The 42,729-nt window shown below is 72.6% G+C and carries 44 protein-coding genes, 1 pseudogene and 1 riboswitch; of the genes and pseudogenes, 22 read left to right on the top strand and 23 right to left on the bottom strand.

Annotated features, from left to right (window positions below):
• Window positions 1-98 precede the first annotated feature (98 nt).
• Both AW270_RS41990 and AW270_RS36795 read left to right on the top strand, forming a co-directional pair.
• Entirely contained in the window at window positions 99-1,217 is a 1,119-nt protein-coding gene (locus tag AW270_RS41990) for a sensor histidine kinase (RefSeq protein WP_157523190.1), read from the top strand.
• Window positions 1,214-1,885: a response regulator gene (locus AW270_RS36795; protein WP_275477802.1), complete on the top strand. Its 672-nt coding sequence runs from the start codon at window positions 1,214-1,216 to the stop codon at window positions 1,883-1,885. Before AW270_RS41990 ends, AW270_RS36795 begins: the two co-directional genes overlap by 4 nt.
• A 109-nt stretch (window positions 1,886-1,994) precedes the next feature.
• Here the strand turns inward: AW270_RS36795 and AW270_RS36790 are convergent, their stop codons facing one another.
• Together AW270_RS36790 and AW270_RS36785 are read right to left on the bottom strand one after the other, a co-directional pair.
• Window positions 1,995-2,312: a DUF952 domain-containing protein gene (locus AW270_RS36790; protein ID WP_061300774.1), complete on the bottom strand. Its 318-nt coding sequence runs from the start codon at window positions 2,310-2,312 to the stop codon at window positions 1,995-1,997.
• Between the two features lie 14 nt (window positions 2,313-2,326).
• Window positions 2,327-2,650 carry a DMT family transporter gene (locus AW270_RS36785; RefSeq protein WP_061300773.1) on the bottom strand — a complete coding sequence of 108 codons (324 nt, stop codon included), beginning with the start codon at window positions 2,648-2,650 and terminating at the stop codon, window positions 2,327-2,329.
• Window positions 2,651-2,747: 97 nt separating this feature from the next.
• On the opposite strand from AW270_RS36785, the gene AW270_RS36780 reads away from it, so the two are divergent.
• The 3 genes from AW270_RS36780 to AW270_RS36770 are packed head-to-tail and all read left to right on the top strand — an operon-like array spanning window position 2,748 to window position 5,999.
• The gene (locus tag AW270_RS36780) at window positions 2,748-3,731 is read left to right on the top strand and encodes a radical SAM protein (protein WP_061300772.1); all 984 of its coding nucleotides are present in this window, start codon (window positions 2,748-2,750) and stop codon (window positions 3,729-3,731) included.
• 57 nt (window positions 3,732-3,788) lie between these two features.
• Window positions 3,789-5,267 (top strand): carboxylesterase/lipase family protein, encoded by a 1,479-nt coding sequence (locus AW270_RS36775; RefSeq protein ID WP_061300771.1) that lies wholly within the window; start codon window positions 3,789-3,791, stop codon window positions 5,265-5,267.
• 3 nt (window positions 5,268-5,270) lie between these two features.
• Entirely contained in the window at window positions 5,271-5,999 is a 729-nt protein-coding gene (locus AW270_RS36770; RefSeq protein WP_061300770.1) for a phytanoyl-CoA dioxygenase family protein, read from the top strand.
• A gap of 120 nt (window positions 6,000-6,119) precedes the next feature.
• Here AW270_RS36770 and AW270_RS41985 read toward each other — a convergent pair whose 3' ends face one another.
• Both AW270_RS41985 and AW270_RS36760 read right to left on the bottom strand, forming a co-directional pair.
• Window positions 6,120-7,565 carry an ankyrin repeat domain-containing protein gene (locus AW270_RS41985; protein WP_061300769.1) on the bottom strand — a complete coding sequence of 482 codons (1,446 nt, stop codon included), beginning with the start codon at window positions 7,563-7,565 and terminating at the stop codon, window positions 6,120-6,122.
• Window positions 7,566-7,704: 139 nt separating this feature from the next.
• Complete coding sequence (locus AW270_RS36760) at window positions 7,705-8,472, bottom strand: MBL fold metallo-hydrolase (RefSeq protein WP_061300768.1); 768 nt, start codon at window positions 8,470-8,472, stop codon at window positions 7,705-7,707.
• 36 nt (window positions 8,473-8,508) lie between these two features.
• On the opposite strand from AW270_RS36760, the gene AW270_RS36755 reads away from it, so the two are divergent.
• Window positions 8,509-8,688 carry a hypothetical protein gene (locus AW270_RS36755; protein ID WP_061300767.1) on the top strand — a complete coding sequence of 60 codons (180 nt, stop codon included), beginning with the start codon at window positions 8,509-8,511 and terminating at the stop codon, window positions 8,686-8,688.
• 8 nt (window positions 8,689-8,696) lie between these two features.
• Here AW270_RS36755 and AW270_RS36750 read toward each other — a convergent pair whose 3' ends face one another.
• Complete coding sequence (locus AW270_RS36750; protein WP_245675032.1) at window positions 8,697-9,908, bottom strand: L,D-transpeptidase; 1,212 nt, start codon at window positions 9,906-9,908, stop codon at window positions 8,697-8,699.
• Window positions 9,909-10,059: 151 nt separating this feature from the next.
• Window positions 10,060-12,249, bottom strand: coding sequence for an SF1B family DNA helicase RecD2 (recD2, locus tag AW270_RS36745; RefSeq protein ID WP_061300766.1), 2,190 nt, complete (start codon window positions 12,247-12,249; stop codon window positions 10,060-10,062).
• Window positions 12,250-12,279: 30 nt separating this feature from the next.
• Here recD2 and AW270_RS36740 point away from each other — a divergent pair, with 30 nt between their 5' ends.
• Together AW270_RS36740 and AW270_RS36735 are read left to right on the top strand one after the other, a co-directional pair.
• Window positions 12,280-13,620 carry a serine hydrolase domain-containing protein gene (locus AW270_RS36740; protein WP_061300765.1) on the top strand — a complete coding sequence of 447 codons (1,341 nt, stop codon included), beginning with the start codon at window positions 12,280-12,282 and terminating at the stop codon, window positions 13,618-13,620.
• A 119-nt stretch (window positions 13,621-13,739) separates the two neighbouring features.
• Window positions 13,740-13,937: riboswitch (cyclic di-AMP (ydaO/yuaA leader) on the top strand.
• A gap of 13 nt (window positions 13,938-13,950) precedes the next feature.
• The gene (locus AW270_RS36735; protein ID WP_157523187.1) at window positions 13,951-14,643 is read left to right on the top strand and encodes a CHAP domain-containing protein; all 693 of its coding nucleotides are present in this window, start codon (window positions 13,951-13,953) and stop codon (window positions 14,641-14,643) included.
• Window positions 14,644-14,657: 14 nt separating this feature from the next.
• On the opposite strand, the gene AW270_RS36730 is transcribed toward AW270_RS36735, so the two are convergent.
• The 3 genes from AW270_RS36730 to AW270_RS36720 are packed head-to-tail and all read right to left on the bottom strand — an operon-like array spanning window position 14,658 to window position 17,120.
• Complete coding sequence (locus AW270_RS36730; RefSeq protein WP_061300764.1) at window positions 14,658-15,389, bottom strand: SRPBCC family protein; 732 nt, start codon at window positions 15,387-15,389, stop codon at window positions 14,658-14,660.
• A gap of 10 nt (window positions 15,390-15,399) precedes the next feature.
• Window positions 15,400-16,188, bottom strand: a complete 789-nt coding sequence (locus tag AW270_RS36725; RefSeq protein WP_061300763.1) for an ABC transporter permease — start codon at window positions 16,186-16,188, stop codon at window positions 15,400-15,402.
• A complete protein-coding gene (locus AW270_RS36720; RefSeq protein ID WP_061300762.1) occupies window positions 16,185-17,120 on the bottom strand; it encodes an ATP-binding cassette domain-containing protein in 936 nt (311 codons plus the stop codon). Before AW270_RS36720 ends, AW270_RS36725 begins: the two co-directional genes overlap by 4 nt.
• A gap of 57 nt (window positions 17,121-17,177) precedes the next feature.
• On the opposite strand from AW270_RS36720, the gene AW270_RS36715 reads away from it, so the two are divergent.
• Window positions 17,178-17,966, top strand: a complete 789-nt coding sequence (locus AW270_RS36715; RefSeq protein ID WP_061300761.1) for a TetR/AcrR family transcriptional regulator — start codon at window positions 17,178-17,180, stop codon at window positions 17,964-17,966.
• Here AW270_RS36715 and AW270_RS36710 read toward each other — a convergent pair.
• The gene (locus AW270_RS36710; protein ID WP_061300760.1) at window positions 17,910-19,280 is read right to left on the bottom strand and encodes a PP2C family protein-serine/threonine phosphatase; all 1,371 of its coding nucleotides are present in this window, start codon (window positions 19,278-19,280) and stop codon (window positions 17,910-17,912) included. The genes AW270_RS36715 and AW270_RS36710 overlap by 57 nt on opposite strands.
• A 48-nt stretch (window positions 19,281-19,328) precedes the next feature.
• Window positions 19,329-20,003: an NAD(P)-dependent oxidoreductase gene (locus AW270_RS36705; RefSeq protein WP_061300759.1), complete on the bottom strand. Its 675-nt coding sequence runs from the start codon at window positions 20,001-20,003 to the stop codon at window positions 19,329-19,331.
• A gap of 40 nt (window positions 20,004-20,043) precedes the next feature.
• On the opposite strand from AW270_RS36705, the gene AW270_RS36700 reads away from it, so the two are divergent.
• The 3 genes from AW270_RS36700 (at window position 20,044) to AW270_RS36690 (ending at window position 22,138) form a co-directional block, all read left to right on the top strand.
• Window positions 20,044-20,481: a MarR family transcriptional regulator gene (locus tag AW270_RS36700; RefSeq protein WP_061300758.1), complete on the top strand. Its 438-nt coding sequence runs from the start codon at window positions 20,044-20,046 to the stop codon at window positions 20,479-20,481.
• 32 nt (window positions 20,482-20,513) lie between these two features.
• Window positions 20,514-21,338 (top strand): alpha/beta fold hydrolase, encoded by an 825-nt coding sequence (locus AW270_RS36695; protein ID WP_061300757.1) that lies wholly within the window; start codon window positions 20,514-20,516, stop codon window positions 21,336-21,338.
• A 68-nt stretch (window positions 21,339-21,406) separates the two neighbouring features.
• The gene (locus tag AW270_RS36690; protein ID WP_061300777.1) at window positions 21,407-22,138 is read left to right on the top strand and encodes a DUF7873 family protein; all 732 of its coding nucleotides are present in this window, start codon (window positions 21,407-21,409) and stop codon (window positions 22,136-22,138) included.
• Window positions 22,139-22,534: 396 nt separating this feature from the next.
• On the opposite strand, the gene AW270_RS36685 is transcribed toward AW270_RS36690, so the two are convergent.
• Together AW270_RS36685 and AW270_RS36680 are read right to left on the bottom strand one after the other, a co-directional pair.
• Window positions 22,535-24,499: an AfsR/SARP family transcriptional regulator gene (locus AW270_RS36685; protein WP_157523184.1), complete on the bottom strand. Its 1,965-nt coding sequence runs from the start codon at window positions 24,497-24,499 to the stop codon at window positions 22,535-22,537.
• Between the two features lie 91 nt (window positions 24,500-24,590).
• Entirely contained in the window at window positions 24,591-25,115 is a 525-nt protein-coding gene (locus AW270_RS36680) for a MarR family winged helix-turn-helix transcriptional regulator (RefSeq protein ID WP_061300755.1), read from the bottom strand.
• 19 nt (window positions 25,116-25,134) lie between these two features.
• Here AW270_RS36680 and AW270_RS36675 point away from each other — a divergent pair, with 19 nt between their 5' ends.
• Genes AW270_RS36675 through AW270_RS36660 form a run of 4 tightly spaced genes read left to right on the top strand, consistent with a single transcriptional unit; the run spans window position 25,135 to window position 28,493 of the window.
• The gene (locus AW270_RS36675; protein ID WP_061300754.1) at window positions 25,135-26,190 is read left to right on the top strand and encodes an LLM class flavin-dependent oxidoreductase; all 1,056 of its coding nucleotides are present in this window, start codon (window positions 25,135-25,137) and stop codon (window positions 26,188-26,190) included.
• Window positions 26,187-27,224 (top strand): LLM class flavin-dependent oxidoreductase, encoded by a 1,038-nt coding sequence (locus tag AW270_RS36670; RefSeq protein WP_061300753.1) that lies wholly within the window; start codon window positions 26,187-26,189, stop codon window positions 27,222-27,224. Before AW270_RS36675 ends, AW270_RS36670 begins: the two co-directional genes overlap by 4 nt.
• Window positions 27,221-27,844 carry an NADPH-dependent F420 reductase gene (locus AW270_RS36665; RefSeq protein WP_061300752.1) on the top strand — a complete coding sequence of 208 codons (624 nt, stop codon included), beginning with the start codon at window positions 27,221-27,223 and terminating at the stop codon, window positions 27,842-27,844. The genes AW270_RS36670 and AW270_RS36665 overlap by 4 nt, the downstream gene beginning before the upstream one ends.
• Before the next feature lie 52 nt (window positions 27,845-27,896).
• Window positions 27,897-28,493 (top strand): AAA family ATPase, encoded by a 597-nt coding sequence (locus tag AW270_RS36660; RefSeq protein ID WP_245675030.1) that lies wholly within the window; start codon window positions 27,897-27,899, stop codon window positions 28,491-28,493.
• On the opposite strand, the gene AW270_RS36655 is transcribed toward AW270_RS36660, so the two are convergent.
• Window positions 28,477-28,872 carry a VOC family protein gene (locus tag AW270_RS36655; RefSeq protein WP_061300751.1) on the bottom strand — a complete coding sequence of 132 codons (396 nt, stop codon included), beginning with the start codon at window positions 28,870-28,872 and terminating at the stop codon, window positions 28,477-28,479. The two genes, AW270_RS36660 and AW270_RS36655, sit on opposite strands and share 17 nt — an antisense overlap.
• Window positions 28,873-28,885: 13 nt before the next feature.
• Window positions 28,886-29,344 (bottom strand): DUF5946 family protein, encoded by a 459-nt coding sequence (locus tag AW270_RS36650; protein WP_061300750.1) that lies wholly within the window; start codon window positions 29,342-29,344, stop codon window positions 28,886-28,888.
• Window positions 29,345-29,476: 132 nt separating this feature from the next.
• Here AW270_RS36650 and AW270_RS36645 point away from each other — a divergent pair, with 132 nt between their 5' ends.
• On the top strand, window positions 29,477-30,199 hold the full coding sequence (locus tag AW270_RS36645; RefSeq protein WP_061300749.1) for a calcium-binding protein: 723 nt from the start codon (window positions 29,477-29,479) through the stop codon (window positions 30,197-30,199).
• Here the strand turns inward: AW270_RS36645 and AW270_RS36640 are convergent, their stop codons facing one another.
• Complete coding sequence (locus AW270_RS36640; RefSeq protein WP_061300748.1) at window positions 30,200-30,817, bottom strand: class I SAM-dependent methyltransferase; 618 nt, start codon at window positions 30,815-30,817, stop codon at window positions 30,200-30,202.
• A gap of 7 nt (window positions 30,818-30,824) precedes the next feature.
• The gene (locus AW270_RS36635) at window positions 30,825-32,261 is read right to left on the bottom strand and encodes an FAD-dependent monooxygenase (protein WP_061300747.1); all 1,437 of its coding nucleotides are present in this window, start codon (window positions 32,259-32,261) and stop codon (window positions 30,825-30,827) included.
• Window positions 32,262-32,460: 199 nt separating this feature from the next.
• Here AW270_RS36635 and AW270_RS36630 point away from each other — a divergent pair, with 199 nt between their 5' ends.
• Window positions 32,461-33,453 carry an RNA polymerase subunit sigma-70 gene (locus tag AW270_RS36630; protein ID WP_061300746.1) on the top strand — a complete coding sequence of 331 codons (993 nt, stop codon included), beginning with the start codon at window positions 32,461-32,463 and terminating at the stop codon, window positions 33,451-33,453.
• Here AW270_RS36630 and AW270_RS36625 read toward each other — a convergent pair whose 3' ends face one another.
• The 5 genes and pseudogenes from AW270_RS36625 to AW270_RS36610 form a co-directional block, all read right to left on the bottom strand.
• Window positions 33,454-34,026: a dihydrofolate reductase family protein gene (locus tag AW270_RS36625; protein WP_061300745.1), complete on the bottom strand. Its 573-nt coding sequence runs from the start codon at window positions 34,024-34,026 to the stop codon at window positions 33,454-33,456.
• A gap of 93 nt (window positions 34,027-34,119) precedes the next feature.
• Window positions 34,120-35,286 (bottom strand): coiled-coil domain-containing protein, encoded by a 1,167-nt coding sequence (locus tag AW270_RS36620; RefSeq protein ID WP_245675029.1) that lies wholly within the window; start codon window positions 35,284-35,286, stop codon window positions 34,120-34,122.
• Window positions 35,287-35,516: 230 nt separating this feature from the next.
• Window positions 35,517-35,747, bottom strand: a complete 231-nt coding sequence (locus AW270_RS37160; RefSeq protein WP_157523181.1) for a site-specific integrase — start codon at window positions 35,745-35,747, stop codon at window positions 35,517-35,519.
• An 11-nt stretch (window positions 35,748-35,758) separates the two neighbouring features.
• On the bottom strand, window positions 35,759-36,127 hold the full coding sequence (locus tag AW270_RS37155; protein ID WP_063819472.1) for a site-specific integrase: 369 nt from the start codon (window positions 36,125-36,127) through the stop codon (window positions 35,759-35,761).
• Window positions 36,128-36,249: 122 nt separating this feature from the next.
• Window positions 36,250-37,069: pseudogene (locus AW270_RS36610) on the bottom strand (IS256 family transposase); the annotation flags it as partial.
• 210 nt (window positions 37,070-37,279) lie between these two features.
• Between AW270_RS36610 and AW270_RS36605 the strand changes: the two are divergent.
• From AW270_RS36605 to AW270_RS36595, 3 genes are all read left to right on the top strand, one after another.
• Entirely contained in the window at window positions 37,280-37,837 is a 558-nt protein-coding gene (locus AW270_RS36605; RefSeq protein ID WP_157523178.1) for a hypothetical protein, read from the top strand.
• A 559-nt stretch (window positions 37,838-38,396) separates the two neighbouring features.
• Window positions 38,397-38,711 carry an FG-GAP repeat domain-containing protein gene (locus tag AW270_RS36600; RefSeq protein ID WP_218009445.1) on the top strand — a complete coding sequence of 105 codons (315 nt, stop codon included), beginning with the start codon at window positions 38,397-38,399 and terminating at the stop codon, window positions 38,709-38,711.
• 167 nt (window positions 38,712-38,878) lie between these two features.
• A complete protein-coding gene (locus AW270_RS36595) occupies window positions 38,879-41,497 on the top strand; it encodes a hypothetical protein (protein WP_061300741.1) in 2,619 nt (872 codons plus the stop codon).
• A 36-nt stretch (window positions 41,498-41,533) separates the two neighbouring features.
• On the opposite strand, the gene AW270_RS36590 is transcribed toward AW270_RS36595, so the two are convergent.
• Entirely contained in the window at window positions 41,534-42,133 is a 600-nt protein-coding gene (locus AW270_RS36590) for a WD40 repeat domain-containing protein (protein WP_061300740.1), read from the bottom strand.
• 153 nt (window positions 42,134-42,286) lie between these two features.
• Here AW270_RS36590 and AW270_RS36585 point away from each other — a divergent pair, with 153 nt between their 5' ends.
• Entirely contained in the window at window positions 42,287-42,721 is a 435-nt protein-coding gene (locus AW270_RS36585) for an IS5 family transposase (protein ID WP_061299482.1), read from the top strand.
• Window positions 42,722-42,729 lie beyond the last annotated feature (8 nt).

Here is a 42,729-nt window from a genome sequence, read left to right as displayed (position 1 = left end):
GACCTGGGGATGAGGCCGGTGGGTGGGGGCGGCGGTAGCGTGCTGGGGTGTCCCGGGTGCCGCGTCTGAGTGATGTGCCGTTGTGGCTGGTGTTGTGTGTGCCGGTGGTGTTGGCGCCGGTCAATCCCTATGACTGGCGGCCGCAGGCGGGCGGGACGCTGGTGGTGGCCGTGGCGGCGGGGTGCCTGGTTCTGGCGGTCGCGGTGGGGGTGGCGCGGGCGCGTCCGCTGGTGGCGTTGGTGATCGCGCTGGTGATGGGGCCGTGGGCCTCCAGTGAGGCGCTGGCCACGGTGCAGCTGTGGCCGATGAACCATTCGGCGAAGATCGGGCCGTTGAACGGTTTCACCCCGGCGGTGATCACGCTGAGTTATCTGGCGGGGGCGCGGATGGAGCGGGCGCGGCCCGCGGTGCTGCTGTACGGGGTGATCGTGGTGGTCGGGGGGGTGTGCGCGGCGGTCTCGACGCTGGGTCCGGCGCCGTCGCTGGAGCCGAACGTGTGGGTGTCGGGGTTGTCGGGGGTGGTGATCTGCAGTGCGCTGCCGTGGGCGGTGGGGCGCAGTGCCCGGCACCGCCGCCGGGGGCGGGTGCGGGAGCGGCTGATGGTGGAGGAGCAGGCGCGGTTGCGGGAGCGGGCGCGGATCGCGCAGGACGTGCACGATTCGCTGGGGCATGAGCTGGCGTTGATCGCGTTGCGGGCGGGGGCGATGGAGATGGCGGCCGATCTGCCCGCCCGGCACCGGCAGGCGGCGGCGGGGTTGCGGGAGGCGGCGGGGGACGCCACGGAGCGGCTGCGGCGGGTGATCGGGATGCTGCGGGCCGAGGACGAGCCGGTGAGCCTGCTGCCGCATGCGCGGGCGGGCGGGATCGCGGGTCTGGTGGAGCGGGCGCGGGCGTCGGGGATGACGGTGAGCCTGGACGGTGACGCCGACGGCGGTGATCCGCTGGGGGCGGCCTACCGGGTGGTGCAGGAGGGGCTGACGAACGCGGCCAAGCACGCGCCGGGCGCGCCGGTGGCAGTCCGTTTGGATCGGCGGGAGGGACAGGTGATGGTGACGGTGCGTAACGACGCGGGGCCGGGGGCGGAGGGGGCGCGGCCGGGGACGGGGCTGGTCGGGCTGTCGGAGCGGGTGCGGCTGGCCGGGGGGACCTTCCAGGCCCGCGCCGAGGGCGGCATGTTCGAGATCACCGCCGGGATCCCCGACGAGGCGCCCGCGTGAGCGCCGCGACGATCAGGGTGCTGCTGGCCGATGACGAGATGCTCATCCGGGCGGGGGTGCGGGCGATCCTGGACGCCGATGCGGGGATCGACGTGGTGGCCGAGGCGGGCGACGGGCGCCAGGCGGTGGCGGGGGCGCTGGCGCACCGGCCCGACGTGGTGCTGATGGACATCCGGATGCCGGTCCTGGACGGGCTGGCGGCCGCCGCCGAGATCCGGCGGCTGGCTCCGGCGACGGGGGTGGTGATGCTGACGACGTTCGGTGAGGACGAGTACATCGCCCGGGCGCTGAAGGTCGGGGCGGGCGGGTTCCTGCTGAAGTCGGGTGATCCGCGGGAGCTGCTGGCGGGGATCCACGCCGTGGCGGGCGGGGCGGCCTACCTGTCGCCGAAGGTGGCGGCGCGGGTGATCGCCGAGCTGAACAACCGCGACTCGGGGCGGGCGGCGGCGGCGCGCGGGCGGGTGGCGGGGCTGACGCCGCGGGAGCGGGAGGTGCTGGAGCTGGTCGGGGCGGGGCTGTCGAACCAGGCGATCGCCCGGTCGCTGCGGCTGACGGAGGGGACCGTGAAGACGTATGTGAGCGCGATCCTGACCCGGCTGGGGGTGGCCAACCGGGTTCAGGCGGCGATCGTGGCCTATGAGGCCGGCGCGGTGGCCTTCGAGGAGTGAGAGCCGTCGCGGGGCCCGCTCCCGCGGCCGGTCGGCGCCGGTCGCGGGCGCGGGCCGGGGCGGCGGCCGGGGCCGCGGCAGGCGGGAGCCGTAACGGAAGAAGAGCTTGTCAGATGGTGAACGGGGTCACGGCGGCCACGGCCGGGATCGGGAGCGGGCCGTAGATGTGGGGGAACTCCTCGGCCGAGCCGGGCGGGGTCTCCAGGACGACGGGGACCTGCAGGCGGGTCTCGTCGATGTGCAGGAGCAGCAGCGGCTCGGTGACGTCGGCGTAGAAGCGGGCCGCCACCGCGCGGGCCTGGGGCAGGTCGCGGGAGGCGTGGATGAAGCCCTCCTGTTCCAGGGTGCGTCCCCGGGTGGAGATCCGGTATTCCCCGTCGGGCTGGGCGTGGGCCCAGTCGGAGGCCAGCGCGAGATGGAAGATCACACCTCGACCCTACGTCAGTGCCCTCCCGACAGGTTCAGCAGCACGACCCCGCTGATGATGAGGGCGATGCCGCCCGCTTTGACCAGGGTCATGGTCTCCCCCAGGAACAGCGCGCCGATGGTCGCGATGACGGCGGTGCCGACGCCGGCCCAGACGGCGTAGGCGACGCCGACGGGCATCTGGAGTTTCAGCGCCCGTGACAGCAGCGCGAAGGAGGCGACGTAGCCGACCACCACGACGACCGACCAGAGTTTGTGGGAGAAGCCGTTGCTGAGTTTCAGCGCGGTCGTGGCGAGCACCTCGGACACGATGGCTCCCGCCAGGAAAATCCACGCCACAGCTGTTCCTTTCACGTTCTTTGCACCTTTTGTGACACGTTATCGGTGCGCGCGTCCGACTGGCGAAGGGGGTCGAATGCGTGTTCTACTGTGCGGTATGCGTTGGGACGCACCCACCCTGCACGAGGCCGGGCCCGCGCGCCCCCGGGTCGAACGGCAGGCCATCACCCGCGAGTTCGGCGACATCACCTGCTACGAGGTGGCCGCCCGCACCGCGATCGAGGCCGTCCCGGCCGCGGCCGAACTGCCCTACGCGTGGGCGGTCAGCCCCTACCGCGGCTGCCGCACGGGCTGCCGCTACTGCGCCGCGCGCAAGGGCCACCGCTATCTCGGGCTCGACACCGGCGACGACTTCGACACCAAGATCGTGGTGAAGACCGATCTGGCCGACCGGCTGCGGCGGGAGCTGGGCGCGGCCCGCTGGCGGGGCGAGCCGGTCGCGCTGGGGCTCAACGGCGACTGCTACCAGGGCGTCGAAGAGGTCTACCAGCTCATGCCGAAGGTCATCAAGGCGCTGGCCGACGCCGCCAACCCGTTCACGGTGCTGACCAAGAGCCCGCTCGTCCTGCGTGACCTGCCGCTGTTACGCGAGGCCGCCAAGGTGACCCGGGTGTCGGTGGCGGTGTCGGTCGGGTTCGTCGACGACCGGCTGCGGCGCGGCCTGGAACCCGGCGGGGTCTCCCCGCAGCGGCGGCTGGAGATCTGCGCGACGCTGAACGAGGCGGGGGTGCCGTGCGGAGTGCTGATGGCGCCCATCCTGCCGCTGATCACCGACTCGGGCGACCATCTGCAGGCGACGGTCCGGCGGGCGGCCGAGGCGGGCGCGGTGTCCCTGGTCCCCGGCGTGCTGCGGCTGCCGGCCGGGGCCCGCGAGGCGTTCCTGGGCTGGCTCGGCCGGGAGCATCCGGGGCTGGTGCCCCGCTACGAGGAACTCTACGGCGGCGGGCCGGTGACGCCCGCCGACTACCGGGCGCGGATCACCGCGCAGGTCGAGGCGCTGGCGGCGGCCTACGGGATCGGCCGGACCTCCAAGCAGTGGAGACGCCGCCGCTCCCCCGACCGTCAGCTCACCCTCGTGTAGGCGAAGTGGCCCTAAATGGTTTGCCCGCCCGCGTAGCGCGCTGGGATTCTCGGCCGCATGGCGAACACAGCGCACGTCCGCACCCCCTCCGGTGTCCTGAGCGGCACCCGTGAGGCGGGCCTGGCGGTCTTCCGCGGCGTCCCGTTCGCCCAGCCGCCGGTGGGGGCGCTGCGGTTCGCCGCGCCCCACCCCGTCCCGGCCTGGGAGGGGGTGCGCCCCGCCCTGGCCTTCGGGCCGCCGCCCCCGCAGTCGGGGGTCCTGGCCACAGGCGGCGGCGACGGCGGGGACGACTGGCTGACGCTCAACGTCTGGACCCCCGACCCGGCCGCCCGGCTGCCGGTGATGGTGTGGATCCCCGGCGGCGGCTACGCCATGGGCCACTCCGGCCTGCCCGACTACGACGCCGCCCACCTGGCCGCCACCGGCGCCGTCGTGGTCACCCTCAACTACCGCCACGGCGTCGAGGGGTTCGCCCACATCGGCGGCGCGCCCGCCAACCGGGGGCTGCTCGACCAGGTCGCCGCGCTGGAATGGGTCCGCGACGCCGTCGCCGCGTTCGGCGGCGACCCCGGCAACGTCACGGTGTTCGGCCAGTCGGCGGGCGGCGGGTCGGTCGCCGCGCTGCTGGCCATGCCCCGCGCCGCCGGGCTGCTGCACCGGGCGATCGCCCAGAGCGTCCCCGGGACGTTCTTCTCCCCCGCCCTGGCCGCCGACCTGGCCGCCGCGTTCGCCGCCGAACTCGGCGTGGCCCCCACGGCGGCGGACCTGGCGGCGGTGGAGCCGGACCTGCTGCCCGCCGCCGGGGACGCCGTCTTCGCCAAGATGACCCACCGTTCGAAGGAGTGGGGGCGGATCACCTACCGGCCGATCCCGTTCGCGCCGGTCGTCGACGGCGAGGTCCTGCCGTGCACGCCGTGGGAGGCGCTGGCCGCCGGGGCCGCCCGCGACATCCCGCTGCTGGCCGGGCACACCCGCGAGGAGCACCGGCTGTTCAGCCTCATCGACGGCGTCCTGGGCCAGGTCACCCGCGAACAGGCCGACACCGCGCTGGCGGTGCTGGCGCCGGGCGACTACCGGGCGGCGTTCCCGCACGCCACCGACGAGGAGCTGTATGAGCTCGTCAACGGCGACTGGCTGTTCCGGATGCCGAGCCTGCACCTGGCCGAGGCGCAGACCGCCGGCGGCGGCCGGGCCCACCTGTTCGAGTTGACCTGGCCCGCCCCCGGGATGGGCGGCGCGCTCGGCGCCTGCCACGGCCTGGACGTGCCGCTGGTGTTCGGCAACCTGGCAAGCGGCCAGACCGCGATGCTCATCGGCGAACCCTCACCGGAGGCCCAGGCGCTGTCGGCGCGGATGCGCCGGGCGTGGACGGCGTTCGCGGCCACCGGCGACCCCGGCTGGCCCGCCTACGACGGCCGCCGCCTCACCCAGGTCTTCGACGCCTCCCCGGCGCTCCTGCCCTACCCGGAGGAGGCCTCGCGCCTGCTCTGGCGCGACCACACCTTCCCCGCCCTCCCGCTGCTCACCGGAAAGTGACCCATGACCCCGCCCTTCACCCCCGCCGACCTCGACGCCTTCGCCCGCGACGGCTTCCTGAAACTGCCTGCGATCGTCCCGCGTGAGGTCGCCGACGCCGCCCGCGCCATCCTGTGGCAGCAGATCGGCCTGTCCCCCGACGACCCGGCAGGCTGGACCCAGCCGGTCGTCTGGACCGCCGACCACGCCGGGTTCGGGCCCTTCGGCCAGATGATCGGCTCCCCCCGGCTGGCCGGGGCGCTGGACCAGATCGCCGGGCCGGGCCGCTGGGGCGGGCGCACCACCCTGGGCAACATCCCGGTGCGCTTCCCCGACCGGCCCGACGCCGGGGACACCGGCTGGCACATCGACCTCAACTCCGGCCCCGACTGGTCGAAGATCGCGGTCCGGTCGCGCAGCCTGCTGCTGCTCACCCTGTTCTCCGAGGTCGGCCCCGACGACGCCCCCACCCGCATCCGCGCCGGTTCCCAGCGCGACGTCGCCGCCCTTCTGGGCGACGACCAAGCCGACCTGATGGCCAGCGCCGCCGCGCTGGAGGAGGTCAGCCGCCACCGCCCCCTCGCCCACGCCACCGGCGAGCCGGGCGACGTCTACATCTGCCACCCGCTGCTCGTGCACGCCGCCCAGACCCACCACGGCACCCGGCCGCGCTTCATGTCCCAGCTCCCGATCGTCCTGGACCCGCTGCTGGACCCGGCCGAGGACACCCCGCTCGGCGCCGCCCTGCGCTGAGGCCTCGAAAGGCGCGCTTCCGTTACGGCTCCGCCCGCCCCGGCGCCGCCCGCCGCCGCCGGACCGCGCCGCATCCGGCGGCCACCGGCCGCGCCAGGGCGACGCCGCGACGACGACCGGTCAGCGGGTCGCGCGGTCACGCAGGAGGGCCGCCACCCGGTGCCTGCCGCCGTGTTCGGCCCAGCCGAGGGGCGTGGCGCCGAAACGGGTGTCCTTGATCGTCGGGTCGGCGCCGAGGCGGAGCAGCGCGGCCGCCGTCTCCACGTCGTCGTTCCAGGCGGCGTCGTGAAGCGGGGTCGAGGCGTGCAGGTGGTCGACGTCGAAGCCCAGGTCCGCCAGGAGCGACACGGCCGCCGTCTTGCGCTGCCCGGCGGCCCGGTTGATCAGCTCCGGGTGGTCGGCCAGGGCCCGCGCCAGCAGGGCGGGACCCAGGGCGGCCACGGCGGCGGCGTCGGCGCGCATGCACGCGGCGACGAAGGCCTCCATCCCCTCCAGACGCGCTGAGGCGCCCGCGGCGGCCAGCAGCTCGGCGACCTCGGTGTGGCCGTTGAGCAGCGCCAGCTCGTAGGGGGTGCGGCCGCCGAAGGCCGGGTGCTGTCCCCGGCCGTCGGCCTCGACGCCGTGGGCGAGCAGGAGCCGGGTGCGGGCGGGGCCGCCGCGCAGGGCGGCGGTGGCCAGCTCCTCGCGCAGCAGCTGCCGGGGAGAGGGCAGCGTGGGGCCGAGCCGCGCCCGCCACGGGCCGCCCCGGTCGCGGCCCAGGCCGAACTCCAGGAGCAGCCGCAGGTGGGCGGCGTCGTCGGAGAAGGTGCCGCCCAGGCCCCGGTTGTAGAGGGTCTGGGCGTCGTTGGGGTCGGCGCCGTGCTCCAGCAGCAGCCGGGCCAGCGCCGGCCCTTCCGGGTGGGGCGGCTGGTCGCCTTCGCCGCCGCCGAACGCGCCGGTCAGCGCGGTGAACGGGGAGGTCAGGCCGTCCCACAGGAACCCGGCGTCGGGGTCGGCGCCGTGCTCCAGCAGCAGCCGGGCCGCCTCCACGGGACGGCCCGGAGCGGCGAGGCGGGCGTAGGCCAGGTAGAGCAGGGGCTCCCAGCCGAAGGGGCCGCCCTGGGTGCGGGCGAGCGCCGGGTTCGCGGCCAAAAGGCCGGCGAGGGCGTCGGCCGAGCCGGTGGCGGCCAGGGTGAAGACGGTCGCGGTGGCCAGGTCGGGGTGGCGGGCCAGCAGCAGGTCGGCTCCGCCGGTCCGGCCGGGATGGTCGGCGCCGTAGGTGAGGCAGGCCAGGCGCAGGAACTCCTGCGGGAGCTCCGCGCTCGCCTCCACCCGGTGGGGGGAGCGGGAGTAGCGCGCCACCGTGTCCAGGTGGGCCTTCAGGCGGGGCCAGCTCGCGAAGCCGTACCTGCGGGCGGTGACCAGCTGGGCGTCCGCCAGCCTGGCCGTCTGCGGGGGGCGGGGGTGGAACTCGGCGAGCAGTCCCAGAGCCTCGGGGGCGCCCGCTCTCACGTGCTGGAGGAGGGTTTTGGCCTGCTTGCGGAGGTGCTCCAGGCTGGGGTTGTCGGGCAGGCGGTCGATGGGCACCGGAACCTCGATTCCTCGGGCCTGGCATCCGCGGTGATCAGGCCGGAAAAGAGGTCGGGCCGGGCTGTGGGGTGAATCTCAGGTGGGCTCGGCCCTTCCCGCGGATCGGCGGCGCCCTGCGTGCGCCTGCCCATCGTAACTAGGTGAGGGCCAGGTCCAGTTCGTGCGGGTCGTGGGCGCTGAACAGGCGTACCTCCGCCGGCAGGTCGCGCAGGCGGGACAGGTTCTCGGTGCGCGCCCGGTGGTCGTCGGCGATCAGGCGCTGGGTGAGGGACAGGGCGAGGGGGCAGTGGGGGCGGGGGGCGACCTCGCCGTGGAACCAGTAGGCGTCCCCGGCGTGCAGGAGCCAGCCGTCGCCGGTGTCGACGGCCACGCCCGAGTGGCCGCGCGAATGACCGGCCAGGGGGATGAGGGCCAGGCCGGGCAGGTCGTGCAGGGGGCGGATGGCCGACAGGCCGAACAGGGTGTCGCCGCCGCGGTCGTCGTAGGTCATCCAGTCGACGCCGTGCTCCCACTGGCGGGCCCGGTATCTGTTCCGGTCGGCGGGCCGGGCGGGCCGGGTGGCGGCGGCGTGCTCGGCGGCGTGGAGGTGGACGCGCGCCCAGGGGAAGTCACGCAGGCCGCCCGCGTGGTCGACGTCCAGGTGGGTCACCACGATGTCGCGGACATCGCGCGGATCATGGCCCAGCGCGGTCACCTGGTGGTGGGCGCTCTCTTCCTGCGCCAGCGCCGGGCGGACCAGCCGCCGGTAGTAGCCGGGGAGCGCGCCGAAGGCCGCCTCTCCCCGGCCGAAGCCGGTGTCGACCAGGCACAGGCCGCGCGGGGTCTCCAGGAGCAGGCAGTGGCAGACGAGGGTGAAACCGCCCGGGGGGCGCATCGTGCCGCAGTTGAGGTGGTGGACCTTCACCGCCCCATAGTGGCGGCTACGGGTAACGTTGGGGTCATGTTCGCGCGTAAGCCCCTCGAAGAGCGGATCGCCGACCGCGTCGCCAAGCGGCCGCCGCTGAAGGAGGGCAGGCACTTCGAGCACCGGCCCGCCTTCATCGTCTTCTGCATCGTGATCAGCGTCGTGGTGATCAAGTTCGCCGGGGTGTTTCTCCTGATGCAGCTAGGGGTCCGTTAGGCCTCCGGTCACGCCTCCAGGGCGCTGCCCTTCTTCCACTTGGCGAACGACATCTGCCAGAAGCCCCAGCCGTTGTTCCACTCCAGCTCGCGGTCGGTGCCGACGATGTCGACGATGTCGCCGCGCTGGAAGTTGTCGTAGTACCACTTGGCCTGCACCGGGCCGGCGTTGATGCAGCCGTGGCTGACGTTGGCGCGGCCCTGCGAGCCGACCGACCACGGCGCGGAGTGGACGTACTCGCCCGAGTTGGAGATCCGCACCGCGTGGTTGACGATCTCCTTGTAGTAGCCGGGATCGCCCTCCTTCTTGCCGGGCGAGATCATGATCTCGGGGTTGTGCCGGGACATCGTCAGGTGGATGCCGCTGGTGGTGGTGTACTCGCGGGTGTCGCCCTTGCCGGCGCTGATCGGCATCCGCTGCTTCACCTTGCCGTCGACGCGCACGACCATCTGGTGGGTGCGGGTGTCGACCTTGGCGATCTGCGAGGCGCCGATCTTGATGGTCTGGGTGTAGGACTTGGTGCCCCACATGTCGCCCGCTCCGCGCACCCCGGCCAGGTCGGCGCTGAAGACGACCTTCTGGTGGGCCGGCCAGTACTTAGCGGTGCGGTACATGACGACGCGGTCGGAGATCCACCGCCAGGCGCCGACGGCCTTCTTCTGCGACTCCACGACCAGCGCCGACTCCACGGCGGCCTTGTTGGTGACGTCGTTGTTGAAGGTGACGGTGATCGGCATGCCGACGCCGACGGTCTCGCCCTTGATGCCGGGCGTGATGTCGATGACGGCCAGTTCCCGCTTGGGCTTGAGGGTGGTGAACTCACTGGTCAGCGCGGCCGGGCCGCCCGCGCCGGTCGCCTTGGCCGACACCGTGTAGGTGGTGGAGGGCTTGAGCGGCTTGCTGGAGGTCCACTTGGTGCGGGTGGCGTCGAACTCGCCCTCGACCTGGACGCCCCGCGACTGGACGGTCACCTCGTCGAGCGCGCCACCGGCGGCCACCACCACGACGCTCTTGTCGGGCCGGACCTTCACCGCGCCCTCCGCGGGTGACACCTTCAGCGTCGGCGCGGCCACGGCCGGCTTGTCGCCGCCGCCCTCCGCGGTCCCGGCGCCCCCCGGCGTCGTCGGCGTCGACCCTCCCGAGCATGCCGTCAGCACTGCCGTCATCACGACGGCGGTCGTGACGAAAGGCAGTTTCCAGCGACTGGTCTTGCTGTTCACAACTACTCCCCCACAGTGGCAAAGCGCGTACAAAACCCTATTAGGGCTTACCTGGCTTGTGAGCCACTTTCGGCTGACTTGACTCACAATTCGGTAGCGATGCGACAAGCGGGTCGTGACCTGGGAGTAAGACCCCGGGTGGAGCGGCCGGTCAGAGCAGCCGGTGGGTGAGGCCGGTGTGCCGGCGTCCGGCGCCTTTCACGCGGACGGCCTGGCCGAGCGCCCGGCGTGACCCCACCACGACGACCAGGCGTTTGGCCCGGGTGATCGCCGTGTAGAGCAGGTTCCGCTGCAGCATCATCCATGCGGAAGTCGCCAACGGAATCACCACCGCCGGATATTCCGACCCTTGTGACCTATGGATGGACACGGCATAGGCGTGGGCGAGTTCGTCCAGTTCGTCGAAGCTGTAGTCGACGCTCTCGTCCTCGTCGGTCAGGACGGTCAGTTTGTGGTCCTCGGGAATGATCGCGGTCACCACGCCGACGGTGCCGTTGAAGACGCCGGCCACGCCCTTGTCGTAGTTGTTGCGCAACTGGGTGACCTTGTCGCCGACGCGGAAGACCCGCCCGCCGTAGCGGCGTTCGGGCATCCCCTCCCGGAAGGGCGTGAGCGCCTCCTGCAGCGCCCCGTTGAGCGCCCCCGCCCCGGCCGCGCCGCGGTGCATGGGGGCCAGGACCTGGACGTCGCGGCGCGGGTTGAGCCCGAACCGGCCCGGGATGCGCTGGGCGACCACGTCGACGGTCAGGGCGGCGATCTCGTCGGGGTCCTCGGCCGGGAACAGGAAGAAGTCGGGGAACTCCCGCACCAGCGGCAGCCGGCCGCCGTTGACGCGGTGGGCGTTGACGACCACGCCCGACTGCTGGGCCTGGCGGAAGATCTGCGTCAGCCGCACCCGCGGCACGTCCGGGGCGGCCAGCAGGTCGCGCAGCACCTCCCCCGCGCCGACCGAGGGGAGCTGGTCGACGTCGCCGACGAACAGCAGGTGCGCGCCCGGCGCGACCGCCTTGGCCAGCTTGTTGGCCAGCAGCAGGTCCAGCATCGAGGCCTCGTCGACGACGACCAGGTCGGCGTCCAGGGGGTTGTCGCGGTCGAAGGTCGGGTCGCCGCCGGGCCGCAGCTGGAGCAGGCGGTGGACGGTGGTGGCCTCGTGGCCGGTCAGCTCGGCCAGGCGTTTGGCCGCCCGGCCGGTCGGGGCGGCCAGGATGACCTTGGCGCGTTTGGCGCGGGCCAGGGTGACGATGGAGCGGACGGTGAAGCTCTTGCCGCAGCCGGGGCCGCCGGTCAGCACCGCGACCTTCTCGGTCAGCGCCAGCCGGACCGCCTGGTCCTGCTCCTTGGCCAGGTCGGCGCCGGTCTGGGTCTTCAGCCACGTCAGGGCGGCGGGCCAGTCGACGTCGGCGAAGGCTTTCAGCCGGTCGCGGGAGGAGCGCAGCAGGGTCAGCACGGTGGTGGCCAGGGAGCGTTCGGCGCGGTGGAAGGGCACCAGGTAGATCGCCGGGACGGTCCCCTCGGCGACCGGGATCTCCTCCCGGACCACCCCTTCCTCGGCGACGAGTTCCTCCAGGCAGCGGGCGACCAGCTCGGCCTCCAGGCCGAGGATCTTCACGGCGTCGGCGACCAGGTTGGGGGCCGGGAGGTAGACGTGGCCGTCGTCGGCGGCCTGGGACAGGGTGTAGCGCAGGCCGGCCTTGACCCGCTCGGGGCTGTCGGCGGCGATGCCGACCGCCTGGGCGATGGTGTCGGCGGTCTTGAAGCCGATGCCCCACACGTCGTCGGCCAGCCGGTAGGGCTCGGCGCGCACGACCTCGATGGAGGTGTCGCCGTACTGCTTGAAGATGCGGACCGCGATGGAGGTGGAGACGCCCACCCCCTGCAGGAAGATCATCACCTCTTTGATGACCTTCTGCTCCTCCCACGCGGCCGCGATCATCCTGGTCCGTTTGGGGCCCAGGCCGGGCACCTCGACCAGGCGGGCAGGCTCCTGCTCGATGACGCGCAGGGTGTCGACGCCGAAGTGGACGGTGATGCGCTCGGCCATCTTCGGCCCGATGCCCTTGATCAGCCCGGAGCCGAGGTAGCGCTGGATGCCGGCGATCGTCGCCGGGAGCACGGTGGTGTACGACCACACCTCGAACTGCCTGCCGTAGCGCGGGTGGGAGGTCCAGCGGCCGGTCAGCCGCAGCGACTCGCCCGGCTGGGCGCCCAGCAGCGGGCCCACCACCGTCAGCAGGTCGGCGCCCGACCGTTCGGTGGCCACCCGCGCGATGGTGTAGCCGGTCTCCTCGTTGGCGTAGGTGATCCGTTCGAGGACGGCCTCGATGACGGAGCCCGATTCCACGCGCCAGAGCGTAGACCATAGCCTGGCCCCATGGTCTTGGAGAGTACGGCGCGCGCCCTGGCGCTACGCGTGGCCACCGAGCAGGCCACCGCTCGCGTCCCCGCCCTGGCGGTCGCGCTGGTGCGCGGCGGCGAGCTGATCTGGTCGGGCTACCGGGGCCGGGTGGGCGAGGCCCCGCCCACCGCCTCGACGCAGTTCCGGATCGGGTCGATCACCAAGAGCATGGTCGCCGTGGCGGTCATGCGGCTGCGCGACGAAGGTCTCCTGGACCTGCTCGACCCGCTGGACAAACACCTGCCGGGCACCCCCGCCGGTGAGGTGACGATCGCCCAGCTGCTGTCCCACACCGCGGGGCTGACGGCCGAGCCGCCCGGCGAGTGGTGGGAGCGGACGCCCGGCGTGCCGATGGCCGACCTGGTGGCGATGCTCGACCCGATGACCAGCCGCCACCGGCCGGGGCGGCGCTTCCACTACTCCAACGTCGGCTTCGGCCTGCTCGGCGAGGTGGTGGCGCGCAAGCGGGGCCGGGGGTGGGCCCAGGTCGTCCAGGAGGAGGTGCTGGCCCCGCTGGGCATGCGCGACACGACCGAGCGGCCGCGCGCCCCGCACGCCGACGGCTACGCCGTGCACCCGTGGGCCGACGTGCTGCTGCCCGAGCCCGAGCACGACGCGGTCGCGCTGGCCCCCGCCGGGCAGTTCTGGTGCACCCCGGCCGACCTGGCCCGCTGGACGATCTTCGTGGCCGGTGACGGCGCCGGGATCCTGCGCCCGGCCACGATGGCCGAGATGCGCGAACCGGCCACCGTCGAAGACGGCCCCGCCTGGACCTCCGGCTACGGGCTGGGCATCCAGCTGCGCCGCCACAACGGGCGGCGCCTGGCCGGGCACGGCGGGTCGATGCCCGGGTTCCTGTCCACCGTGTGGGCCGACCCCGCCGACGGCGTCGGCGTGCTGTTCATGGCCAACACCACCACCGGCGTGCGAGGCACGCTGACGGGCGACCTGCTCGACATCCTCGACGAGCACGAGCCGCCGCTGCCGGCCGAGTGGCGGCCCTCGCCCATCGACGAGGACCTGCTGGCGTTGACCGGCCCCTGGTACTGGGGGCCGGCCGCCTATGTGATGCGGGCCCTGCCGGGCCGGGGCCTGGCCCTGACGCCGATCGGCGAGACCGGGCGCGCCTCCCGCTTCGCCGCGCTCGCCGACGGGACCTGGCTGGGCCTGGACGGCTACTACGCCGGCGAGACGCTGCGCGTGGTCCGCACCGGCGAGGGTGTTCACCTCGATCTCAACACGTTCGTCTTCACCCGGGAGCCCTACGGCCCGCCCGGACCGGTGCCCGGCGGGGTGGACCCCGGCGGGTGGCGCTGACGTTACCCCCACCATGAGTTGATTGTCCAAGTTTGACCGTTTTGGGGAGTTGTACTACCTTCTGGGGAACTCGAGGCGGTGTGACCTGCATTACCGCAGGTCGGCCGCCTAAGGCAGACAACTAGAGATCGCCGAATCCGCGCGCCCCGCGCGGAACCGGGGAACCAGCGAGGACCCGGTGATCCCTCTCCCGATCACCAAGCACACCACCGGGTCCTCTGGGGTGAATCGGCCTGTTACCCCCTCAGGACAGGCCGTAGGGCGGCTTCCACGCCCGAATCCGTCAGCTAACCCGGTAGGCGGCATGGAAGCAAGGAGTCAACCCCACCCATGCGAGCCCCCAAACCTGGTATCCGCGCTGTCCTGCTCTCCGGCGTGATGACGTCCACCCTGGTCACCGGCGGCACCATCGCCATGGTCGACCTGACCCCGGCCGTCGCCCACGCCGAGGCCGCCGCCCCCGCGGGCACGGCCCCCGAGGGAGTGGCGGCCTACAGCCCCCTGCTGGAGGTCGCCAAGCGACTGCCCAAGGTCAGCGCGCAGCAGGTGCTCCACCTCGCCACCAGCCAGGTCGGCATCAGCGAGAACATCTACGGCGGCGGCACCAAGTTCCACGACTGGTACATGAACTCCGAGCGCGCCGGCGAGACCGTCGCCCGCGACGGCGGCAACCGCTGGGCCTACCGCAACGCCCCCTGGTGCGACATGTTCGTCAGCTGGGTCGGCAACCAGCTCGGCATCAGCCCCGTCATGGGCGAGGACGCCTACACCGTCCAGCACGCCGAGTGGTTCCGCCAGAACAACCGCTGGGGCACCAGCGCCCAGCCCGGCGCCGTGGTGTTCTTCGACTGGAACGGCGGCAAGGACATCCACGACATCCAGCACGTCGGCTTCGTCATCAAGGACAACGGCGACGGCACCATCGAGACCGTCGAGGGCAACACCGGCAACGGCGTGGTCGAGGTCCGCGAACGGCAGACCGCCGACGTCGTCGGCTACGGCTACCCCGTCTACACCGGCTAGACCGGCTAGACCGGCTAGACCGTCTCCAGCCAGTTCCGCCAGGCCGCCACGGCCTGGGCCTCGGGGACCTCCCCGGGGAAGGCGTGGTACTCCGCGACGACGGCGTCGCGGTAGCCGTGGACGAGCGTCACCATCGACGTCGCGGTCACCACGCACAGGAACCCCGACTCGGCGAACACGACCTGAGCGTCGTCGGGGTTCAGCCCGGGAACGCTGACACGGCCCTTCTCCGGTGGCTGCCCCAGGGAGAAGGCGTCGAGAAAGGCCGCCCACACCCTCGCGGCATCGGGGGTGGGGCGGCCGATCTCGAACAGCGCGTAGTCGGCCACCCGGCCCGGGAAATGCGTCAGATAGGCGTGCAGTTTGCGCAGGTAGAGGCCGTCGCCCGAGGACAGGGCGTCGTACTGGTCCTCCCAGTCGCCGGTCAGCAGGCCGGAGTGGACGAACCGCAGGACCGTGCTGCCGCCGCCGCGGCCCTCCAGCAGGTATTCGAAGGCCATGAACGACCCGTCGGCGCCGGTGTCGGTCGTGAACGCCAGCCGCTCGCCCGGATCCCAGCCGGTGACGGTGGCGTGGGTGGTGAACCCGGCCACCGTCTGGCGGCCGGCGCCGCCGACCCCGGGCTCGAAGTCGTTGGCGCCCATGAACCACGAGTCGACCCCCGGCCCCGTCGCGATCGCCTCCCACACCTCCTCGGGAGTGGCGGGCAGGACGATTTCCTCACGGACCTCGAACTCGTGTGCCATGCCGGTCAGCCTAGCGAGACAGGTTCCGGTAGGCGCGCACCGACAGCGGCGCGAAGACCAGCGTGATGACCAGCGGCCACACCAGGGCCAGCTCCACCGCGTGCGCCGCCGCCCAGGTGTCGTTGGGCCAGCCCGGGTTGCCGAACAGCTCCCGGGCCGCCGCCGCCGTGGACGACAGCGGGTTCCAGTCGGCGATCGCGCCCAGCCAGCCCGGCATCGTCGCCGGCGAGGTGATGGCGCTGGACAGGAAGCCGATCGGCCACACCAGGATCTGGATGGCCATCACGGCCTCCGGGTTGCGGATCTTCAGGCCCAGCCAGATGCCCGTCCACAGCAGCGCGAAGCGCAGCCACAGCAGCAGCCCGACCGCCGCCGCCGCGCCGGCCAGGCCGTTGTGGGCGCGCCAGCCGATCGCCAGCCCGGAGGCGATCAGCACCGCCAGGGCCAGGACCGTGGTGAGCATGTCGGCCGCCGCCCGGCCCGACACCACGGCCGAGGAGGCCATCGGCAGGGAGCGGAACCGGTCGGTGACGCCCTTGGTGACGTCGTTGCCGATCGAGGTGAAGGTGCCCTCCAGGCCGAAGACCATCGTCATCGCGAACATGCCGGGCATCAGGAACTCCCGGTAGCCGCCGTCGGGGACCTCGATGCCGCCGCCCAGCAGGTAGGCGAACAGCAGCACCACCATGACGGGGAACAGCAGCCCCGCGACGAGCTGGCCGGGGTTGGCGCCCCAGTGGGTGAACTCGCGCCGGGTGACGGTCCAGCCGTCGGCGAAAGCCCAGGTCAGACGGTTCATGCGTGGCTCCTGTCGGAACTGGTCAGGTGGAGGAAGACCTCGTCCAGGGTGGGGCGGCGGATCGCGACGTCGTCGGCCGCGATCCCGCTGTCGCGCAGGTCCTGCACGACCCTCGTCAGCGTCGCCATCCGGTCGGAGGCGGGCGCGCTGACCCGCCGGGTGTCGGGGTCGCCCTGGGCGCTGGGGCCGAGCAGGGCCTCGGCCGCCGGGAGGTCGGCCGGGTCGTGGACGACGATCTCCACCCGGTCGCCGCCCACCGTCTTCTTCAGCTCCTCCGGGGTGCCCTCGGCGACCTGGCGGCCCTCGTGGACGACGCTGACACGGTGGGCCAGCTGGTCGGCCTCCTCCAGATACTGCGTGGTCAGCAGCACCGTGGTCCCCCGCGCGACCAGGTCGCGGACGGCCGACCAGACCTCGGCCCGGCCGCGCGGGTCCAGCCCCGTGGTCGGCTCGTCGAGGAACAGCACCGGCGGCGACAGGATCAGCCCCGCCGCCAGGTCCAGGCGGCGGCGCATCCCGCCCGAATAGTTCTTCACCGCCTTCTTGCCGGTGTCGCCCAGGCCGAACCGGTCGAGCAGCTCCCCGGCCCGGCGGGCGGCGGCGGCCGGGCGCAGGTGGGACAGCCGGCCGAACATCTCCAGGTTGGCGCGGCCCGACAGGACCTCGTCGAGCGCGGCGTGCTGGCCCACCAGGCCGATGTGGCGGCGGACCTGGTCGCCGTCGCGGACCACGTCGAACCCGGCCACCCGGGCGGCGCCGGCGTCGGGGCGCAGCAGGGTGGTCAGCACCCGCACCGCGGTGGTCTTGCCCGCCCCGTTGGGGCCGAGCAGGCCGTGGACGGTCCCCTCCGGGACCGACAGGTCGAACCCGTCGAGGGCGGCCCGTGCGCCGAAGCGCTTGACGAGCCCGTGCGCCTCTATCGTGTACGTCATACCGTACAGCGTACCGTACGGCGTACGGATAAGTGGTCTGAGTAGGCTGGCGGGATCATGACCACGGAATACATCGGACGGGGCGACCCGGCCCGCACGCTGGCGCTGCTGTGGCGCGACCCGTCCCGCGCCCGGGAGCGCGCCCCCCGCAGGGGCCGCACCGACCTGACCGCCGACCGCGTGATCACCGCCGCGATCGAGGTCGCCGACGCCGAGGGCCTGGCCGCGCTGTCGATGCGCAAGGTCGCCGAGCACCTCGGCGTCGGCACGATGTCGCTCTACACCCACGTCCCGGGCAAGGCCGAGCTCATCGACGTCATGCTCGACACGGTCTACAAGGAGGCCTGGGCCCAGGCCGCGACGCCGCAGGGCTGGCGGGCGCGGGTGGAGCGCATCGCCCGCGACAACCTGGCCATGTACCGCCGCCATCCGTGGATCCTGCAGGTGGCCGTCAGCCGCCCCCCGCTGGGCCCCGGCACGCTGGGCAAGTACGAGCACGAACTGTCCGCCCTGGAGGGCGTCGGCCTGAGCGACCTGGAGATGGACAACGTCCTGACCCTCATCGGCGCCTACGTCCACGGCGCCGCCCGGGGCGTGGTCGAGGCCGAACGGGCGGCCCAGGAGACCGGCATGACCGACGAGGAGTGGTGGAAGGCCCACGAGCCGTTCCTGGCCGCCGTCGGCGACTTCTCCGCCTACCCGCTCGCCGGCCGGGTCGGCACCGCCAGCGGCGAGGCCTACAACGCCGCGACCGACCCGGCGGGCGCCTTCGAGTTCGGCCTGGCCCGGCTACTCGACGGGATCGCCGTCCTGGTCGAGGGCCGATTCGACGGCCGGGTCGAGTGACGGCGACGGCACCCGCACGGCCAGCACGACGATGTCGTCGACGTTGCCCTCCCGGCCCGCGATCTCGTCGGTGACCTCCTCGACCAGCCGCGGCAGCGGCAGCCCGGCCCGTCGGGTCACCGCCTCGACCAGGCGGTCGGTCGCGGAGTCCATGTCGGGGCCGGGGATCTCGATCAGGCCGTCGGTGAACATCACCAGCAGCGTGCCGGGGGTCAGCCGGAGGCGCGACTCGGTCCGCGGGGCCGGCCGGCCGTCCGGCAGCAGGGCCGGGAAGAACATCATGTCGTGGGCGGTGAGCTGTTCGGCCGCCCCGTCGGGGCGGACCAGGATCGGCGGCGGGTGACCGGCGTTGGTCCAGGTCAGGTCCCAGCCGTGCGGGCCGGGGGTCAGGTGGCCGTGGACGAGGCTGCCGGTGGCCTGCGGGAGCACGAGCCGCGCGGCGTGCTCCAGCGCGGTCACCGAGACGGCCGGTCCCCGCCCGGGGTGGTCGGCGTCGGCCTGGCGCAGCATGCTGCGCAGCTGGCCCATCAGGGTGGCCGCCTCCATGTCGTGGCCGGTGATGTCGCCCACGGTGACGGCCAGCGCCCACCCCGGCCGGCCGGGCGGCTGCAGATGGTAGGCGTCGTACCAGTCGCCGCCGACCAGGTCGGCCGTGGCGGCCGGACGGTAGAGCGCCGCCAGCTCCAGCCCCGGGGCCTCCGGCAGGTCGGTCAGCATCGCCCGCTGCAACTGGTGGGCCACGGTCACCCGCTCCGCGAGGAGACGGGCGCGCTCGACCGCGCGGCCGGTGTACCCGGCCACCGCCACCAGCACGGCCCGCTCCTGCAGGTCGATCGGGTGGGGCTGGTCCCAGCCCAGCACCAGCACCCCCACCGGGCCGCTCACCCCCGGCAGCGGCACGCACACCGCCGAGGCCAGGCCCAGCGCCCTGAAGGCCGTCAGCGCCGCGTCGCCGTAGCCCTCGCGCAGCACGTCACCACCGGTGATCTCGATCAGCCGCTGCCGCCGGAACGCCTCGAACGTGGGCCAGCCGGGGCCGACGTCGTGCTGCCGGGCGAAGGTCTCCACCGTGTGGGGGATCTCGTCGTCGACGATCCGGCGCAGCCCGCCGGCCTCGGCCAGCACCAGGCCGACGTAGGCGGGCTTCAGGTCGCTGACCATCAGGTCGCGGACGCGGCGGCGGATGTCGACGACGCTGGTGGTGTCGGCCAGGTCGTCGGCGGCCCGCAGCAGCAGCTCCGCGCGTGACAGGGCGGCCTCGGCCCGGGCGGAGACCCCGCGCAGCCGCGCCTCCTCTTCCCGATCCCGGCCCACCCGACCTCCCGTGCTCCTCCGGACATCCTCCCTTACCCAAAACGGGCGTCAGGTTGCCACGCCGATGGCATGTCCGATGGTGGAGGGCTGGTTCACCATAGCGAGCATGGCCGCCGCCACGTCGGCGCGCGGGATCGTGTGGCCGCGGGTCAGGTTCCGCTCGGGCGCGGTGCGGTAGCGGCCCGTGCCGGGCTTGTCGGTCAGGCGGGGCGGGCGGACCGCCGTCCAGTCCAGGCCGCTCTCGCGCAGCACGTCCTCGGCGGCCGCCAGGTCGGCGTACACCGAGGACAGCGCCCTCTTGACGATCGGGGTCAGCACATACCGGGTGAAGGCGCCCTCACCGGGATCACGCCGGGGGGCGTCGGGATTGCCGGGAGTGGGGACGGTGGAGACGGGGGCGGCGCTGACGATGACGATCCGGCGGGCGTGGGCGGCGTGCATGGCCGCCACGATCACCCGGGTCGCCTCGGTCACCACGCCGCGGTCCTGCTTGGGGGAGCGCGGGCCGATCCCCGACAGCACCCCGTCGGCGCCCTCGCAGGCCACGGTCAGCTCCTTCATGTCGGGGGCGATCCGCAGGTCGGCGACCATGACGTGGTGCGGCTCCAGCGACAGGCGGCCGGCGTCCCGCACGACGGCGGTCACCTCGTGGCCGGCCGCCAGCGCCAGCCGCAGGCATTCGGCGCCGATGCCGCCGGTGGCGCCGAATATCGTGATCTTCACGGGTTCCTCCGAGATGCGAAAAGTATGAGAGTCGTATTATATGGTTTCCATATCTTCTATCCAGGATGCGCTGCGCGCGCTGACCGCCCAGGTGTCGCTGCTCAACCAGGAGGTGGGTGGCCGGCTCGACCTGCGCCCGGTCGACCGTGACTGCCTCTACCTGATCTCCCAGCACGGCCCGATGGCCCCCTCGGCGCTGGCCAGGCTGACCGGGCTCCACCCGGCGACGATGACCGGCGTCCTCGACCGGCTGGAGAAGGGCGGCTGGATCGCGCGCGAGCGCGATCCGGGCGACCGGCGCGCGGTGCTCATCCGCCCGCTCGGCGACCGCGTCCCCGAGATCGTCTCCCTGTACGCCGGCATGACCCGCGCCCTCGACGGCATCCTCGACCGCTACTCCCCCGAGGAACGCGCGCTGATCCTGGATTTCCTCACTCAGGTCACCGACGCCGCGGCGACGGCGAAAGATTCCCTATGACTCCCTATCACAAGGAGTGATAAGGTATTTTCATGGAAATCTTCACCTCCCCCGACGCCGGGCGCGCGCTCCTGGACCGCTACCGCGAACTGCTGGACACCTGGCCCGTCCCGGCCGAGCGGCTGACGGTCCCGACCTCGCTCGGCGACACCTTCGTCCAGGCCTCCGGGCCGCCCGGCGCGCCACCGGTGATCCTGGTCCACGGCGCGATGGCCAACTCCCTGACCTGGTTCGGCGACATCGCCGCCTGGTCGCGGCGCCACCGCGTCTACGCCGTCGACATCCCCGGCGAGCCCGGCCTGTCGGCCCAGGTCCGCCCGCCCCGGGCCGACTACCCGGGCTGGCTGGCCGAGGTCATGACCGCCCTCGGCCACGAGTCGGCCGCCGTCGTCGGGCTCTCGCTGGGCGGCTGGATCTCCACCGGGTTCGCCGTCCGCCACCCCTCGCGCGTCGAGCGGCTGGCGCTGATCTGCCCCGGCGGCATCGGCAAGGTCCGCCACGGCATCCTGCTGGTCGCGCTGCTCCTGCTGGCCGTCGGGCAGCGCCGGCGGTCGCAGCGGCTCATCCTCGGCGGCGACCTGAGCGGCACCGGCTGGTTCGGGGAGTTCCACGACCGGATCAACCGCGACACCAGGCCCCGCCGCGACTCCCTGCCGATCTACACCGACGCGGACCTGTCGAGCCTGACGATGCCGATGCTGGTCATCGCGGGCGACCGCGACGCGCTCATCAACGGTCCGCAGACGGCGCGGCGGGTGCGCGCCAACGTGCCTAAGGCCGACGTCCGGCTCCTGCCGGGCGTCGGCCACCTGATCACCGGGCAGACCGACACCATCGGCGCGTTCCTCGACGCCTGACCGGTCGGCGCGGGCCAGTGCCGACAATTCAGGTGAAGACCGGCGCTCCTCCCGCTACCGTCATGATCGTGACCAAGCTCAACCAGATCCTCGCCGTGGAGAAGGGCGTCAAATCCGACGTCCAGCGCAAGGTGACGGACGCCTACCACCTGATCCAGAAGGCGCCGCTGCTGTCCGGCATCTCCCGCACCTACCAGCCGATCGACGACGAGGGCGAAGCGCTGCCCCCGGAGTCGACCCGCGTGCAGGTGCAGGCCGAGCAGGTGCTGCGGGACGTCGCGGTCACCCTCACCCGGCTGTTCGACGTGACCGCCACCAAGGACGTCGCCAACTGCTCGGCCAGGGCCGACGTCGTCGTCGACGGCAACCCGCTGCTGCGCGACGTGCCGGTGACCTACCTGCTGTTCCTCGAGAAGCAGCTCACCGACCTGCACACCCTGATCGCCAAGCTGCCCACGCTCGACCCGTCGGAGACCTGGGCGCTCGACGCCAACACCGACACCTGGCGGACCGAGCCGGTCAAGACGACCCGGACCAAGAAGGTGCCGCGCAACCACGTGCTGGCCGAGGCCACCGACAAGCACCCGGCTCAGGTCCAGGTCTTCAACGAGGACGTCGTGGTCGGCTACTGGACCCGCGTCGCCTTCTCCGGCGCGCTGCCGCAGCGCCGCGTCAACGAGCTGCTCGGCCGCCTGACCAAGCTCCAGGAGGCGGTGAAGTTCGCCCGCGAGGAGGCCAACGGCACCGAGATCACCGAGAGGAAGATCGGCGAGGCGGTGTTCGGCTACCTGCTGGGGTAGCCCCCAAGGACCCCTGCCCGAGAGGGTGGGGTGCGTGATGAGCGCAAGCTGAAATTGAAGCAGTCAGACTGAACCACGGTGACAGCGCAGGTTCGAATCCTGCCCCCCGCACCCCACGCGGGGGTGGCCCAACCGGTAGAGGCAGCCGCTCAAACTCAGGCTCTCGCTCCAGACTCAGCATCGCCGCCGGTCACCGGATCGACCGGCCACGGACGAAGGTCGTCAGGTTGCGGGTTCGAATCCCGCCGGGTGCTCTCATGCGCCCGTGGCTCAACGGAAGAGCAGGCGACATGATCGTGATCTGTGGCCTTAAACGCCGCCGGTGCCGCGATATGGCGGCCCTTCGGCCCCCGGGATACAGGGCATTTCCCGGGGGCCACCGCTCTTTCCCGGCCCCTATCCGCCGGACGGTGCGGCGCCGCAGCGCCATTTCGGCATCGCCCTGACGCAATTGGATCTGGCCCAGGGCGTGCCTCGCGCGCACGAGGCGGACAGATCGGCGGCCTCGGCCGTCAGGCCCCGTTCGGCGGCGGCGGTGACGGCGGCGGTCAGGAGCTCGCGTTCGGCCAGGATCCACGCCCGGTCGGCGCCGGCGATCCGGGCGGTCGCCGTCCGCAGCAGGCGGCGCAGCGCCTCCCGCGACGACGACGCCACCTCCGCCGCGTAGAGCAGCAGCAGGCTGTGCATGCGATGGCGGATCTGCCCGGCCGCGTCCCGTTCACCGGCGGTGACCAGGCCGGCGGCGGCCAGCTCCTCCAGGGCGGAGTCGGCCGCGCGTTCCGGCTCGCCCAGCAGCGCCGCCACCGACCACGACGCCAGGCCGTCCACCCCCAGGTGCCCGAACGCGGTGAACGCCCGCCGCGCCTCCTGCGACAGGGCGGCGTAACTCGTCGAGAAGGGGCTGCGGATGGACAGCCGCCCCCAGCGCAGCTCGTCGAGGCGCGCCTCGGTCAGCCGCCGAGCCAGCTCCGCCGGCGGCCACGCCGGGCGGGTCGCCAGCCGGGCCCCCGCGATGCGCAGCGCCAGCGGCAACCGGCCGCAGGCCCGCACGATCGTCTCGGCCGCCGCCGTGTCGCCCGCCACCCGGGCAGGCCCGGCGGCCTGGGCGAACAGGGCGTGCGCGTCGGCGGGCGGCAGCACGTCCAGCGGGACCGCGGTCGCGCCCGCCAGCAGCGGCAGCGGCCCCTGCGAGGTCACCACGACCGCCGAGTCCGCGGTCCCGGGCAGCAGGGCCTGCACCTGGGTCTCGGTGCCCGCGTCGTCCAACACCACCAGCACCGCCCGGTCGGCCAGCAGCGCCCGGTACAGCGCGGCCCGCTCCTCGGCGGCCGGCGGCAGCGCCGCGCCGTCCACCCCGAGGGCGCGCAGCAGCTCCGCCAGCAGCGCCGCCGGTTCGCGCGGCGCGGCCGAGGCCCCGTCGAGCCGGGCGAACAGCTGGCCGTCGGGGAAGCGCGCCCGCAGCTCGTGGGAGACGTGCACGGCCAGCGTGCTCTTGCCGACCCCGGGCGGCCCCGACACGACCACGATCGGCGGCGCGCCCCCGGTGGTGCGCAGCGCCTCGGCGACGCGGCGGGCCTCCCCGCGCCGGCCGACGAACCCGGCGATGTCGGGCGGCAGCAGGCACGGCCCCCGGCGCGGCGTCACCTCGGGCGTACCGTCCAGGAGCGCGGCGTGCAGCTCGCGCAGCTCCGGGCCGGGCTCGACGCCGAGCTCGCCGACCAGCGCCGAGCGGGCCCGCCGGTAGGTCTCCAGGGCCTCGGCCCGGCGGCCCGCGCCGTCGAGGGCCCGCATGAGCCGCACCCACAGCCGTTCGCTCAGCGGCGCGGCCGCCACGAGCGCCTTGATCTCGCCGACCAGGTCGTTGTGGTGACCGGCGCGTAATCGCAGGTCGATCCAGTCGAGCCGGGCGGCGGCCGCCTGCTCCTCCAGCTCGCTGACGCGCGGCGCTACCGCCACCCCCAGCGGCACGTCCTCGGCCGGCCGCCCCCGCCACAGGCCCAGCGCCCGCCCGAACAGCTCGATGGCCTCGGCCGGGTCGTCGTCGCTGCTCCTGCGGGCCCGGCGGATCGCGTCGTCGAAGGCCAGCAGATCCAGGCGGCCGGCGTCCAGCGGCAGCCGGTAGCCGCGCTCGTGCGTCTCGACCGCGATGTCCTCCTTGCGCAGCAGCGAGACGTAGTTCTGCAGATTGGCCATCGCCGAGGCGGGCGGCTCGTCCCAGACGCACCGCAGGAGCCGGTCCTTGGACACGACCGCGCCCGGATGCAGCAGCAGCGCCCCCAGCACCGCCCGCGCTTTGGGCGGAAGCCTCACCGGCCGCCCCGATTTCAGGGCACGCACCGGCCCCAGGATCTCGAAGTCCACCACACGCCCCCGTGTGAATCGCCCCTGTATGGGGCAACTATATGGATTTCGTACGTCTGTTCGGAATCCTCCTTGGGGAGGATTCCGCCTTCTACGACGCCTTCGACGGGCCGGGGGCCGCGTCCAGCCGGGCCCGCAGGGTCGCGGCCAGGTCGCCCGCGGCGGCGACCTGCTCGGGGGTCAGCGCGTCGACGAACAGCTCGCGGATCGCGCGCAGGTGCGGGACGGTGGCCCGGCCGAAGGCGGCGGCGCCCGCCTCGGTGAGGACGACCTCCGCACCCCGGTTGTCGGTCGTGCAGTTCTCCCGCCGCACCAGGCCGCGCCGGTCCATGCGCCCCAGATGGTGGGACAGGCGGCTGCGCTCCCAGCCGATCGTCGCGGCCAGCTCGGAGGAGCGCAACCGGCCGCTTTCGGCCTCGGTCAGGGCGAGCAGGACGGCGTAGTCGCCCGTCGACAGGGCCGAGTCGCTGTGCAGGCGGGCGGCGAGCTCGGCCCGCAGCGCGTCGGTGGTCTCGATGAAGTCGCGCCAGATCCGCAGCTCCTCCCGCGTCGGCAACTGGCCCCTGCGCTGGGTCACCCTGGTCACCCCGGTCTCCTCCCGGAATATAATTGACATGTCAATCATTTTCGATCGTATGACGTCGAGGCAAGTGATGTTCGAAATAGGGCTCAACTCGTTCGGGGAGGTCGCCACCGACGGCGACCGCGTGCTCTCCGACGCCGAGACCGTCCGGCTGATCGTCGAGGAGGCGCGGCTCGCCGAGGCGGCCGGGCTCGACGTGTTCAGCCTGGGCGAGCACTACCGCGAGGGCCACACCGACTCGGCCACCCCGGTGCTGCTGGCCGCGATCGCCACCGCGACCGGGCGCATCGCGCTCGGCACGTCGGTGACCGTGCTCAGCACCAACGACCCGGTGCGGCTCTACAACGAGTTCGCCACCCTCGACGCGGTGTCGGACGGCCGGGCCCGCATCGTGCTCGGCCGCGCCTCGGCGACCGAGTCGTTCCCGCTGTTCGGCTACGACCTGGCCGACTACGAGCGGCTGTTCGAGGAGAAGCTCGACCTGTTCCTGCGCCTCGAACGCGAGGAGCGGGTGACCTGGTCGGGCACGGTCCGCGCCCCGCTGGTGCGGCACCTGCCGCGCCCGCGCATGCGCCCCGGCGGCATCCCCACCTGGATTGGCGTGGGCGGCAGCCCCACCTCGGTGCTGCGCGCCGCCCGCCACGGCCTGCCGCTGATGATGGCCGTGATCGGCGGACGCCCCCAGCGCTTCGCCGGCAACGTCGAGCTCTACCTCACCGCGCTGGAGCGGTCGGGCCGCCCCGCCCAGCCGATCGGGCAACACTCGCTGGGCCTGGTCGCCGACACCGACGAGGAGGCCCGGGAGGTCTGGTGGCGGCACTGGCAGCCGGTCGTGGCGGCGCTGGCGGCCGAGCGCGGCTTCTACGCCCCCACCCGGGAGCGGTTCGAGGCCGAGCTCGACCAGGGCGCGCTCTACGTCGGCTCCCCCCGGACGGTCGCCGAGAAGATCGCCAGAACCGCCCGTGACCTGCGGCTCAGCCGCTTCGACCTCAAGTACGACATCATGCACCTCCCCCGCGACGCCCGAGCCCGCACCATCGAGCTGCTCGGCCGCGAGGTCGCCCCCCGCGTCCGCGAACTACTCACCCCGAGAAGAAGAAGCGCATGACCGACATCTCCTTCGGCCTCGACACCTTCGGCGACGTGCCGAACGACGACGCCGGGACCCCCGTCTCCCACGCCGCCGCGATCCGCCAGGTCCTCGACGAGGCGGTGCTCGCCGACGACCTCGGCGTCGACGTGATCGCCCTGGGCGAGCACCACCGCCCCGAATACTCGATCTCCACCCCGGAGACCGTGCTGGCCGGGATCGCGACCCGCACCTCCCGCATCCGCCTGGCCTCCGGCGTCACGGTGCTCAGCTCCGACGACCCGGTGCGCGTCTTCCAGCGCTTCGCGACCGTCGACGCGCTGTCGAACGGCCGGGCCGAGGTGATCCTCGGGCGTGGCTCCTTCACCGAGTCCTTCCCGCTGTTCGGCTACGACCTGGCCGACTACGACGTGCTGTTCGAGGAGAAGATCGAGCTGTTCGCCAGGCTCCTGGAGGAGAAGCCGGTCACCTGGAGCGGCACCGTCCGCGCCGCCCTCGACAACGCCGACGTCTACCCCAAGACCGAGTCGGGCCGCCTCACCACCTGGGTCGGCGTCGGCGGCTCACCCCAGTCGGTGATCCGCACCGCCCACTACGACCTGCCGCTGATGCTCGCCATCATCGGCGGCGCGCCCGACCGGTTCGCCCCCTACATCGACCTGTACAAGCGGGCCGCCGGCCAGTTCGGCACCACCGCCCACCCGGTCGGCATGCACTCGCCCGGCTTCGTCGCCGACACCGACGAGGAGGCCGCCGAGGGGTTCTGGCCCGGCTACAAGATCATGCGCGACCGGATCGGCGCGACCCGGGGCTGGCCGCCGATCCGCCGCTCGGAGTACGACTCCGAGATCGCCCACGGCTCGCTCTACATCGGCTCGCCCGAGACCGTCGCCCGCAAGATCGCCGCAGCGGTCACCAGTCTGGGCGTCGCCCGCTTCGACCTCATCTACAGCGTCGGCCCGCAGCCGGTCAGCGCCCGCCTCAAGGCCGTCGAGCTGTACGGCTCCAAGGTCATCCCCATGGTCCGCGACCTCCTGGCCGGGCGGTCATGACCACCATCGGCATCCTGGGTGCGGGCAAGGTCGGCACCGTCCTGGCCCGGCTGGCCGTCGCGGCCGGATACGACGTGCTCATCGCGGGCTCCGGCGACCCCGCGCGGATCGCCCTGGTCGTCGAGGTGCTGGTGCCCGGCGCGGTCGCGGTCACCTCCGCCGAGGCGGCGGCCCGGTCCGACGTGGTCGTGCTGGCCCTGCCGCTGGGCCGGCACCGCACCCTCCCGGTGGAGGAACTGCGCGGCAAGCTCGTGATCGACGCGATGAACTACTGGTGGGAGGTCGACGGCGTGCGCGACGACCTGGGTGACTCCAGCCGGATCGTCCAGGAGTTCCTGACGGGCGCGCGGGTGGTCAAGGCGTTCAACCACATGGGCTACCACGACCTGGAGGACGGCGCCCGGCCCGCCGGAGCGCCTGGCCGCCGCGCGATCGCCGTCGCCGGTGACGACCCCGCCGACGTCGCGGCCGTCGCCGCGATCGTGGACGCGCTCGGGTTCGACCCGGTGCTCGCCGGGTCGCTGGCCGACGGGGTGCGCCTGGAGCCGGGGACCGAGCCGTTCGGCGCCAACGTCGAGGCGGCCGAACTGCGCGCCATGCTGGCCCGCGACCGCGTATGAGCCCACCGCCCGCGATTGTTCGCCATCATGGGTGACAACGGGAGGGGACAGGTTGACCCTGGGGGTTCCGGCCGCCGAGAGCACGGCCGACACGCTGAGTTATCCGCCGGGATCGCTGGTGATCCTGACCGGCCTGCCGGGCGCGGGCAAGACCACGCTGCTGCGCCGCCTCTACCGGCTGCGCGGCGACGAGGACCGGCCGGTCGTCCGCGACGGCCTGACCGTCATCGACAGCTACCAGTCGCGGCTGCGGTGGGCGGCCAAGCTGGCCTGGGCCCCCAAACCGGTCAGGACCGCCGTCGTCTGGGTCACCCACATCTCCCGCATCTCGCGGGCGATGCGCACCGGCCCGGTGATCGCCCACAACCGGGGCTGCGCGGCGCCCATCCTCCACCTGCTGGCGTGGCTGGCCGTCCGGCGCGGCACCCGGCTCCACCTGCTGCTGCTCGACACCCCCGCCGACCTGGCGGCGGCCGGGCAGCAAAGCCGGGGGCGGGTGGTGCCGAAGGCCACCTTCGGGCGGCATCTGCGCAGGTGGGGACGGCTTCTTGGCCGCGTGCAGGCAGGAGACCCCGCGCCCGCCCTCACGGCCCACGTGGTGACGCGGGCCGGGGCCGACCGGCTCAAGGAGGTCAGGTTCGACCGTTGACGACCTCGAGGTAGTGGCGGTTGTACATGATGCCCAGCACGTTGCCGAACGGGTCGGTGACCGCCGCGGTGACGAACCCCTCGCCGCGCTCGGTCACCGGCATGAGCGTCTCGGCGCCCAGCTCCAGCAGCCGGTCGAGGGTCTTGCGCACGTCGTCCACCGCCCAGTGGACGATCGCGCCCGCCGGGCCCTGCTTCATGCCGTCGGGGGCATAGCGGCGGTCGGCGATGCCGAGCTCGGTCTGGTGGTCGCCGATGCGGAACTCGATGTAGCCGGGGACCTCGAAGTAGGCCTCCACCCCCAGCGCCTCGGCGTACCAGCTCTTGGCGGCCGACAGGTCATCGGCCCAGAACATGATCGTGCCCGGTCCTCGGAGCATGCGCGTCTCCCTCTCAGCTGGATCGAAAGGCCTCCACGGTCGCCTCGGCGAGTATCCCGATCCGGCGTCCGTATGCCTCGTGGCCGTCGAAGACAAAACTGCCATCGGCGACGGGCAGCCCGCTGAAGGACTCCCGGAAACGGGTGGGGAAGTCGGCGGGGAGCGGGTCGTACTTCTCGAACGGCGCCATGTCGTAGCCCTGCCGCGACCCGTGGCGGTTGCGCGCCTTCTGGTAGGCCGCGACCTTGACCAGCGCGTCGATGCCCTGGTCGAGCAGGAGCTGCAGCCAGCGGTACTGCGTGTCGAGAAACCTCGGGTGGCCGTCGGCGGGGTGCTGGAGCAGGTAGGCGCAGACGACGGGCGCGTGCCAGGACCACATGCCCGGATCGCGCTGCTCCTCGGACAGGATGGCGTGGTAGTAGTCGGCGCACTCCCCCAGCGGCCCCGCGCCCGCCCCGCACACACAGGTCATGGCCGGGATGCTCTCACAGCGGCCCGGCCCGCGCAGGGGGGCAGACCCTCCCGAACCTCTAGGGACGGCACCGATGATCAGGACCGTCCCGGTTCCCTAGCGTGAGCCCGAAGCCGACCACCAGGAGGAACCATGAACAGCTGGGGACGATCGTCGGGCGCCCTGCTCGCCGCCGCGCTTCTGACTCTGCCCGCCCTGGCCACGCCCGCCGCCGCCAAGGCCGCCCCGGTGACCGCCGGGACGTGCGCCGAGCTGACCGGGGGCCAGCTCGTCTACACGGCCGAGCCCGGCGTCGCCAACGACCTCACCATCACCCAGGACGTGGACGTCATCCGCCTGGAGGACGAGGCCGGCACCATCAAGGGCTGCGTCGCCGAGAGCCCGACCACCGTGGTGGTCAAGACGGCCACCAAGATCAAGGTGGTGGCCGGCGACGGGGACGACGTCGTCGTGGTGAACCTCCTGCCCAAGGGCCAGAAGGTGGTCGTCCTCGGCGGCGACGGCGACGACGAGCTGCGCGGCAGCGGCACCCACGACGACCTGCGCGGCGGGAAGGGCGATGACACCCTGCGCGGCAACGGCGGCGACGACACCCTCCGGGGCGACGCGGGCGACGACGAGCTGCGCGGCGGCCCCGGCGCCGACGAACTCAACGGCGGCACCGGCGGCGACGACCTGTCCGGCGGCGCGGGGACCGACGAGCTCAACGGCGGCAGCGGCGACGACGAACTGCGCGGCGACGCCGACGCCGACGAGCTCAACGGGGGCGGCGGGGCCGACGACCTCGACGGCGGGGCCGACGCCGACTCCTGCAACGGCGGGCCCGGCACCGACCGGACGCGGCGCTGCGAGTAGCTAGCCGACGGTGGCGGTGCCCCGCGCGTGGAACGACCACGGGGTGCGGACCGGCGGGAAGTTGTACCGCCGCAGGTCGGCGATGGTGAACCCGGCCCGCTCCAGCGCCGTGACGATGTCGCGGGAGGTGTGACAGCCGCCCGCCAGAGGGGGCCAGACGGTCGCGTCCAGGACGCGCTGAAAACGTACGAGACCGGGAGAATCGGCCCTTCCGTGCTCCAGGAACCTGATCTGACCCCCCGGCCGCAGCACCCGCCTGGCCTCGGCGAGGGCCCCGTCGACGTCCGGGACCGTGCACAGGACCAGGCAGAACACGACGGTGTCCACGGAGGCGTCGGGGGCCGGGAGCCGCCCGGCCGACGCGCCGCTGACCTCGACCGGGACCGGGGCCCTGGCCGCCGCCCCGGCCGCGAGCTCGCGCAGCCGGGGTTCGGGCTCCACCGCCAGGACCCGGGTGACGGTCGCCGGATAGTGCGCGAAGTTCGCGCCGTCACCCGCGCCGACCTCGACGACCTGCCCGGTCAGCCCCGCCAGCAGGGCGCGCCGATGCTCGGTCATGCCGCGGCTGTCGAGGGTCTGACGCATCCGGGGCCACATGCGGGCGAACAACTTCGGCATCCCTCCATCATGGGGCGTCAGGACCGCCGAACCAGCGGGAGAGGTGGACGTCGAGGTCCCGCTGGTCGTCGCCGATCCACGCGACGTGACCGTCGGGACGCATCAGGGCGGCCGGGACGTCCAGCTCCGCCGTCGGATCGGTGAGCAGGTCGACCCGGTCGGCCCAGCCGCCGGCGGTCAGGCGTCCGGTGCGGTCGAGCAGCAGGCCCCGGCCCTGGCGCAGCAGGCCGTAGAGGTTGCCCTGCTTCACCTGGATGTCGGGCAGGCGGCGGCCGAGCAGGTCCGGGCCGTCGGGGCGCCGGCCGAAGTCGTAGCGGACGGCGGTCGCGGTGATCTTCTCGATGAGATGGCGGTTCACCTCCTCGAAGTCCATCAGCTCGGTGAGCAGCCTCCGCACCGCCCGCGCGCCCGGTTCCGCGGACGACAGCTCCGTCTGCGCGCGGGTGTTGTCGAGCACGTCGGCGGCGACCGGACGGCGTTCGGCCTGGTAGGTGTCGAGCAGGCCGTCCGGGGCCCAGCCGCGCACCTGCGCGGCCAGTTTCCAGCCGAGGTTGACCGCGTCCTGGACGCCCAGGTTGAGCCCCTGCCCACCGAGCGGCGGATGGATGTGCGCCGCGTCCCCGGCCAGCAGCACCCGCCCGACCCGATAGCGGTCCACCAGGCGGGTGGCGTCCCCGAAACGCGACAGCCAGCGCGGGGAGTGCACGCCGAAATCCGTCCCGGCGACGGCGCGCAACTCCCGCCGGAAATCCTCCAGGGTGGGCGGCTGCGCCCGGTCGCCGACCTCGGCGGCGGGGACGACGATGCTGTAGACGCCCTCGCCGAAGGGCCGCAGCCAGAAGCGCTGCACGTCCCGGCTGACCTCGGCCACCGTGGCGGCGATCTCCTCCGGCGGCGCGCTGACCTCCATCTCGCCCATCAGCGTGTCGTTCCGCGAGGGCTCCCCGGGGAAGCCGACCCCGAGCAGTTTGCGCACCGTGCTGCGCGCCCCGTCACAGCCGACGAGATGGCCGGCCCGGACCCGCTCCCCGTCGGAGAGCTCGACGGTCACGCCGTCGTCGTCCTGCTCGAACCCGGCGACCGCGGCACCGCGCCGCACCTGCGCGCCCAGGGCGACCGCGTGCTCTTCGAGCAGCCGGTTGACGACCGGCTGCGGGATGCCGAGCAGGTAGGCGTACGCGGAATCCAGGCCTTGAGGCGCGGGCTTGGGGATGGCGGCGAAGAAACCGGCGGCCGGACGCCTGCGGCCGTGCGGGAGGAGACGGTCGAGCAGCCCGCGCATCGCCATCAGTTCCAGGCTGCGGATGTGCAGCCCGACGATCCGGACGGCCGGGGACGGCCCGCTTTCCTTTTCGACGACGAGTACGCGCACGTCATGGAGGCGCAGCTCGGCGGCCAGCATCGCGCCGGTGGGTCCGCAACCGGCGATGATCACATCGAACATTTGAGGTGGTGCCTTCCGGGAGGAGTCTCGGCGCTCCCGGCGACACCTACGTCGATCGCCCGACCGTGACGGGAAGGGGGAGCACCCACATCGATACAGCGTTCATGGGTCTCACCTCCTGCGGCGGGGTCACGTTCGCCAGAAAGGTACCGGCCCGGCCGTGACCCCGTCCAACCCTTTTCCGGCAGGATGGACGACCATGACCGACGCCAGAGTGCCGGGTGACGACGAGGCCGCGTTCATCGCGGCGGCCCGCTCAGGCGACCCGGCGCGGTTCGCGCTCATCACCGAGCGCTACCGGCGTGAGCTGCAGGTGCACTGCTACCGGATGCTCGCCCACTACGAGGACGCCCAGGACCTGACGCAGGAGACGTTCCTGCGGGCGTGGCAGAAACGGGAGTCGTTCAAGGGCCACGCCGCGCCGCGGACCTGGCTGTACCGGATCGCCACCAACGCCTGCCTGGACTTCCTGGACAGGCGCGGGGACCGCATCCCCGTGCCCGCCGAACTGCCGGGCGCCCGCTATCTCCAGCCCTACCCGGACGGGATGCTCCCGGAGGACCCGCAGGAGTCGGTGGTGGCGCGGGAGACGATCGAGCTGGCGTTCATCGTCGCCGTCCAGCACCTGCCGCCGCGCCAGCGGGCGGTGTTCATCCTGCGGGACGTCCTCGGCTGGCCGGCGTCCCAGGCCGCCGACGCCCTCGGACTGACCGTCGCGTCGGTGACCAGCGCACTGCAACGGGCCCGGGTGACGGTGCGCGCGCAGCTGCCGGGCCGCCGCCTCGACTGGCGCAGCCCCGCCGCGCACGAGCTGTCGGACGACGAGCGCGGCGTGGTGAGGTCGTACATGGACGCCCATGAGCGCAACGACCTCAAAGGCCTGACGGCCCTGCTCCGCGACGACCTGCGCTTCGCGATGCTGCCCAACCCTGACGTGATCGTCACGGCCGAGGACGCGGTCGACGGCTGGGTCGCCCACGGCCTCTTCCAGCGCGGCTACGACGACTGGCGCGGCATCGCCACCACGGTCAACCGCATGCCGGCCGCCGCGCTGTACCTCCGCGCCCCCGGCGACCAGGAACACCGGCTGTTCACCCTCGCGGTCCTGCGTGTCGTCGGCGGCCAGATCGCCGAGCTCACCGGGTTCGACGCCCGCGACAAGCCCTGGCTGGGCCTGCCCGCGACGCTGTGATCAGCTCACTTTCTCGTACCGGGTCATCAGCACGCCGCCGGGAAAGGTCCGCGTCTCGACCAGGTTCAGCTTCACCCAGTGGTCCAGCGCGGTGAAGAACGGGGTGCCGCCGCCCACCAGGACCGGCACGGTGACCAGCACGTACTCGTCGATCAGCCCGGCCCGCATGGCCGCCCCGGCGAGCGTCGCGCCGCCGATGTCCATCGGGCCGCCGTCCCCGGTCTTGAGCCGGGCGATCTCGGCGACCGCGTCGCCGGTGACCAGCCGGGTGTTCCAGCCGACCTGGTCGATCGTCGAGGAGAACACCACCTTCGGCATGTCGCGCCAGCGGCGGGCGTACTCGATCTCCGCCGGGGTGGCCCCGGGCCGCTGGTCGGCGGTCGGCCAGTGGGGGCTCATCGTCTCCCACAGCCTGCGCCCGTACAGCGCCAGGCCGGTCGCCGCCACCCGGTCGGACCACCACTGGAACAGCTCGGCGCTCGGCCCCTCTCCCCCGCTCCAGCCGAGGTCGTCGCCGGGCGCGGCGGTGTAGCCGTCCAGGGTCACGCTCATGGCGAAGGTCAGTTTCCGCATCGTGTCAGCCTCCTGTGAGTTCGTTTACGCCCGTACAGACGGGCGAGGCGCGGAAACCTCATCGGTGCGGGACTGCCGAATGCGGTCTGACCATCAGTCGGCCTGCGACGGTATGTCGCCAGTGCGAGTCCTGAGCTCAGCCGTGACGGCCCGCTCGCGCAGGACAGCCGCTTCCATCCGGGCGGACTCCAGCTCCGAACGCAGATCGCCGAGCCGGGCCCGCTCCAGAGCGAGCTCGCCCCGGAGCGTCGCGGCGGCCTCCTGCGCGGCGTCCCGCTCGGCCCCGCTCCTCTCGGCGGCGCTCTTGAGCGCCGCCGCCTCCGCCTGAAGGAGACCCACAGTCGTCGACAGCGACCCCCGCTCAGCCTGGGCCTCCGCGGCGACCTGCTCGGATCGGGCCAGCGCCGCCGTGAGACGGACCGCCTCCGCCTTCGCCTCGGCCGCCGAGGCGGCGGCCTCGCCTCGGGCGTGTTCGGCCGCCTCCGCCCGGGCGATGGCGCGGTCACGCTCGGACTCGGCCGCGTCGGCGCGCGCCGACGCCGCCGCGGTCTCCTTCTCGGCGTTCGCCAGATCCTTCCGAGCCTCCTGTACGTCCTTCTGCGCCGCAGCGGCCCTGACCTCCGCCCGCCGGGCCTTCTTCTCGGCCTCCGTGACGGCCGCCCGAGCCTCCTGCGTCTCGGCCTCGGCGTGGTCCCGGCGAGACTCGGCCTGATCGGCCCGGCGCCGGGCCTCGTCAGCGGCCTGCTTGGCGACGCGCTCGGTCGCCGCCGCCTCCCGCAGCGCGGCCAGGGCCTGCTCCCGCGCGTTCTCGGCGTCGGTGAAGGCGTTGTCCCTCTCGGCCTCCGCCTCCTCGGCGCGCTGCCGCGCCTGCTGAGCACTGGCGCGGGCCTCCTCGGTGGCGGCCCGCGCGAGACGCACCTGCTCGAAGGCCTGCTCCCGCTCCGCACGCGCGACGGCGACGCGGGTGTGCGCCTCGGCCTGCACCGCACTGAGCCGCGCCTCGACACCCGCCGGGGAGAGCTCATCGGCGAGCACCTGGGCCAGCGGGGCGATGGCGGCGGCCAGCCCCTTTTCCATGCGCTCGTAGAGGTCCTCGGCCCGGGCCAGCGATCCGTCGAGGCCGGGGGTGGCTCGGCGGAGTTCGCGTGATTTCTTGGCGGCGGCCTGGCAGTCGGTCTCGGGACAGTACTCCTTGGGGCGGCCTCGTCCCTGCCGTAGTTCCAGGGGTCGGCCGCAGTGCTTGCACGTCACGAAGATCACCTTAGCATTTTCGATTTTCTGGAAACAGAAAATCGAAAAACGAGATCCGTTGTGTCATGGCGCTAGATGATCTTCCAACATAATCCTCGTTATGAGGGAAGCGGGTCGACGCGAGATGAGCGCCAAGCTCCATGTGACTGGAGTCGGAGCTGTAGAACGCGGACTAGATGACACATGACGCGGACTTTTTGACACAACGGAGCCACGGCCAACGTGAGTGAGTCTCGCCGTCAGAGGCCGACGTTGCGCATCGCGTTGTCGCGCCAGCGGTCCACCGCGCGGATGTAGCCCAGCACCACCGGGGAGTTAGGTGCCCAGCGGCCGTGCGCGGCGATGACCGAGACCGGGACGCCGGCGGCGTAGGCGACGGTCGCTCCCCCCGCGCGCAGGCTGTGCGCGGTGACCGTCCCGGCGTTGGGAACCCCGGCCCGGACGGCCAGATCGCCGACGATGGTGTTCACCGACTCGCCGGTCAGCGAGGGGCCGATGGTGCCGTGCCGGTCGATCCGGCGCAGCCGCCGCCCGCCTCCCGGCACGGCGTCCGGGGCGCCGCCGTGGCCGTGCTGTTCGGCCTGGTCCAGGGCCTGTAGCCAGTCGCGCCGGGCGGCGACTGGGTCGGTGAGCGGTGGCTGCCGCGCGGGATGGCGACGGTCTGCCCGGCGGAGTCCTTGTCGGTCTTGGAGGTGGCGATCCGTACCTCCAGCCCGTCGGGAACCTCACGGACGTCGGCGCGGTGCAGGGCGACGAGCTCGCTGCGGCGGCCCATCAGGGCCAGCCCGAGTACCAGCAGCAGCCGGTCGCGGAGCCCGGTCACGGTGGTCAGGTCGCAGGCGTCGATCATGGCGCGTAGGTCTGGGATGGTCAGCGGCGGCGCCTGACGGCGGCCGTTTCCGCTGGTGGCGCGGCGTCTCTTGTGGGCGCGCAGGGCGAGCCGGGCGGCCTCGGTGGCGGGCTGGCCGGTGCGACCATCTCTGATGATCCCTTCGTGACGCGTGAGAGCACGTTGCGCATGAAGTGAACGCGACATCGTTGCCAGGATGCGCCGAGGAAGACGGCGCGCAGCGCTGCGAACAGGCCAGCGTGAGCGTCGGAGATGGCCAGTTGCACTCCGGTCAGGCCGCGGGCTTTCAGCAAGCGCAGGAACGCGGTCCAGAACGCGCCGTCCTCGCTGTCGCCGACGGTGAAGCCGAGGATCTCCCGCCGGCCGTCGGCGCTGACACCGGTGGCGATGACCACGGCCTGGGAGACGACCCGGTGGTTGACCCGCGCCTTGCAGTAGGTGGCGTCCAGAAACACATACGGGAAGGTGGTGTGCCCCAGGGGCCGGTCGCGGAAGGCGGAGACCTCGCCATCCAGGTCGGCGCAGATGCGGGAGACCTCGCTTTTGGAGATGCCGGACTCGGCGCCGAGAGCTTTGACCAGGTCGTCGACGCTGCGGGTGGACACGCCGTGCAGGTAGGCCTCCATGACGACGGCGAACAGGGCCTGGTCGATGCGGCGGCGGCGTTCCAGCAGGGAAGGGAAGAACGACCCGGACCGCAGCTTGGGGATCTTCAGTTCCAGGTCGCCGGCCGCGGTGGTGAGCAGCCGGTCGCGGTAACCGTTGCGGTGGGTGAGGCGGTGCTCGGTGCGCTGGTGAGGGGGGGGCGCCGATGACGGCGGTGGCCTCGGCGTCGATGAGGGCTTGCAGGACGGCTTGCAGGGCGTGGCGGATGACGTCGTCGGCGTCGGCGGCTTTGAGGGACTCCAGCAGGTCGAGCAGGGCAGACTGGTCCAGAGCCATCGTGTGGTGTCCTTTGCGAGAACCTTTGGTCGGGAACTCGCTGACCGTCACACGATGGCTCGCCCCGTGTCCGGGGCTCGCTTCACAAGCTTGGAGTTACACCACCGACGGGACGTCACCCCCCTGACCTGGGCGCTATCAAATAGAGGCCTCGATGATCGCCATCGGGTTCGACCGTCAGACGACCCCGGTCCGGCGTACCGTCAAGCCGTGACCGAGATTCGCGTAGGTGGACCGCGGGGAGTCGGCGGCATGGTCACCCGGTTAAACGGCTTGGCCACCGATATCGTCACTGCAACGTCATCCGTCGGCCGGGATGACCAGCCGTCTCTACCCGCTCCTGTACTGCTCGCCCAGGCCGCGCGAGGGTTCGCAGCCGGCGGGGTGGTCAGCGACCTGCTGGACCGGTACGCGCTACCTCGCCGCGACGCCTTCGCCATCTGTGCCGAGCATTGCGCTCGGACCTTGGCGATACTCCGCGAGGTGCTCGGCCCGGCAGTGATGCGTCGCTACTCGGCCGGGGCCAGCGATCCCGACTTAATAGAACTGGCCGACATCGTCGAGGACGAACTGCGGGATTCCACACCCGAGGACATCGAGCCGATCGCCTCGGCGATGATCACCCTCGGCGCGGCGCTGCACACCGCGACCGCGCCCCTGGCCGCCGACCCGGATCTGCCCTGCGAGATCCGCGGGGCAGTGCGTATAGCCGCGGACACCGCACAGACCCTTCGCACTCACTACGGCGGCGACTCCGGCGGCTGGTAGCGCCCGGCGACGCCAGGATTCCGCTGTTCGTGCAGCGTCCCCAGCCGTCAGAAGAGGACTTGTGCTTCGTCGAGGAGTCGTCCGCTCCTGGCTGACCGGTTGTCTCCCGTATCCGGCCCAGCAGGTGTGATGTCTCGGCCTGGCCGACAGGGTGGGGCCTTTGCCGGTGAAGGCCTTCGTGACACTCCGTACCGGCCCGGGTCGGGCCGCCGCCCTGCCCCCGCCCTAGCCGTGGCCGCGCGGGTGACGTATGAAGTCACCCCTGGTTAGAGCTGTGAAGGCGGGCTACTGTCAACTAGGTAGGCCTCGACTGACACTTCACTGACAAATACGTGTTCGTACTGACAGGTAGAGGCGCGCCAGACAACAACTGTCTGGCGCAGCGCTACTTGATAGCGGAACCCCTCGCTGGCCTGGGCACTATCAATAGGCGGATATTGAAGCAGCGCGGTCGACCGGAGCGGCCTCCCGGGCGTATCTTCGGGCCCGCCGGTCGGCGCGCAGGCACAGGGTGCAGGCCTGGCTCAACATCCCCGGCGGTAGCGGCGGGGTGTCCTGGGTGTCCCAAGAGGAGGTCGCCTCAGGTTTCGGCGTCGCCGCCTCGCTGATCGACTTCGCCGACATCGACGGCGACAAGCGGGACGACTACCTGCTGGTCAACGAGCACGGCCTGATCTGGGCCTGGCGCAACAACCGTGGCGGCGGCGGTGCGACCTGGATCACCGAAGGCCAGATCGCGGCCGGTGTCGGCGCGACCCGCGACCAGCTCTACCTGGCCGACTTCAACGGCGACCTCCGTGACGACTACCTGGTCTCGTCGGGGTCCGGCGTCGTGACGGGCTGGACCAACAACGGGCTGATCCGCAAGAGCTGATCCACTCGCGGACCGGCCCGTGTCCTTCGAGTCTCGGGCCGGCCCGCCTGGTCGGCGATGGGCGTTTCGCGGGCTGGCACGCCCGCGACCGGAGGGCTACCCCGCTGGGAGCCGCCCGCCGGACCGGGGATCGTTCGAGACCTCGATCCTTCCCGGGAGGCACCCCGATGTCCCGATCGCGCCTGGCCGCCCTGTGCGGCGTCCTGACGGCCGTACTCACGGCGAGCCTGCTGACGGCTGCACCCGCCAGAGCCGAGGGAGCCTATCCCTACCCGCTGCCCGACTTCGCCCACCCCGGGCGGCCGCACTCGGCCCTGTTCCATGACCGCGGCGACACGCTGATCCCGCTGCTGGTTCTGTACGCGCGATTCGACGACCTCCTGAACCTCAGCGAGGCGGGTGCGCGGGACAAGATCTTCCCCATCAACGAGTTCGGCACGGTCAGCGACTACTACCTGGCCAACTCCCTCGGTGTCCTGGTCCCGGCGGTCGAGACATACGGCGAACGCGACAACGGCGTGGTGATGGTGAACATGGGCCAGTCTGCGCCCGCGATCGCGCTGGACCCCGGCGTGCGGCGCAGGAAGATGCTCGAACTGGCCGACCCGTACGTCGACTTCGCCCGTTACGACGCCGACGGGGACGGTGACGTGGACGACTCCGAGCTGGCCGTGATCACGATCTTCACCTCCAGGCCCGGCACCGACGCCTGCGGGCAGACACGCGGCGTCGCCTCCGGCGGCACCTTGGACGGCAAGACGGTCGCCTTCCGGACGGCCGACGGCGGCAGCCAGACCAACAGCCTGACGTTCGCCCACGAGCTCGCTCACCAGATGTACGACATCGAGGACCACTACGGCTGGGGCGTCGGCAGCTGGGATCTGGCTGGTCCCACCTGCGGCGGCGGCGAGCGCTGGCAGCGTCCCGGCCCCTGGATCCGGATGCACCTGGGCGGCCAGACGCCCACCGTGGTCACCAAGGACCGCTACGTCGACCTGTCGGCCTCCGTCATCGACACCTCCTACCTGTTGTACGACCCGGCCAAGGGCGTCGACGACTACTTCCTGGTCCAGGCGCGGGCACCCCGGGCCGGCACCTACGACCAGGACGTCCCCGACAGCGGCGTGGTCGTCTGGCGAGTCGACGAACGTCACTACACGGCCGGATCGGAGACCGCGCGCGGGGTGGAACTGCTGCGCCCCGACGGCGTGCGCACCCCCGGCTGCGTCGATGAGGACGTGGACGGCAGACAGGACGAGGACCCGCGCGACAACGCCGACAACGACGGCGACGGTCGCGTCGACGAGGACGACGTGGAGAATCCCCCGGTGTGCGGCGGCGGCAACGACACCGACGCCTGGGACCCGGCCGACACCCGTACCCCGCAGCGCACGATGGACCGTCCCTGGGCGGACGGCAGCCCCGCCGGCGTCGCCGTCCGCGCCATCGGACGCCCGTTCTACGCGAACACCACGTCCGAGTGGCACTCACAGGTCTACCTCGACGTCCGCGGTCCCGGCGTCCTGGTCGACCCGGCCGGCCCGGACGGCAACGCACCGCACCCGACGATCTCGCAGGGGGCGTCGCTCCCCATCGCGTACGCCGTCATGAACACCGGTGAAGCCACCGACACCTTCGAGTTCACCGTCCTGGGCGACACCGGCTGGACCGCCACCAAGCAGACGATGACACTCGCCCCCGGCCAGCGGGCCACCGCCACGATCAACGTGACCGCGCCCACCGGCGTCGGCTACACCCGCAACACGCTCACGGCCACCGGCCGCAGCACGAGCGACACCGATGTGCGCACCGACTACCGGTTCCTGGCCGAGGTGCCCAAGCGGCGGCTGGCCCTGACCTACACGGGCGACACCGCTGCCGACTACTCCGACCCGGCCACCGCGTCCGTCACGGTCGGCGACGACATCACCGGCGCACCGGTCGCGGGGGTCCCCGTCACGTTCACCTTCGGCACCCAGGAGGTCACGGTCACCAGCGGTCCCGACGGCGCTGCGCGCGTGCCGCTCACGGTGCCCTCACCCGGTTCCCACGTCATCCGGGTCACCACACCGGGCGACGCCACCTACACGGCCGCCTCACTCCGGGTGCCCTTCACCTCCCGCCCGGAGAAGGTGACCCTGAACGTCACCAGCCAGGGCGCCCAGCCGACCGGGAACGCCGCCCTCGTCGTCACCGCGACCCAGGAGGCGGACGGCACCCCCGCCGACCTGACCGGGGTCACCGTCACCGCCACCCTGACGCCCACCCTGACGCCCACGCTGTCCTCGACGGCAGCCGCCGCCCCGGTCACCGTGACCGGCCCGCTGGGCACGCCGATCCCGATCCCGGCGGGAGCCGAGGTGTGGTCGGCCGCCCTTGCTGTGAACGACGGCCGTTTCACCGCGCCGCCGTCCACGACGGAACTGGCCGTGTTCGACCCGCGCGGCCGGCTCAGCGGCCTGGCCATCGGCCGGGACGCCCGGGGGACGACGGTGACGGTCCAGCCGGCGGGGTCCTACCTATTGGGCCGCCCGATCGGCTGGCTGACCGCCCAGATCGGCACCAAGACCGTGACCGCCACCTCGATCGACTGGACGGTGGTCCGCGGGAACCGGGCGATCATCAAGGCCAGGGGCCAGATCGACGGAGCCCCCGCGACGGTACGGATCACGGTGACCGACAACGGCCTGCTGCCGCGCGACGTGTTCGAGCTGGACGTCACCGGCGGCCTGACCTACCACGAGCGCCTGACCGCGGCGATCGGCGGTCTCACCGTGGCGCGCTGAGACGGCGTCCTGTCCATCCGCCTTTTCGTCAGCAGGTCAGCCGCAGGGATCGAGGGGTGTCGCGCCGCCATAGCGCCGCCATTCGGCGGGGGACGGGCCGCCGTCGATCGCGCAGGCCCGCCCGAGGGGGTCGCGGACCACCCTGACCAGCTCCGCGATGTCCCACAGGACGGTCCGGCTGGTGTTGTCCTGGGTGAGCAGCACGTCGCCGCCCGGGTGGAAGGCGATCGGTGAGACCGGCAGGCCGTGGCCGGTGAGCATGCCGATCTGGCGGGGTGACTCCGGGATGGTGATGTCCCACAGGATCGTCGTCTCGTCGAAGCCGGCGGTGGCCACCAACGGGGCCGTCCGGGAGAACGCCGCCACGTACACCGAGGAGGTGTGCCGCTCCATCGAGGCGAGCCAGACCGGGTTGCCGGGGTCGGTCACGCGCCACAACCCCGCTGTCGCGTCGTCGGAGGCCGTGACCAGCAGGGTGCCGTCCGGGCTGAAGGCCGCGTCGTAGACCTCGCCGGTGTGCCGCCTCGGCAGGACGTCCTTCCGTCGCGGGTCGGCCGGGTTGCCGACGTCCCACAGCTCCACCTGGGAGACGTATCCGGCCAGGGCCAGCAGGGTCCCGTCGGGGCTGAAGGTCACCTCCCGGTTGTACTCGCGCGGGATGTGGGCGAGCTCACGCGGATTCTCCCCACCTGCCAGAGGATGGTGTCGTGGCCGTACTAGGGCCTGTACGGAGTTGAGATCAGAGGGATTCGCGTGCGGGTGATCTGCAGGTCCTGATAGGTCATCGCCATGGCGCGTGGAGACCTCAACGACGCAGAGTGGTCCTTGATCGAGCCTCACCTGCCCTTGGGTGAGCGGGGCCCGATCCCGGACCTGCGGCATCAGTTCAATGCCGTGATGTGGCGGTTCCGGACGGGCAGCCCGTGGCGGGACCTGCCGGTGGAGTACGGGCCGTGGTCCACCGCCTATGACCGGTTCCGGTCCTGGGCCAAGGCCGGTGTCTTCGAAGACCTGATGCAGGCGATGATCGCCGAGGCCGCCGCTCGTGGGCAGGTCGATCTGGGACTGATCAGCGTGGACTCCACGACTGTCCGGGCGCATCAGCACGCCGCCGGGATGGTCCTGGACGGCGAGCTGGCCGCAGCGCTGGCCGAGGCCCTCGACCAGGAAAAGGGGCTACGCCAAAGGGGCGAATCACCCGTCAAGACGAAGCCGGCCCGGTAGTGCAGGAG

The sequence above is a fragment of the Herbidospora cretacea genome (assembly GCF_001570605.1).
Lineage (GTDB): Bacteria > Actinomycetota > Actinomycetes > Streptosporangiales > Streptosporangiaceae > Herbidospora > Herbidospora cretacea.
This window is presented reverse-complemented; position numbering and strand designations above follow the sequence as displayed.

Excerpts from the sequence above, each read along its gene's own strand:
- AW270_RS36700 (WP_061300758.1), top strand. The coding sequence starts at position 20,044 with ATGGTTTCCATATCTTCTATCCAGGATGCGCTGCGCGCGCTGACCGCC.
- AW270_RS37155 (WP_063819472.1), bottom strand. The coding sequence starts at position 36,127 with ATGATCGACGCCTGCGACCTGACCACCGTGACCGGGCTCCGCGACCGG.
- AW270_RS36715 (WP_061300761.1), top strand. The coding sequence starts at position 17,178 with ATGACCACGGAATACATCGGACGGGGCGACCCGGCCCGCACGCTGGCG.
- AW270_RS36695 (WP_061300757.1), top strand. The coding sequence starts at position 20,514 with ATGGAAATCTTCACCTCCCCCGACGCCGGGCGCGCGCTCCTGGACCGC.
- AW270_RS36670 (WP_061300753.1), top strand. The coding sequence starts at position 26,187 with ATGACCGACATCTCCTTCGGCCTCGACACCTTCGGCGACGTGCCGAAC.
- AW270_RS36730 (WP_061300764.1), bottom strand. The coding sequence starts at position 15,389 with ATGGCACACGAGTTCGAGGTCCGTGAGGAAATCGTCCTGCCCGCCACT.
- AW270_RS36770 (WP_061300770.1), top strand. The coding sequence starts at position 5,271 with ATGACCCCGCCCTTCACCCCCGCCGACCTCGACGCCTTCGCCCGCGAC.
- AW270_RS36650 (WP_061300750.1), bottom strand. The coding sequence starts at position 29,344 with ATGACCTGTGTGTGCGGGGCGGGCGCGGGGCCGCTGGGGGAGTGCGCC.
- AW270_RS36675 (WP_061300754.1), top strand. The coding sequence starts at position 25,135 with ATGACGTCGAGGCAAGTGATGTTCGAAATAGGGCTCAACTCGTTCGGG.
- AW270_RS36640 (WP_061300748.1), bottom strand. The coding sequence starts at position 30,817 with ATGCCGAAGTTGTTCGCCCGCATGTGGCCCCGGATGCGTCAGACCCTC.
- AW270_RS36630 (WP_061300746.1), top strand. The coding sequence starts at position 32,461 with ATGACCGACGCCAGAGTGCCGGGTGACGACGAGGCCGCGTTCATCGCG.
- AW270_RS36780 (WP_061300772.1), top strand. The coding sequence starts at position 2,748 with ATGCGTTGGGACGCACCCACCCTGCACGAGGCCGGGCCCGCGCGCCCC.
- AW270_RS36655 (WP_061300751.1), bottom strand. The coding sequence starts at position 28,872 with ATGCTCCGAGGACCGGGCACGATCATGTTCTGGGCCGATGACCTGTCG.
- AW270_RS36645 (WP_061300749.1), top strand. The coding sequence starts at position 29,477 with ATGAACAGCTGGGGACGATCGTCGGGCGCCCTGCTCGCCGCCGCGCTT.
- AW270_RS36755 (WP_061300767.1), top strand. The coding sequence starts at position 8,509 with ATGTTCGCGCGTAAGCCCCTCGAAGAGCGGATCGCCGACCGCGTCGCC.
- AW270_RS36665 (WP_061300752.1), top strand. The coding sequence starts at position 27,221 with ATGACCACCATCGGCATCCTGGGTGCGGGCAAGGTCGGCACCGTCCTG.
- AW270_RS36680 (WP_061300755.1), bottom strand. The coding sequence starts at position 25,115 with ATGTCAATTATATTCCGGGAGGAGACCGGGGTGACCAGGGTGACCCAG.
- AW270_RS36775 (WP_061300771.1), top strand. The coding sequence starts at position 3,789 with ATGGCGAACACAGCGCACGTCCGCACCCCCTCCGGTGTCCTGAGCGGC.
- AW270_RS36635 (WP_061300747.1), bottom strand. The coding sequence starts at position 32,261 with ATGTTCGATGTGATCATCGCCGGTTGCGGACCCACCGGCGCGATGCTG.
- AW270_RS36720 (WP_061300762.1), bottom strand. The coding sequence starts at position 17,120 with ATGACGTACACGATAGAGGCGCACGGGCTCGTCAAGCGCTTCGGCGCA.
- AW270_RS36725 (WP_061300763.1), bottom strand. The coding sequence starts at position 16,188 with ATGAACCGTCTGACCTGGGCTTTCGCCGACGGCTGGACCGTCACCCGG.
- AW270_RS36585 (WP_061299482.1), top strand. The coding sequence starts at position 42,287 with ATGGCGCGTGGAGACCTCAACGACGCAGAGTGGTCCTTGATCGAGCCT.
- AW270_RS36595 (WP_061300741.1), top strand. The coding sequence starts at position 38,879 with ATGTCCCGATCGCGCCTGGCCGCCCTGTGCGGCGTCCTGACGGCCGTA.
- AW270_RS36735 (WP_157523187.1), top strand. The coding sequence starts at position 13,951 with ATGCGAGCCCCCAAACCTGGTATCCGCGCTGTCCTGCTCTCCGGCGTG.
- AW270_RS36625 (WP_061300745.1), bottom strand. The coding sequence starts at position 34,026 with ATGCGGAAACTGACCTTCGCCATGAGCGTGACCCTGGACGGCTACACC.
- AW270_RS36740 (WP_061300765.1), top strand. The coding sequence starts at position 12,280 with ATGGTCTTGGAGAGTACGGCGCGCGCCCTGGCGCTACGCGTGGCCACC.